The organism is Streptomyces sp. NPDC002574, from assembly GCF_042889545.1.
Classification (GTDB): domain Bacteria; phylum Actinomycetota; class Actinomycetes; order Streptomycetales; family Streptomycetaceae; genus Actinacidiphila.
In genome coordinates this window covers 112,319-169,144 of sequence record NZ_JBIARB010000011.1, presented here as the reverse complement: position 1 = coordinate 169,144, position 56,826 = coordinate 112,319, and the positions used below count along the sequence as shown (strand labels likewise).

Sequence of the window (56,826 nt, the reverse complement as noted above, 5' to 3'; positions counted from 1 at the left end):
CGTGACGTCCTCGACGAGGTCCTGCGGCAACTGCCCTCTCGGGCCCGCGCGGAACTGGTGCGCCGGATGGCCTCGCTGGACGCCGGGTACCTCCGGCGCACGCTGCCGGATCCCTTCGCCGGTCAACGGCAGTGGCGCCCCGACCTCTGGTGGCGTCGCCGCCTCGCCGGCCGCTGGGAGGGGTCGTGAGCCGGGCGCGGGCGGGGCTGTGGCCGTGGAACGCGCGAGACCCCCGCAGCCCTCAGCCCACCAGCCGCTTGCGCCAGTCCAGCGGTGTCACCGTGACCGTCCGGGCGGGGTCGCCGTTCCACTCCGCCCGCAGCCCGGCCGCCTCGAGCGCGGCCACGACCTCGCGTCCGATCGCCGCCGCGGTCTCCGTCGAGCCGTCAAAACCCCCGTAGAGGAGCTCAGTCCGCGCCCGGCCGCCGCCGCGTCCGTGCCCTGGGAGGGGAAGTACACGAATCCGCGGGTGTCCGGCGCGGCTGCCGCGCGGATCCCGGAGTCCCCGCACGAGCGGCAGCAGGTGAAGTTCTCCCGCGCCGTGATGCCCGCCGCCTCCAGCGCCGTGAACGCCCGCGTCAGCCGCTCCGGATCGGTCTCACCCTCCCAGCGGGCCTGTTCCCCGACGCGTTCCAGCCACATCCGGTCGGCCAGTTCCCGCGCCTGTTCGGGGGAGACCGGCCGCCGCTTCCCGGAGACGAGACACTGCTCCGCGAGTTCCGCCAGCTCCGCCCGCGTCACGTAGCCACCGACCAGTGCCTGGCGCACGCGTGCCTCCAACTGCGCGCGTTCGTGCTCATCGAGCTTCAGCGGGCGTGCGCGCCCGGGTGCCCGGAGGTTCAGCCGTGTCCAGGCGAACTCCTCGTCCCAGCCCCGCTCCTGGCGGGCCCAGCCGGTCATCGCGGCCACCGCGGCCTCCGGCGTGTCCAGGAGCACCTGGAAGTGGCGGTCGGGTCCGCCGTCGCGGTGCTCCAGTACACAGCCTTCCCCGAAGCGGTGCCACACCTGGATGAAGACGTCGGGGAGGTCGGGTACGCGCTGGACGATCAGGAACAGATTGCCCTCGGCCCCGATCCCGCCGATCAGGGCCGCGAGCTCGCGTGCGGAGACGCGGACGTGCCGGCTGCCGTTCTCCCGCGACACGGTGATGGGGAGCATGCGTCAACCCTGGCACGGGCCGCGGGCGCACCGTCCGGCCGGGGTGCGCCTGGTGCGTGAATGTGACGCGGGGCGAGGCGGGGTGTCCTGCTAAGCGGTTTCGGTCTGTTCGAGGTAGCAGGGGATGCCGTCGCGTCGTGCCTGGAGGGCGGCGGCCAGGTGCTGGAAGGCGGCATCGGTCAACTCCTGGCGCCATTCCTCCAAGGACCGCACACGGACCTCGTTGTGCTCGGCGGGGTCCAGGACGATGGCGGCGATCTGCTCCTGGGAGAGCCGACCGCCGTCGAAGATCAGCCCGATCTTGTGGGCGGGCCAGTCCGGACGCGGCATCAGGTACCGCACGCCCAGCAGGCGCGGAGTCCGTGCGATCTCCAGACCGGTCTCCTCCAGTCCCTCGCGCACGGCGCACTCCCAGGGGGTCTCGCCCGGGTCCATGTTGCCGCCGGGCCACTGCCACGTCGCCTGGTTCCTGACGGAGCGCAACTGGATGGGGCGGTCCTCCTGGTCGGTGATGAGGAAGCAGCCGTACACCGTGGCCTTGGGGAGTTGGGCGACGTACTGCACCGGCGGGAGCCAGGTTCCGCTCATGTCTGCTCCTGTCGCTCGTGGAGGGGGATGCGGGTGTAGTGCTCGGTGGACAGGATCCGGTCCCGGGTACCGGCGGGAAGGCGGGCGAGCACACCGGGCAATGAGCGCCCCCGCCGGACCTCGCTGCGGTGGGCGAGGACGGCGTTCCACTTCCGGTCCAGCCATGGCCGGACGTCCACCGTCGTGGTGACGAGTTCGTCCGGCGCGCTCAGCACGGCCTTTCCGGTACCGGTCAGGAGCGGTCCGAGTTCTTCGACGCCAGAGTGGGGGTGGGTGGCCAGGTACAGGGCGCCGGGCTGCCAGGGCGGGCCGGCCCCGGGACAGAGGTGTTCCAGTCCGGCGGCGTGGACGGCGAGCGTGGTCACGCGGTGGGTGTACCGGTGGTCGGGGTGGCCGGTCAACCCGCCGTATGCGTCGTGGGTGACCACGATCCCGGGACGGAACGCGCGGATGTGCGCGACCAGGTGGGCGATCGCGGTGTCCAGCGGCACGTCGCACCAGCGCGGCCGGCCGGGAGCGGATTCCGGGAGGCGGTGGTCGGCGTAGCCGAGCATCCGCGGCCGGCCCGCCCCCAGGATGCCGACCGCGTCGGCGAGTTCGGCCGCCCGGTGGCTGTCCGGGGCCCAGGTGGTGGTGACGACGGCGGTGCGGGCACCCGCCGCGGCATGCCGGGCGAGAACGCCGCCGGCACTGAGGGCTTCGTCGTCCGGGTGGGCGAAGACCGCGAGAAGGGCCGGCCGGCCGGGCGGAGGGGCTTGTGCGTCAGGCACCGGCGCCCCCGGCCGCCGTCAGAGCCCGTGCGCCGGCGGGCTCCGTGTGCGGTGTGCGCCCCGGCCACCGGAGGACCAGGCGGGAGGCCTGCTTGTCGAGCACGTCCCCCGCGGGCAGGTCCTCGTCGGGGGTTCCGGCGGGGTGGACGGTCATCGCCGGATAGCCCGTGTCGCGTACGTACCGGTCCCAGTCCCGTACGCACCGCGCCAGTCGCCCGGCCAGGCCGGGCCCTGCCTCGCCATAGGCGTGCACCACGAACTCGAACCTGCGCTGGGCCGGGGTCTCGCCGTCGCCGATCCTGACGACGGTCAGATACGCGAGGGAGCCGTCGGCCACGATGGCGGCAGGATCCTCGTACCGCGAGGCCCCGGCCACGAGCGGGGTGCCGGCCGCGGCGACGCGGCAGAAGCCCGGCACGGTCGTCGCCGCGTAGAGCTGCAATGTCTCGTAGGACTGGCCACCGGGCAGCACCACACCCGTGCGCACTTCGGCCCGCGGGCCACGCAATGCGGCCTCCAGCCCCGGTGATTCCCGCGGGGCGCCGTCCTCCCACCGGATCGTGACCGCGCCGTCGGCGAGCGAAAGACTCGGCGCGGTGCGGGCCGCGGCGCCGCGGTCCCTTACGAATCCGCAGTACGTCCAGTGCGCGGCCGACAGGACGTCGCCGCGGCGCTCCAGGGCGATGGACCGCGTGTAGCCGCCGATCTCCAGCGGCAGGACGAGCCGTCCGCCTTCGGCCAGTTGCTCACGCCAGGCCGGGGCGACGTCCCAGCACTTGTGGGTGATCACCATGCCGCCGAAGCCACCCGCCGGGACATGGCCGGGCGCGCCGGCAGCGCCGTCCCCGAGGACGGCCGTCACCCGGCCGCTGCCGGCCTCCGCGCACAGCCGCTGGGTGCGGTGCACGACGTACGGGTCGATGTCCACGGTGATCACCCGGCCGCGGGGGCCCAGGACATGGGCGATCAGTTCGGCGTTGTAGCCGCCCGACCCGGCCTCGAACACGGTCGCCCCCGGCGCGGGCCGCAGCTGTTCGATCATGTCGGCCTGCAGCCAGGCCGCGGAGACCGAACTGACCGCCGTACCGGTGTCGTCGCGTGCCGTGATCACCGTGCGGTCCTCGGCGTACGCGGCCTCCAGAGGCGCCTCGGGAGCGAACCGGTGGCGTGGCACCGCCCGCAGCGCGTCCCGCACCGCCGCGGAGGGCGCCCAGCCGCCCGCGACCACGGCGTCCGCCATCCGCTCGCGCAGCCGCACGGCCTCGGCCGGTTCACCGGGAACCGGCGGGGGACCGGCGGCCGGCCCGTAGGAGTGCACGGCGGGGAGCCCGGGCAGCACCCCCGGCCAGACCGCGTTGAGCGCCTGGGCCGACGGGGCGAAGAGCGGGCCGATGCCCGCCAGGGCGTGCAGGTCGTGCCACTCCCAGCGCAGGAACGCGTGCGGTTCGGGCAGGCCGAGTTCGCCTTCCCAGCCGGTCACGCGCACCACGGCGGTGACGCGCCGTACGTCCGCGCGGTCGTCGTGGAGGATCGTGAGCACGTGCGCGTCCTCCTCGCGCGCCAGCAGGCCGGTCTCCTCGGCCAGTTCCCGTACGGCCGCGGCGGGCACGGACTCGCCGGTCTCGATCCGCCCCGCGGGCAGTTCCCACATGCCCCGCGTGGAACGCCCCAGCAGCACCCGCCCGGCAGGGTCGGTGACCGCCATCGCGGCGCCGAACACCGCCTGCGGGGTGGGCCGACGCTTCTCCACCGGGGTGAACGACCTGCCGGCGCCCCGCAGGACCAGTGCGGCCAGGCGCCCGGCGTCGAACCGTTCGACCTGCTCGAAGCCCTCGGCGAGCAGCCCGAGTTCGTCCTCGTCCAGCGCGATGTTCCGGCGCTCGGCCGGGGTGCGGTCCGCGACCGGGGTGACCACCACCAGGGCCCCGTCCTCCCGCAGGCGGGCGGCCAGACGGCGCAGCACACGCGTCCGATCGCGGAGGAAGGCGACGGCCAGCCGCATGGTGATCAGGTCGTATTCCTCGTCCAGGCCACCGAGGTCTTCCCGCTCCACGTCCAGGCACAGCCAGCGCACCGCCCCCACCTCGGCGTGCTCCGCCCTGGCCCGAGTGAGGGCGCCCTCGGCGAAGTCAACGGCGTCGACGCCGTAGCCCTGCGAGGTCAGGAACACGGCGAGTTCGCCCGTGCCGCACCCCACGTCCAGCGCCCGCCCCCCGCCCGTCGGCGCCGGGACCCGCTCGACGAGCAGGCGTTTCTCCACGTCCCCGAGGGCCCTGAATCCACTGCCGCCGTCGTAGTGCTCGGACCACTGGGCCCGGGTGTACTCCACAGGTCGCCCTACCTCTCTTCGTGGTTCGGCAGCCGGTGCGCCGAGGGGAAGGTCCGCCGGCAGGCAGCGTCCGTCACGAGGCGACCTCCCCCGCGGGCGCCGCGGCGGTGCGGGGCCGGTAGCCGCCGGCCTGGAGGGTGAACATGGCGGCGTATGCGCCGCCGAGGACCATGAGGTCGTCGTGGGAACCGGACTCGACGATGCGGCCGGCGTCGAAGACGTAGATCCGGTCGCAGTCGACGACGCTGGCCAGCCGGTGCGAGATGAGCACCGTGATCTGGTCCTCGCGCAGGCGGCCGCGCAGGACGGCCTCGTAGACGGCGTGTTCCGAGGGCGGGTCCATGCTGGCCGTCGGCTCGTCCAGGAGCAGCAGGGGGGCCTTCTTGTACAGGCCGCGGCCTACCGCGACTTTGGCCCACTGCCCGCCGGACAGTTCCTGGCCGCCCTTGAACCGCTTGGACAGTGTCGTCTGCCATTGGCGGGGCAGGTCCGCGATGACGGCGTCGGCGCCGGAGGCCCGTGCGGCGTCCATGGCGCGCTGCGGCTCGGTGGTGGCCAGCTCGCCCGTGGAGACGGTGATGTTCGCCAGGGCGCTGAACGGGAAGTGGGCGGGGTCCTGGAGGACGCAGGCCACTTGGCGGTGCAGCGACTGGGAGTCCATCGCGCGGACGTCGACGCCGTCCCAGCACACGCTGCCGCTGTGGGCCTCGTACAGCCCGGCCAGGAGTTTGGCGCAGGTGCTCTTGCCCGAGCCGTTGAGGCCGACGAACGCCACGGTCTCCCCGGCGCGCAACGACATCGTGATGCCGTCGAGGGCGGGCGCGGTCTTGCCGGGGTAGGTGAAGCGCACGTCGTGCAGGGTGATCGTCTTCACGTGATCCGGTGCGTCCAGCCGGGCCTCACGGGGGAGGAGCCGCCGGCACCGTTCCTGGACGGCGAGGAGGTCGTCGACCCACATGGCCTGCTCGTAGACGAGATGGGCGACCTCGACGAGCCGGATGAGGGACGTCTGTCCGACCTGGATGGCCAGCACGGCGCCGGCGCCCGCCGCCAAGGGCAGCCAGCCGGCGATCAGCATCGCCGCGAGGGCGGCGTAGGTGACGCCGGTACCGACACCGCCCAGGGATCGGCCGGCGAGGTTGAGCATGGCGGAGTGCACACCCAGCCGTGTGTCCTCCTCAGCGATCCTCGTGGTCAGCCGGCGGTGCTCGTCCAGGAGCGCGCCCTGCGCGGTGTCCGAGCGGAGTTCGGCCGCCGCCTCCACGTCGAGCAGCAGCCAGGAGAACACCCGGACCCGGCGCTGCAGGGCGTTCCACCGCTTGAAGGAGTGGAAGCGCGCGCGGGCGCTGCGGACCGCGGCGGCGCCCACCGGCAGGACGGACAGCAGGAGCAGGGGCAACAGCACCGGGTGCAGGACGCTGAGCACGCCGGCGGTTCCGACCAGGCCCAGGGCGGCGGAGGCCAGGGAGACGACCTGTCCGACGATCTGCCGGGCGTAGAACAGTCCGCGGTCGTTCGCCCGGTGGACCTCGTCGTGCCAGTCGGCGTCCTCGACGGCCTCCAGCCGTACGTGCGCGGTCAGCCGGAGGAAGTCGCATTCGAGCGCGGTACGGATCTTGGGGGTCACCCGTGCCTGGGCCGTCGCGACCGCGGCCTCCAGCAGCGCCCGGCCGGCGAGGAACCCGACCACGAGGAGGATCTGCGGGAGGGCGGCGCGCACACGATCGGGCGTGGGGCCCTCGGCGAACAGGTGCTGAAGCACGGCGACCGAGGCGAGCAGGCCGAAGGCGCTCATGGCGGCGGACGCCAGTTGGCAGACGACGACCGTGGTGGTGGCGGCTCGGTCGGCCTGCCAGGCGAGCCGCCCGATCAGAGCGGTGATCCTCGGCAGACGGACGACGACCTGCCGCACGCTGGCACTGGCGGCCGCCCCGTCGTGCACCGACCAGTACGCCTCCTCCAACTCCTCGGTCAGGTCGCCGTCGTGGTCGCCGTCCGGTCGTCCTGCCGGTGTCGTCGGCGGGGACGGCAGAGGGAGCACGGCGGTCCGCGGTCCCGGGACCCGGTCGGAGGCCGCCTCGGCCGGTTCGCTCATGCCGGCCACCCCGTATCCGGTCGTGCCGACCCGAGGGCGTGCCCGCCCGCCACGGGCTGCCGCCGATGTTCGAATCCGGAGGGCTGAGACGCGGGGGCGGGTACGGGATGCATGGCGTCCTCCATCTGGGCGGCGTTGTGGCACTGGTGCTCTAAAAACGCGCCGGATCAGGTCCCGTTACGGCTGCTGCCGGGGGCAGTTCCTGAACGTATGTTCTGGAGGGGCGGATCGGGGGTGCGGGCCGCGGCACGCGGTTCTCAAACTCGTTCGATTGGGGGACACCACCTGCCTGAGGGATCGCCGTCGCCGCTGCGGCGGCCGTCCGCGCGCGACTGGACGGGGCGGGACGGGCCCGCGGGCCCGTCCCCTCAGGCCGTCTCGGCGTAACGCTCTCCCGCGTACGCCCGGATGACGGGGACGATCGCCTCCGGGCCCCCGGGCAGGCGGTCGAGCCGAACCAGGGCGTAGGCCTTGTGGCCGTCGACGTGGTAGGGGCCGGGGAGGACGGGTTCGACGCCCGGGACACTCGGATTGGTGCCCGGCAGAGGCCACACCACGAGCCAGGGCTGTGGTTCCTCGACGTGGGGGAAGCGGCGGCCCACCGTAACGGCCGCGATCTGCGCCCAGGTGAAGTACCGTTCCTCCTCGCTGACCTCGCGCATGCCGATGCCGGAGGGGCCGATCCGCAGCCGCAGCGGCGTGCGCCAGCGGACGAGGGACCGGCCGGCGAGGGGCCAGCAGACCACGGCGCCCACCAGGCAGGTCACCGTCAGGGATACGGGGCCCGCGGCGTGGCTGTGGACCAGCTCCCAGAACGAGTAGCTGAGGATGACGGCCGCCGTCGCCCAGACCAGGGTCCAGGTACCGGCTTGCCGGCGGTCGACGAAGACCTGTTCTCCGCCGGGCACGTTCCGTTCGGGCCCTGACACCGTCACGGGGATCGGCGGCCGCATCGCGCGGGGCGCCGTCTCGAAGCGGTCGCCGGCGTGCTCGGCGAGGGCGGAGGTCAGCTCGGTGACGCTCTGGTCCAGGTCCTTGCAGTCCACAAGGGTGTAGCGGGTCCGGCCGTCAAAGGTGTGGTCCGTCCTCCGGGCGAGCTTCACGTCCGCTGCCGTCCACAGTGTCAGTCGCGGCTGGTGCGGTGTGCCGTCCTCACCGGAGTTCGCGCGGTGCCACAGGGAGACCGCCTCGATCTGCTCCCAGGCGAGTTCGGCGTCGTGCAGGGTGATCCCGAACGCGTCGATCCGCAGCCGGAACGGCCGTCTCCGCTTGCGCAGGTCGTACAGGCCTCTGAGTGCCGCCACCACGGACAGGAACAGGACCAGCGACAGCATCGCCAGATCGCTGTTCAGGTCGCCGGTGGCTGTCGTCCTGCCGCGCATGGTGCCCGCGACCAGCCACCCCAGAGCCACCGCCGTGACGATGGTCCCCGCGATGAAGGACCGCCACCCACGTCGTCCCAGTGTCCGCTCGACGGTGAATTCCATCGCCCCGTACCCCCTTGTGTCGTCCCACCCCACCCGGCACCCATGATGGGGCCCGCACGCCCGGTTACCGGCCCCTCCGACAAGGTGGTTGCCCAACCGTGACGATCATGGGACACCAGGGCCCGGGGCCGCTCACCCGCCCGTAGCGCTGTCGAGGATCCTGCGCAGCCACGTGCTGACGCTTCCTCGCCTTCGCGGGCATCGCCGCCGCGTGGTCCGCCCTCTGGTGGCCGCGGAGAAAACCGCTGGCCCGCTCCGGCCGGTCGTGGCACAGTGACGGCCGTTCCGCGACGGCGCGGACACACTCACGGTGAGGAACGAAGCCCATGTTCTCGGCGTCCCCCGGCAGCCGCCGTCGGTACTGAGCGCCCGCTCCGCAGCGGCCTCAGCCGGCCCACGCCGATTCCCACGGCGGCCCCACGACGCGGTGCCCGGCGCACCGCCCCTCTTCCTTGCCCTGGGCTCGCCCGGGGCTCCCTTGAGACTTCGTGAGGTCAACACCCCCATGGACATCCAGGTCCAGAGCTTCGCCGTCGCCAACCTGCGCCGCCGCCCCGTGGTCTTCGAGACCGGAGGCTTCGTCGCGGGCTTCACCCCCGACACCGACAGCCCGTACCTGAACTACGCGACTCCGCTGCCCGGCGCCGAGCCGACCGAGCGGGACGTCGCGGCGCTCGTCACGGTTTTCCGGGAGCACGGGCTGCTGCCCCGGCTGGAGTTCGCGCCGCAGGCCGCGCCCGGCGCGGCATCAGCCCTGCGGACCGCGGGCTTCGAGACCGAGGCGGTGCACGAATACCTCGTCTGCACGCCCCGCACGCTGATCCCTCCTCGGTCCGCCGGCTCCCCGGATGTGGAGAGCCCGGCCACCGACGAGGAGTACGCCGCCCTCGACGCCGCGCTCGCCGAGGCGTTCGGCGGTGTCTTCGGATCCTCCCCGGAGGGTGTTGAGCGACTGCGCCGCACCCAGCGGAGCGGTGGGGGAGTACGGTTCGTCCGCGACCCGCGGGGTGGGTGCGCCGGCGGGGCGTCCTGCTCACCACCGGCCGAGGACACGGCCGAGCTGTCCGGCGTCGGCACCCGTCCCGCCCACCGTGGCCGCGGCATCGCCACCGCGGTGACCGCCGCGCTGACCGGAGCGATGTTCGCCCAGGGCGCGGGATCGGTCTGGCTGGAGTACTCCGGAGAGGGATCCCGACGCGTGTACGAGCGCGTCGGCTACCGGCCGCAAGGCACCCGTCTCTACGTGTCGCTGCCCGCGGAGCAGCGGCCCTGACGGCAGGAACGCGCTTGGGGGCGGCTGCCTGCCGTCCCCGAGCGGCCTCCTGCGCCCGGTCGGAAGGGCGCGGGTTCAGCCGAAGGTGTCCGCTGCGATGAGTTCCGGCCGGGTCGCGGGTCTGTACCGATGACCGTTGCAGAACGCTGCCCGGTACGAGGCACCACGGAGGACACCATGACGACCACCCCCAACGACCCCGCCACCACGCTGCCCGGCCGCCCGCCCGTCGTCGACCTGGCCACCTGGCAGGCGGCGCGCGACGAGCTGCTGGTGCGCGAGAAGGCCCACACCCGCGAGGGCGACGCCATCGCCGCGGCCCGCCGGCGGCTGCCGATGGTCGAGCTGGACGGGACGGTCGAGGTCGTCGGGCCCGACGGACCGGTCCCGTTCCTCGAGCTGTTCCAGGGGCGCGACGAGCTCGTGGTCTACAAGCACATGTGGCACGACGGCGCGCCGCACCAGGGGCAGTGCGAGGGCTGCACGACCACGGCCTGGCACTTGCAGGACGCGGCCTACCTCAACGCCCGCGGCGTCTCGTTCGCCGTCCTGACCCCGGGCCGGTGGGACGAGGTGGCGGACTACGTCGAGTTCATGGGCTACACCCAGCCCTGGTACTCGGTGCGCGACGTGGACGGGCCGGCCGGCGGCCCGATGGGGTTCCTCACGAGCTTCCTGCGGGACGGCGACCGCGTGTTCCTCACGTACTCCACGACGGGCCGTGGCAACGAGCGGGTCAACGGCGCCCTCGGCCTCCTCGACATGACGCCCTACGGCCGCGGCGAGGCCTGGGAGGACAACCCCGAGGGCTGGCCCCAGGGGCTCGACGCGTGCTGGACCTGGCGCTCCGACGCGGACGGCAAGCCCACCTGGGGCCCGACCAGCCGTCCCGTGCCGCAGTGGACCCGGCCCGGCGCGGACCCGGTGGAGACCCTCGGCCGGAACGGCCACCACCACTGACGCGCCTCGTCGCCGAGGGCGTCAGTGGTGGTGCCCGGCGCCCTCAGCCGCCCACGACGGGCTGGGAGCCGATCGCCGCGCAGGCCGCCCGATCCGTGGCGTAGCCGTCGGCCGGATAGATGACCGGGCCGCCGAGTCGCGGCCGCCGGGCGGAGTCGGCGGCCGCGCCGCGGTCGGGCCGCGCGAGCGGGTGGTAGCACGCCGTGAAGCGGGCCGGCTGCGGAGTGCCCTGCCACATCTGGTTCCAGCCCGCCGCGCAGGAACGAGCGGGGTCCTGGGGATCGAAGTCCTTCATGACCTCGGTCGGCGGTTCGCTGAGGTCCGCCTCGGCCGCCAAGGTGTGGGCGCACATGACCCTGTCGCCGTCCTTCCCCCACGGTCCGAGCGTGGCGACGGCTGCCGTGCTGACGCCCGCGAACACCGCGGCCGCGACCCCCGCGACCAGGAGCAGGCGGCGCCGGCTCCGGGAACCGCCCGTGGGGGGCGGCACTTCGGTGCGTCGCAGGACCTCCTCCAGTACGTGACGCCCCTCGGGGGACGTCGCCCAGCCGTCGGTGCCGTCGTCGGGGCGCATCGCCCGCACAGCGGCGATCTCCGGCGCGCGTTCCTGCTCGCTGACGGTTTTCTTCACGCTGACTCCCGCTGGGCGAAGTGAGGGTGCTGACGTGTGCCGGGGTGGTGGGGTGTCCGGTGGTCCGCGTCCGTCAGAGCGGCCCTGAAGCGTTTCCGTGCCCGGTGCAGGCGCACGGCGAAGGCGGTGGCGGTGCAGCCCATGACGACGGCTGCCTGGCGGGCCGTCAGGTCGTACCAGGCGCTCAGCAAAAGCGCCTCCCGGTCCGGTTCGGAGAGCGCCAGCAGAGCGGCGAACACCTCGGAGCGCGTCCCTATCGCGTCTCCGATCTCGACCGTCCCGGGCCGCTCGGCCATCGTCGCCATGCGCGTGGTCGCCGCGCGGTACCGCTGGTCGGACCGTACGCGGTTGGCCAGGAGCCGCCGGGCTGAGGCGAGCAGCCATGGCAGGGCGTCATGGGGAACGGAGTCCGACTTGTGCCAGGCCAGCACGAAGGTCTCCGACAGGATTTCCTGCGCCGTCTCCCGGTCCGTGCGGTGCAGCAGGTACCCCAGGACCCGGTCGGCGTGGGCCGTGTAGAGCGCTTCCAGTGCCTGATGCCCGGCTGGACCGCCGGCGGTTGTTCGTCGTCGCTTCACTGCACCTCCATGGTTTCGTCCGTCGACCAGGAGATGTCCGGCCGGGCCGGAACTCTTACCGCCTCCGCGGGACCGGTTCAGTCGTTGACGGCTCCGCAACTGAGGTTGACCACCGTTCCGGTGATGGCACCCGCCCGGTCGGAGGCCACAAAGGCGGCCGTGTCGGCGACTTCCGCCAGCTTCGGCAGCCGGCGCAGCGCGGTGCCGCGTTCCATGTAGGCCTTGACCGTGGAGCTGCCCTCCGGATCGGGCTCGGCGTCGTCGATCATGCCCCAGGAGACCCAGGCCTCCGGTATGCCGTCCGGGCGCAGGCAGACGACGCGGACCCCGCGCGGTCCGACCTCGCCGGCCAGGTGCCGGGAGAGCAGTTCGACCGCGCCGCAGGCGACGCCGAAGCCTCCGGTCGCGTGGAAGCCCTGGTCGCGGCCGGAGAGACGCGACGCGGACGTGGAGAGGGTCACGATCACACCGGAGCCCTGTTCTGCCATGTACCGGGCGGCGGTTGTCGCGGTCACGAAGTTCGCCGTGGCCGCGGTGGTGATCGGCGTCAGGAAGTCCTCGACGGACATGCCGATCAGCGGTGTGCCCTGCAGATCACCGCGGATGCTGACCGCGTTGATCGAGACGTCGATCCGGCCCGTCGTCCGGACCACGTCCGCAGCGTGTCGCTCGACCGCCTCCGGGTCGAGTGCGTCGACCAGGGCGACGTCCGCTCTGCCACCGGCGGCCCCGATCTCCGCGGCCAGCTCGTCGAGTCCCGCCCTCCTGCGGCCGGTGAGGAAAACGTGTGCTCCCTCCCGGGCGAAGGTCCGGGCGACCGTCCGGCCGACGGCCCCGGCCGCGCCGTAGACCACGGCCGTCCTGTTCTCCAGCAGCATGTCCCGGTCCCCTCGGTCGCAGCCCGCGTCGATCTTCAGAGCACCCTAGGGGCTGCCACTGACATCAGGTCACCGACCGGATGACGACGGCTGGCCCCCGGGCCTAAGGTGTGCCGGTGATCTTCAAGAGGAAGCAGGGGGCCGCGGGCCTCGACGCCGCCGTGGCCGAGCTGGAGCAGGGTGTCGCCGCTCGCGACGGTGCCCGTACCGAGCGTGCCTTCACCGCCACGATCAACGCCCTCCAGGCCGCGAAGGACGCCGAACGCGTCCTGGCAGGGCCCCGGTTGGCCGCGCTGATCCCGGCCTTCCCGCCCACGGGCCCGCGCCCGCTGCTGGCGATGGCGGCCGGGTTCTGCGTCGAGAGCGGGGCGGATCCGGCGGCCTGCGCGGAGCCGATCTTCGACGGCGTCCACCAGGACCTGCTCGACGCGGTGGAGTTCGCCCGCCGCTGGAGCGCGGCCGGCGGGCCCGAGGACGAACTGCCGGAGCCGGACAAGGAGATCATCGACGACACGTTCCTGGCCCGCCTGGGCGACGACGAGTACGAGGCCACGCGCCTTGCGCTCGCGTGGTGCTCGGTCGAGGAGTGGCAGCCGCCGGCGCTGGCCGTGCTGTGCCGCAGCGCCGCGATGCGCCGCCGGTACGCGTCCGTGATCCTCCCCGTCTGCCGGGAGCTCGCGGCCCTGGAGCGGCACGACCTCAAGTGCCTGGCCTACGCGCTGGCGGTGCTCGACGACGAACCCCTGGTGGTGCTGCACAGGCCCACCGGCGCCGGGTTCGAGGTGCGTATCGGCGGTATCGGGGACAACTTCCAGTTGCACACGCTGCTCGCCCACGTCCTGGTCGGCGGCGGTCACGTCCCCGGCACAGCGCCGTCGGCGGAGAGCGTCCGCCTGGCCACCGAACCCGGGCCCGCCCGGGCACGCACCGAGGTCGTCGCGACCGGGGCCTTCGAGCTCCTCGCCCCGGACGGCGAGCGGATCTGGAACGAGGGGCTGCCCGACGACATCCCCGTGGTGGAGGGACATCGCCTGCTGGTGCTGGACAAGCCGCTGTATCAGCGCAGTTGGAACGCCGACCGGTTCTTCCCGCTGCTCCCGGGCAGGGCCGAGCTCATCCGCGTCCTGTCCGCGGACGAGGCGCGGACCTGGTTCGGGTGCACCTCGTCCGGCGCCGACACCTCCGTCGACACCTCGCGGACGTCCTGACCCGGCGGACGCCGGCCCGTCCGGCCACGGCCGCAGCAGGAGACGTCCGTCCTGCCGGTCGTGGCCCGCGTCGGCCCTCGCCGGCGGCCGGGAAAACGGTTCGACGGTCGCACGGAGTCCTGTCACAGTGACGCACCATGGCCCACTCGGAGCTTCTGACCGCCGCGGACGTGCGGCTCATGCAGGGTCTCGCGCAGCGCGTCACCGCCGCTCGCCCTGAGCTGGTCAACAGTGACGCGACGTTCGGCGAGCTGGCCTGGAACTGGGGCAAGGGACACGCGGGCGAGGGCGCCGGCCGGCCGTGCCGGCTGTGGCTCTCCGGCGGGGACCCGGTGGCATGGGGCTGGGCCCAACTCCCGCGCCGGGTGCGGCGGAGCGACGGCTCGGTCAAGGACATCACCAGCGCCTACCTGGCGTATCAGGTCCACCCCGGCCACGCCGAACTGGTCGACGAGGTGATCGACTGGTACGACGGCACGGCGGGGGACGTCGATCGCACGGTGATGCCCAGCGCCGCCGACGGGTTCGCCCTGAAGCGGTGGGCCGCGCACGGCTACGTCACCGACCCGGCCTCGCTCGGCGACACCGGGTCCTGGACCCAGCTCAACGCGCGGGACCTCACCGAGGTGGAAGAGCCGCTGCTGCCGGACGGATTCCGGTTCCGCACCGCCGACGAGGCCGGATCGCAGGCCGCGGTCCGGGCCCATGCGGACGCCTGGGCTCCCTCGACGTACACCGCCGAGGCGTACGAGGGCGTCCGCCGGACGGCGGCGTACCGCGGCGACCTGCACCTCCTGGTGGAGGCGCCGGACGGAACGATGGCGTCCTCGACGATCATGTGGCTGGACGAGGCGAACAGGACCGCGGAGTTCGAGCCGGTCGGGACGCACCCCGGCTACCGGCGCCGGGGGCTGGCACGGGCGATGCTGCTGCACGGCATGGGTCTGGCGCGGGCGGCCGGGGCCACCGGGACGACGGTCGCCTGCCTGGGTGCGCCGGGGCACCCCCAGGCACGCGAGCTGTACTACAGCGTCGGATTCCGTGAGTTCTCGCGGGACGCGCCGCTCATCAGGACCCGGACGGCGCGCTGAGGCCGGGTCGTCTGCCCCGTCTACCCGCCGATGGCGTCCAGTTCGGCGATCGCGTCCGCCGGTAGTGCCAGCTCGGCGGCGGCGACGTTCTCACGCAGGTGGGCGACGGACGAGGTGCCGGGGATGAGCACCATGGACGGCGAGCGCTGCAGGAGCCAGGCCAGGGCCACCTGCTGCGGGGAGGCCCCGAGGCGGTGGGCGACGTCGTTCAGCGTCTGGGACTGCAACGGGTTGAAGCCGCCGAGGGGGAAGAACGCGGCGTAGGCGATGTTCTCCCGCGCGCAGCGGTCGACGAGGGCGTCGTCGGCGCGGTTGGCGAGGTTGTAGAGGTTCTGCACGGTGACCACGGGGGCGATGGCCTGCGCCTGGGTGAGCTGGGACTCCGTGACCCCGCTCAGGCCGAGGTGGCGGATGAGCCCCTGTTCGCGCAAGTCCGCGAGTGCGCCGAACGGTTCGGCGATCGAGTCGTCGCCGCCGCCGTCGAGGGCGGCCGTGCGCAGATTGACCACGTCCAGGGTGTCCAGTCCGAGGTGGGTCAGGTTCTCGTGGACCTGGGCCTTGAGGTCGGCGGGGTCGAGGGAGGGGATCCAGCCGCCCTTCTCGTCGCGCCGGGCGCCGACCTTGGTGACGATCCGCAGATCGCCGGCGTAGGGGTGCAGTGCTTCCTTGATGAGTTCGTTGACGACGGCCGGGCCGTAGAAGTCACTGGTGTCGATGTGGGTGATGCCGAGCCCGACCGCCTCGCGCAGCACCGCGACGGCCTGGCCGCGGTCCTTGGGCGGGCCGAAGACGCCTGGGCCGGCCAGCTGCATGGCGCCGTATCCCATGCGGGTGAGGGTCAGGCCGTCGGCCGGGGTCAGCGTCTGGTGCGCGGGGGTCGTCATCGCGGGGTCCTCTCGGGGTCTGCCGTCCAGCGGTATCTAACTGGATAGTTACAAGCTAGATCAGAGCGGCCAGGTAAGTCAAAAGTTAGTTACTTGGGCTAGGGTGGCCGCATGGTGACGCGATCGAACGACCCGGACTCCGGCCCCAAGGCCGCACGCCCCCGTGACTCCCGCGCGACCGCGGAGCTCCTGCTCACCGCGGCCACCGCGGAGTTCGCCCAGTACGGCCTGGCCGGGGCGCGCATCGACCGCATCGCCGAGCGGGCCGGGGCCAACAAGCGCCTGCTGTACGTCTACTTCGGGGACAAGGACGCGCTCTTCACGGCGGTCCTGGAGCAGCAGGTCGGCAGACTCGCCGCGGAGACCCCCCTGGTCGACGGTGACCTGGTCACCTATGCGGGCACCCGGTTCGACTACCTGCTCGCCCACCCGGAAACCGCCCGGCTCGCCGCCTGGCGCCGTTTCGAGCCCGACCACCACACAGCCTCCGAGATCGAGGGCTACCGGGCCAAGGTCGAGGCCGTCGCCGCCGCCCAGCGCGCCGGGCGGCTCAATGACAGCCTCCCCGCCGTGGACCTGTTCGCGATGGTGCTGCGCATCACCGAGTGCTGGCTCGACGCGCCGCCCGCCCTGCTGGCCGTCGCCGGCGAGCAGCCCCGGTCCCGGGAGCGGCTGGCGCGGCACCGCGCCGCGCTCATCGAGGCCGTCCGCCGCATCACCGACCCCGGCCCCCGTACCGCCGCCGGGTAGCACACGAAAGGGCCGCTCCCGTGGCGATCGGCAGCCCCTACCTGCGTCGACGGGCCGGGGACGCGACACCGGTCTCGTTCGTCGAGCTCTTCTTCGACCTGGTCTGCGTCTTCGCCGTCACCCAGCTCTCCCACCTGCTGCTGCACGAACAGACCTGGCACGGCTCCTTCCACGTCGCACCGATCCTGCTCGCGATGTGGCAGGCGTGGATGTACCCGACGTGGATGACCAACTGGCTCGACCCGGACGCCCTGCCCGTGCGCGCGGTCCTGATGGCCACGGTGCTCGTCAGCCTGGTCACCGCGGCCGGTGTCCCGAGGCCTTCGGGAGCCGGGGCCTGTGGTTCGCCGGCAGCTACGTCCCGATGCAGATCGGCCGCACCCTCGCCGCGCTCTGCCTGGCCCGCCGCGACCCGGTGCTGCGCACCACCTTCCAGCGCATCGTCATCTGGCCCACCGCCTCCGGAATCCTGTGGATCGCCGGTGGCGCGGCCCACGGCGCCGCCCGCCACCTGCTGTGGCCGGCCGCCGTCGCCCCCGACAACATCGGGCCCTTCACCGGCTTCTGGGTGCCGGCGCTGCGCGGCGCGGCCACCGCGGAACACGCCATCACCGGCTCCCGCATGGCCGAACGCTGCCAGCTCTTCGTCATCATCGCCCTCGGCGAATCCGTCCTGGTCACCGGCTCCACCTTCGCCGGCCACCCGCCGACCCCGACGTCACTGCTCGCCCTGGTCATCGCCTTCCTCGGCAGCGCCGCCCTGTGGTGGATCCACTTCGACCGCGCGGCCCGCGTCGGCGCCCAGGCGATCGCCGGCTCCCGCGACCCCGCCCGCATCGGCCGGACCGCCTACACCTACCTGCACATCCGGATCATCGCCGGGATCATCGTCACCGCCGTCGCCGACGAACTCACCATCGGCGGACCCCACCACGCCATGACCTCTGGATCCCCTCACGCCTGATCGGCCTGGGTGCGCTCGTCGTGCTCGTACCCGTGGCCGCGCTCACCGAGCCGATCGTCCTCTCCGCGCTCACCACGCTGGTCGTCGTCGCCATCGCCGCCGACGACACACTCCGCGGACGCGCACGCGACGTGACACCTGTCCGACCTTGCGGCGTGGTGCACGACTGAGGTCGGGATGTGCTGGCCCGGCGGCTCGGCTGTTGGATGATCACCGCGTGGCTGTGCGGTCGGAGACCAGGCCGGCGATCGTGAGTGGGTCTCGTCGTCGTACTCACGACGTCCGATGTACCACTGGAGACGTCGCAATCTCCCCAACCCGGACGGCTCTCTTCACGTCATGGCCCGGCTGTTCCTGTTCTCTCGCACATCACGTCGCTAGTCCCGCTGGACGGCGAACAGTTCCAGGTGTGCGCAGGTGGGGCAACGATAGGCATCGATCTGCCAGTGCGGTCGGCCCATCCTCTTGGCATTGCCGAGCGGGCCTCGCTGAAGGGGGCCCGCGATCCACCGCGCGAACCCGCGAGCGCCTTGTCCGGAGTCCTCGACGAAGCCCGGCTCCAGCCCCACCGCACCGCATTGGCTGCACCGTATGTTGTTCATCGTGGGAGTGTAGTGAGCGGCTGCGGGAGTTGGTCACAGGGGCCAGTTCCCGTCGCCCTCGTCCCACGTGACGCGCAGCAAACGGGCAGTGGCCTTTCGTGTGCGGCCGCGTCAGGCCCACTGCCGCGAGTGGCCCCTCATGCAGGGGACTTGGTCGCGATGCATATCGCGATATAACGTTAGTCTGGCAGTCGCGCCGCTGTCCGTGCCGCGCGGAGCCGTAGGACAGGATCAGGACGGAAGCATGTCGGGAGATGTCTCGCCCACCGGGAAGCACTCCGGCCCCGGCTCGTCGCCCGAGCTGCGGGCCTCGCACGCCGACCGGGACCGCGTGGCGGATGTGCTGCGCATCGCGGCGGGCGACGGCCTGCTGACCGCGCAGGAGTTGGACGAGCGCTTGGAAGCGGCCCTGTCGGCGCGGACCGTAGGTGAACTGGCCCCGCTCACCGCCGACCTGCCGCCAGTGTCGGCCACGGGTGCCATGACCAAGGCAGAGGTCAAGGACGTGGTCCGGATCGAGCAGGTCCACAGCGGCACGGTCGAGCGCACGGGGCGCTGGGTGGTGCCGCGAAGGATCGAGCTCGCGGTGACGTACTGCGACGTGGTGCTCGACTTCACGGACGCCGTGATCACGCACGACACCCTGCGGATCGACGTGGGTATGACGGGGAAGGCCCTGACGCTGGTCACGCGGCCGGGTGTGGTGGTCGACACGGATGGCCTGCACCTGGTGCACAGCAGGGTCACCCACCGCGAGGCTCCGCCGGAGCTCGACGCGCCGGTCGCCCTGCGCGTGGAGGTGGCGGGCCGGAAGACACACGGCCGCGTGGTGGTGCGACCCCCGCGCAGGACGTTCGGGCAGTGGTTGCTGCGGAGGCCCGCGCAAGGGTAGGGCGTTGGGGGTTCGCAGCGGGACGTTCAGCCGGCGCGGGACCTGTCCCATCGCTTGATCACCCTTGTCGGAGTCCGCGGTGCGGGCCACAGCCGCACGCGAATCCGTTCCACGTCGTCGATGTCTTCCGGATCCTCCGGCGACTCGACGTAGGCGCGGGACGCGAGTGCCATGTCCCGCTTGGAGACGCGGACGCGGTTCCATCCCGGACGCACGGCGAACCGCGCCGCATCCGGGCCGTAGTCGGTGCACCCCAGCACCACGAGGGAACCGGAGGGCACGTGGAGGCTCGCCTCCACCACGTGGTCGAACTGCGGGCTGTCGTCGTTCGGCGGCTGCGGGACGGTCTCGACCTCCACGGAGACATAGAGGTTGACGACGGTGCCGATGCCGAGCGCGTGCTCAGTGACCGCCAGATGGTCGGCAGTGGCCCGGTCCGTCCACGCCCCGCTGAGATCCCCCTCCGAGGAATCGTCGCAGAGGTGTATCTGGCAGTAGTCGGCGAAGAGGCGGAGCGGCGCAGCCATGCGGGATCACGTGGCTATGCGCCGGCCTGCCCCCGGCCCGGTTGTGGCACGACGAGGAACTCGGTCACGAAGCCGGTCACCTCACCCGTCAGGCTCCGTCCGATCCAGGTGGGGTAGGCGCCGTCGCCCCAGCCGGACCAGAAGGCCACGAAGGAGTGGCCGCTCGCCGGATCGGAGAGGACGACCGGTCCGCAGGGGGCCTCGTCACCGTCGTCCGGGATCATCGCGTCCTCGAGCGGCACGGAGTCCTCTCCGAGGAACTCGGCAAGAGCGGTGGCCGCGGCCGCGTCCACGAAACAGCCGGTTCCCGCGTCCACGCCGTAGCCGAAGAACTGCTCCTCGGACAGCTCGCCGATGTCCTGCCCGTCGACGAGGGCCAGTTCCCAGGTGACCGTGGGCTCCTCGCTCGTCCTCAGCCAGGCGGCGGCGACGCGCTCGTGACCGGATTCGACGTCCGACTCCCAGGCGACTTCGGTGACGGACACCACGACGGTGTACGTGCCGGGCTTCACGGAGACCGTGAACGGCACGGGCTCGTCCTCGAACCCCCAGAACGGGTCCTGGGCGACGACCCGACCACTCGGCAGGGGCAGTTCGGCCTGCGGCAGTCGTGTCACTTCGGCGGAGCGGCCCTCCCCGCAGTCGTAGACGCTGCCGAGCGTGAACAAGCGCTGGACGTCAGGCGCAGCAAGCGGCATTGGATCAGCTCCTGGATTCGGACCGCATTGAAACAAGCAGACAATACGATCACGCCCGGTCGCCTCGACAGCCGGGTCGTGGAGGGGGCGGAGCATCGACCAGTGGCGCGGCGACCGTGACCATGCGATGCATGACGGGCACGGGGAGCAGAGGGTTGCGGACCGCAAGCTCCGCACTGTGCGGGGTGAGCAGGAGTGTCACCAACTCACCCGGCGGCACAGCGGGGTTCGCCCCCGCCCGCCGGCGCACGCCCATGTCGGGGTCGGTCGCCAGGCCGACCGCGGTCCCGGGTGGGAGCCGCGGGTCGTCGTCGGCGGCCCTGCGGACGATCTCATGGGGATCACGGCTGAACCGCTCGACGAGTGCGTCGTCGGAGGCCGGGTCCATGAGCGCGAGAGCGCGCAGGCGCGGGTTCGGGTCGGCCGCGAGGCCGGCGTCAACCTGCCTCAGTCAGTGCCGTGGGCGTCGTCCCGCATCTCCGTCATTGCTGAAGGCTAAGGGCTGTTCCGCACCCGCTGGCGCCCCACCCGCTGACGCCGCGGCCGTCCGGCTACAGGCATCCGGAGTGGTCGGAGGTCGCCAGGCTCACCATGAGGTCGCCGGTGTGGAGATTCATGAACGACTGGCTGCTGTGCCAACCCGTGAACCGCTTGTCGATGTTCAGGGCGAAGTAGCCCTCGCCGGTGTCGTCCCACGCCCCGGCGTTCCACCCCGCGAGCCGTGCGGCCCGCGCGACCCCGGCGCGTACGGACTCGGTGGCCGCCACCCTGTAGTGGAGTTCCACGGACGGCGTTTCCTCGCCCGCGCAGGTGCGGTAACGGTGGATCGACGCGTGGGGGCCCACCGCCGTGTCCAAGGCGGCGGTGATCCCGTCCGCCCGCAGTTGTGCGAGCCGCGCGTCGATCGCGGCGAACTCACGGCGCCTGTGGATCTCGTGGACCGAGAAGCCACTCACCAGAGCCACCGCCGCCACGACGGCGATGCCGCGCCACACCGTGCCGTGACCAAGAGCCCGTCGCATGTCTCGCGCACCTCCTGGATGCTCCGAACCGCTCCGCCGCCGGGGCGACGGTGAGGGGCAGTCTCGCAGGCGCCGGCGGGGTGTTGGAGGTGGGCACGGCCCCCCGGAGCCGTGGCGTGAGCCGCGACCGCTAGGGTGCCGCGGCGGGGCAGCGGCGCTGCCCCCTGGCGAGAGGGCGGGGATGACATGGTCGAGGTCACGGAGGCGACCGAGGCTGACGTCGAGGAGATCTCCCGGCTCGTCGGTGAGATCGAGGTGCGTCGTGGTGGGACCTACGCCCCTGGCGACGTCGACCGGATCCGTGCCGTCCTGTTCGGCGAGAGCCCCGAGGCGACCGTGCTTCTGGCCCGCGAGGGCGACCACGTGCTGGGCATGGCGTGCTTCTCCCTACTGCCCCCGGTAGCAGGCGCCGGGACCGGCGCGTGGCTGAAGGAACTCTTCCTCCGAAAGGATCCGCGCCGGGGCCGTGGCATCGGACTCCACCTCTTGCATGCCGTGTCCGTCGCGGCCCAGGAGCTCGGCTGCACGTATCTCAAGAGGACGCCCGACACCGACGACCTGCCGGCGCCGGCGTTCTACGAGAGGACCGGCGTGCCGGTGAACGAGGGCAGGGACGTCGGCCGGTTGCCGCTCTTCTGACGCTGTCCCACGTAATCGAGTGGCCCTTCCCGCCCGGGCGCCGTACGTTCGCCGGCATGGCTGACGAGAGTTACGGGCATCCACGGCTCGCCGCGGTCTACGACCCGCTCGACCCCGACCGCGGCGATCTCGATGCGTACGTCCGGCTGGCGGAGGAGTTCGGGGCGCACCGCGTGCTGGACATCGGTTGCGGGACGGGGGTGTTCGCCCTCCTGCTGGCCGATCGCGGGATCGAGGTCGTCGGTGTCGACCCCGCCCGGGCGTCCCTCGACGTCGCTCACGGGAAACCGGGCAGCGAGCGGGTGCGCTGGATCCACGGTGACGCGACAGCCCTCCCGCCGCTGCGGGTCGACCTCGCCACGATGACGGCGAACGTCGCCCAGGCCATCGTCGATCCGTCCGCATGGGGGCAGACCCTGCGCAAAGCCCACGAGGCACTGAGGCCAGGAGGGCGTCTGGTCTTCGAGACGCGCGATCCGGCGCGGCGCGCCTGGGAGGAGTGGAACCGCGACAGCTCCTACCGCGTGACGCAGATTCCCGGCGTGGGCGCCGTCGAGAGCTGGGTCGAGCTGATCGACGTGAGCCGGCCGCTGGTGACCTTCCGGTGGACGTACGTCTTCGCCGCGGACGGACAGGTGCTGACCTCGGATTCCACGGTGCGTTTCCGGGAACGCGACGAGACGGAGCACGCCTTGGCCACGTGCGGATTCGTCACGGAGGAGGTGCGCGACGCACCTGACCGTCCGGGAAGGGAGTTCGTCTTCGTGGCACGTCGTCCGTAGCCCTGGTGCGAGGGTGGCAGCGGCCCGGTGCGATCAGGGACGTCCAGGATCTGTTCCGCTTGAAGGGGATCTCGAAGACCCGGGAGAACAGCCACGCCCCGAGGACGGAGACGGGCAGGGCCACGAGGAGCGTGAACCAGAAGGTGGGCAGGCCGGGGGAGACGAAACGCGGTGCCACCCGGCGGATCACGGCCATGACGAGCGGCAGATGGATCAGGTAGAGGCTGTAGGAGAAGCCGCCGAGGCTCCGAACGGGCCGGGTCGACAGCAGCCGCACGAGAAGGGCCGGTCGGCCCGTGGCAACCGCGGCGAGCAGCATCGTCATGGCGGGAGCGACGGCGAGGTCCACCCAGAAGTAGTGGTTCACCGTCCAGACGGACCCCTGGACGACACCGAGCCCCAGGACGGGCACGGCTGCCAGGGCGGCGAACCATCCCCACGGGAGACGCCGCAGTCGGTCCGGCGCGGCGACGATTCCCGCTCCGATCATGCCCGCGACGCATACGGGGGCGAGATGCGGAGCGAGCCAGTTGGTGCCCTCCGCCGGGGAAGCGCCGGCCGCCAGGAGCCCGCGGGCGATCACCGGAAGCGTCACGCACGCGGCCAGGGTCACCGCACCGAACCGCCGCCGGACAAGGAGGAGAAGAGGGAAGAGGAGGTACAGCTCGGCTTCCACCCCGATCGACCAGAAGGCGCCGTTGGGCGTGGGTGCGGTGAACACGTCCTGCGCGACGAGGCCGTAGACCAGGAGCGACGCGCCGGTGGGTGGCCCGAGGTGCGAGGCCGGCACCACGAACCAGGAGATGACCAGGCTCATGGCCAGTGCCGCCCAGTACGGGGGCAGAATGCGCCAGGCGCGTCGCCGGAGGAACCGGCCGACGCCCTCCGACCGCCAGCCGTGACGTGCCGGGGAGATCGCCAGGGAGAATCCCGACAGCACCAGGAAGAAGACGACGGCCAGGCGCCCGAACATCAGCGCGTCCAGCCACGGAGGCGCCGAACTGTCGGGATAGCCCGGGAAGGTGTACAGCCAGCAGTGGAACAGCACCACATACAGGGCCGCCAGGCTGCGGAGACCGTCCAGACCCGGCACGTGCCGGCGGACGGGCGCTCCCCCCGCCGTCTCCGCCTGTTCAGCCGGGTCGTCGGCCAGGGCGAGAGCGCCGCCTGCCGGACGGCTCGAGTCCACTGAAATCGTTCGACCCCTTCTCCGGGCACGCCGCCGGGCGGCACCTCACCGCCCACAGGGACTGGTACGTGCCGGTCGGCGCAGCGGTTCAACGGTCCGGCTCCGCCCTCGGTCAGACCGCCTTCGCCCTGCCGCGGGCGGAGGGCAGGTCCTGTTCGGCCCAGACGACCTTCCCCTCCGGTATCAGCCGGTAGCCCCATCTGCGGGACAGCTCGGCGACGAGGAACAGACCGCGGCCGTTCTCGTCGGCGGTGCGTGCCCGGCGCAGATGGGGGGAGAAGGCATCGTCGTCGGACACCTCGCAGGTCAGGCCTTCGTGATGGATCAGGCGCAGACCGATGGGACCGGTGCTGTGGCGGGCCGCGTTGGTGACGAGCTCGCTGACGATCAGCTTGGTGGAGTCCTGCAGGTCCTCCATTCCCCAGTCCGCCAACTGACGGTTGGTCAGGTCCCGTGCCGTGTGGCCCGCCGACCGGTCGCCGGGCAGCGTCCAGGAGGCGACCTGTGCCGGCTGGAGCGAGCGGGTGCGCACGAGGAGCAGGGTGACGTCGTCGGACGGTGCCTGACCCGGAAGCGACTCGGTCGCGAGGTGGCAGAGGTCTTCCAGGGAGCGTCCGGGCCGGGTCAGCGCGTCGCCGAGGCGGCGCATGCCTTCTTCGATGTCCTGGTCACGGGTCTCGATCAGGCCGTCGGTGTACAGGGCGAGAAGGCTTCCCTCGGGCAGCTCCATCTCGACGGACTCGAAGGGGTCGCCCAGGCCGACGCCCAGCGGGGGACCGGCGGGAAGGTCGGGGAAGGTGACCCTGCCGTCGGGGTCCACGATCGCGGGCGGGGGGTGCCCCGCCCGTGCCATGGCGCACCGGCGGGTGAGCGGGTCGTAGACGGCGTACAGGCAGGTGGCGCCGCCGACCGGTGTCTGGTCCGCGGCATCGAGGTCCTCGTCGGCCAGTCGCTGGACCGTGTCGTCGAGGTGCGTCAGCAGTTCGTCGGGGGGCATCTCCATGTCGGCGAGCGTGCGCACCGCGGTGCGCAGCCGGCCCATGGCCGCCGCGGCGTTGATGCCGTGTCCGACCACGTCGCCGACCACGAGGGCCACGCGGGCGCCGGACAGCGGGATCACGTCGAACCAGTCGCCCCCGACCCCGTGCTCCATGTCGGCGGGCAGGTATCGCGAGGCCGCTTCGACCGCCGTGCCGCCCCGCAGGTCGCGGGGAAGCAGATTGCGCTGGAGCGCGAGGGCCGCCGCGTGCTGGCGGGCGTACTGGTGGGCGTTGTCCAGCGACAGGGCGGCACGGCTCACGAGCTCCTCGGCGAGCACCAGATCGCTCTCCTGGAAGGGATCGGGATGCTCCGTGCGCACGAACAGCGCCACGCCCAGCAGAGAGCTGCGCGCTCGAATGGGAACGATCATCAGGGAGTGCATGCCGCTCTCGTGCACCTTCCCCGCCCGTGTCGGGTCGTCGTCGGTCCATGTGCCCGGGGCGGCGTTGAGGACCGGCTCGATATGAGCCCTGCCCGTCCGCAGCACATGGGCGAAGGGCGACGTGGGCGGCACGGGGATCGCGTCGCCGCGCAGCCAGGCGCATTCCGGGACGCCGTGGCGGATCGATGCCAGGCCGGCACGCCGCAACTGGGGCAGGCGCCCCGTCGAGCCGATGCGGAGCGCGGGCCCCTCGCCGAACGGGACCGACTGCTCCAGGTCGACGGCGACGAAGTCGGCGAGCAACGGCACGGCGAGGTCGGCCAGCTCCTGGCTGGTCTGCATCACGTCCAGCGTGCCGCCGAGTCGTGCACTTGCCTCGTTGAGGATGGCGAGGCGCTCGCGCGCCTGCCGGCACTCGGAGACGTCGACGCTGATGGAGCACACCCCCACCGGCTGGCCGTCGGCGTCGGTGAGGCAGAAGAACGACACCGCGAGGATGTGCTCCCCGCGCGGGCTCGACGGCAGCCACGGACGGTACTCGTGGACCCTTGTGGTGCCGCTCTGGAGCACCTCCCGCATCACCCCTTCCATCCCTTCGGCCTCCAGACCGGGATTCGCGTCGGTGGGGCGGCATCCGAGCCGTCGCTCGCGGGGCAGGCCGTCGTGGGTCTCCATCGTGTCGTTGACCCATGTGCAACGGAGCTGCGTGTCACGTACGGCGATGCCGACCGGCGCGCGGGCGAGGAGCGACTCCCGCATCGATCCGCTCCGTGTGTTCTCGGGAAGCGTGCCGACATCGGTCACGGACACGAGCCAGCGCACCGTTCCGTCCCGGCCCTGCAATTTGGAGACCCGTCGGCTGACGTCGAGGATGCTCCCGTCCCGGCTGCGCACCGTCGCCGTGCCCGACCATCCGTCCCGGGCGCGGCAGCGCTCGACGTACTCCGACATCGTCGGGACTTCCTCGGAGGGCTGTACGACGAGTGACGCGGAGCGGCCCACCACGTCCCGCGGGGCGTATCCGACCAGGCGTTCCGCCGCCTGCGTCCAGCCGACGACCGTTCCGTGGTCGTCGAGCATGGCGATCGCGGAGTCGGTGATCTCGCACGTGTCGACATGCCGGCTCAGTGCTGTGGTGCAACTGGTCATCGAACTCTGGTCCTCCGACGGGGTGAGACGGGACGGACGCGGCAGGCGGATGTACGGGCCACTGCGAGGCCATGCCGGTGATGTCCGTTTTGACCGGACAGGGTGCGATTTTGTGACAGACCGGCGATGGGTGGGCGTGCGTGCTGCTCGCACGGTGTGGGTCTCTCGGCGCGCACAGTCACTTCCCGCAGGCAGTGGAGGCGTCGGGAGCCCTCGCGCAGAACCGGGACTATCCCGCCCGGAGGCTCCGCCGGCCCGCGACGAGAGACCGCAGCAGCCTCGCGCCTGCGGCGGCCCGCGCGAACACATGTCGGGGCCGGGGCCGGGGAACGGGAGCCGGCGCGGGTCCGGCACCGGCCGCGTACCCGCGGCGAGGGGGTGGGGCCGCGGCGGCCCGCTCGTCCCCGACGAACGTGACCGTCTCGCCGAGCGGCGCCCGGCCCGTACGCGGGGAGGCCACCGTGACGTCCTCGAACCCGATCGACATGCCGCAGAACAGCATCAGCTCGTCCGGTGGTGACAGGACCTCCGCGACGGTCCTGCGGTACTTCGCCCATGCCATCTGCGGGCAGCTGTCCAGCCCCTCGGCGCGGAGCAGCAGCATCACGGTCTGCAGATACATGCCGACGTCGGACCACTGCGCCGGGCCCATGTCGCGGTCGATGTAGCAGAACAGGGCGGCGGGGGCGCCGAAGCAGTCCCAGTTGCCGGCCGCGGCCCGCTGGCGGGCCTCCAGGTCCCCGCGGGGGATGCCGAGCGCGCCGTAGCGCTGCTCACCGAAGGCGGCGCGGCGCTCGCGGTACGGGGACTTCAGCTCCGGCGGGTACTGCTCGTACTCCGGTTCGTCCCAGGCGTCACCCGAGACCACCCGTGCACCAGCGCGCTTCTTGAGCCGGGCCAGTGGCCCGCCGGTCACCACGTAGACGTGCCAGGGCTGGAGGTTCGACGCGGACGGTGCCCGTGCCGCTCTGAACAGCACTCTTTCGAGCACCTCGCCGGGGACCTGCCGATCGGTGAATGCGCGTACTGCCCGTCGACTCGCGACCGCCTCGTAGACGTCCACAACTGCCCACCTCCATCGGCTCTCAGGTAGTCGACAGTGAAGGCGTCCGTTATGTGACAAGGCGCCACCGTCGGCTCGTGCGCGACGGGTGTTCCGGGATGCGCGGGGGTGGATCGGGCGGGGCCGTGGCACCAGGCTGCTGAGCAGCGGATATCGCGTACCGGAGAACATCCCCCGTACGCGCTCGGCGTGTTAAGTTAACACGAAGGTTCGTTTTTTGCGCAGAGGATGGGTCCATGCCCAAGGTCACGCAGGAGTACATGGAGGCTCGCCGCGAGCAGATCCTGGACGCGGCGCGCCGCTGCTTCCTGCGCGACGGATTCCACTCGACGTCCATGCAGGACCTGTTCGCGGAGTCGGGCCTGTCGGCCGGCGCGGTGTACCGGCACTTCGCCAGCAAGAACGAGATGATCACCGCGATCGTCGAGGAGAACATGCGTGACGTCCTCGCGATGGCCCACAGTGTCGCCAAGAACCGGCCCAGCAGCTCGATCGGTGAGCTCATGGCCGATGTCATCGACATCGTGAGGTCCAAGACCGCCGATCAGAACATCGCCGGCCTCGCGGTACTGGCGTGGTCCGAGTCGCTGCGGAACCCCCTGCTGGCCGAGCAGTTCGCCGACCTGATGAAACAAATGCGGTCCGCTCTCAGGGACGTGATCAGGGAGCACCAGCAGAGCGGTCGCCTCACGCGCGCGGTGTCCGCCGAGGCCATCGCCGCCACGTTGATGTGCACCCTGCCCGGCTACATCCTCCAGCTGGCCATGGGTGACCGCGAGACGCTGGAGGGCGTTCCCGACGCCCTGCGCGCACTGTGGCCGGACACGGCGACGTCCTGAGACCACCCGGCAGGGCGCGGGACGCCCGCGGCCCGCTGTCTTCCGGGGGACGGATGCCGAAGCACGGCAGCCGCCCACGGAAGTGACGTCACGTCAGAAGAGGATGCCCGGGAGCGCGGTGAACGCGTGATGGCGGGAGGCCGTCACGCGCTCCTCCGCACGACGGCCTCCTCCTCGAACAACTTCTCCAGCACGGCGACGTTCCCGGCCCGGGCCGCCGTCAGGAAGGCCCTCAGGAAGCGCTGGTGGTCGCCGGCGGGGACACTGGCACGCCTCTCGGCGGGCAGGTGCTTGCGGGCCCGGCTGACCAGTTGACGGGCGTTGACCTGGGACTGGCCGAGGATGTCGGCGATCTGCTGGTACGGGTAGTCGAACGCCTCCCGGAGGACGTACGCCGCTCGTTCGGCGGACGTGAGTCTCTCCATCAGCATCCGCACCGCGGCCTCCAGCGCTTCCCTGTTCTCGGCGCGCAGCGCGGGGTCGCCCTCGGTGTCGACCGCTTCCGGCAGCGGATGGCCGACGTAGTTCTCCCGGCGGACCCGCGCCGACTGGAGCACGTTGGTCGCGAGCCTGGTGACCATCGTGGTGAGGAAGGCCTGCGGGTTCTGCACCTGGGAACGGTCGCAGGCCTGCCAGCGGATCCAGGCCTCCTGCAGGACGTCCTCGGCCTCGCTGGCACTGCTGAGCATCCGGTAGGCGACCCCGAAGGTGAGTCTGCGGGCGTCGTGGAACGCCGCCTCTGCTTCCCGGAGGTCCTCGGCGTAATCCGCGGACGTGCAGGACATGGTTGTCTTCCTCGCTGTTCGCTTCGCTGACTGGCTGCCGCGGCCTCGCACCCGAATACGCGGGTGAGCGGCCGCCTCATTCGTGGGCCGCGTGCCGGGCGTGCGCGTGGGGGTGGTCCACCGGTGACGCCGACAAGGCCGTCGCGGCACCGCTGACGGCGAGGGCCGGCGCGCTCGTGGCCTCGGTCCGCGGCAGGTCGCCCGCGGATGTGCCGCTCTCGACGACGGGGCTGCGGCGGCCGAGGGCGACGCTCGCCAGGCCCAGCACGCTCCACGCGACGAGCACGGCGATGTGGCCCGCGGATCCGTTGCCCTCGAAGTACGCGGTGCTGCGCAGCAGGTTCGCGCCGGCGCCCGGCGGCAGCCACTGGCCGATGTCGTCCACGGCCTTGGGCAGCAGTTCGGGTGCGGACGTGCTGCCGGAGAAGGGGTTTCCGACGAAGACCATGAGTACGGCGCTGAGTATGAGACCCGGGGAACCGACGCGGGTGATCAGGCCGACGGTGGTGGAGCTGATCGCCAGCATGATGAGGGACAGGGCCGCCCAGGTGGCCACGTGCTCGTGCGGCAGGGCACCCAGCAGGCCCTGGGCGATGAGGTATGCGGCGAGGCCCGTCACGGCGCACGCGGCGACCAGGTCGATCAGCCGGCGCCACACCGGTATCCGGGTGCCGGACAGTGCGATGAGCGCCGCGATGGCGATGCCGCACATGGTGAGGGGGAGCAGGGCGGAACTGAAGACGACTCCGCGGGGGTCACTCTCGGCGATCGGGACGATGTCGACGACCTCGACCCTGGGGGCCGTCCTGCGGACGGTCTTCGAGGCGTTGGACCGCACGTGCGGACCGTCCGACGACGTGGTGCGCTGTACGGGAAACTTCGGCGCGTGGGCGGCGAGTTGCTGGCCGGCCGTGGTCAGCAACTGGGCCACGGACGTACTGGCCGCGGTGGCCTCCATCACCTTCACCCTGCCGGGAGTGACGACGAAGGCGCCGTAGACCTCCCGGCTCTTGATCGCGGAGCTCGCCGACGCCTGGTCCGGGTAGAGGTGGAAGTCGAATCCGCCCGGTTTGCTGTGCGCGAGACCCTCGACCGCGTTCTGGCTGGCGGCGCTCGTGCCCACCACCCCGATGGGCAGATCGCGTGGCGCGATGCGCGAGGCGGGCCATGCGTACGCCATCACCGCCAGCGAGATCACCAGTGGCAGCGCCACTGTCACGAGGACGGTCCGGTGCCATGACCGGAGGCCCGCCGAATCCTTCTTCGCGGCTGCCCCCCTGGTAAGACGAGCGATCATTGTGTTCTTGCTCCAGTCCTGGAATGAGTAGGTCAACACGAACATTCGTTTTGTGTGGGCCGGGTCAGCGCCCATGCGGCGAGGTTGTCGCCGCATGGGCGAGCGCGGTCCTTGCCCGGCTACGGCCTCGGGCCGGGCCTACCGGTCATACGGTCATGCCGGTGGTCACGGGAGCGGGCGAGCCCGCCGGATCGGTGCGCGGGCCGCCGCCGGGGTCGTACGGCCCCTCGGGGCGGGCCCGCCGTCTGCGTTGCCGGATCAGTAGGATCCAGCCGGCGACGGCGACCAGTCCGGGGGTGATTGTCCGGTAGAGCAGATCGGCCGCGGTGGCGACGCCCGTGGGCACTCCGCCGTGGTGCAGGGTGAGCACCAGGGCTGCGTCGACGGTGCCGATTCCCGCGGGCAGCAACGGCATGGCCGACGCGGCGGTCATCGCGGCGATATAGGCGAAGAGCGCTGTGCTCGACGCGGGCCGCGCTCCGACCGCGTGGCACACGGCGAGCAGGCACGCGAAATCGGCGCCCCAGTTGAACAGCGCGAAACCGAGCCCGCGCCCCCAGAAACGGGGCGATGTGCGCATGGCGGCCAGTTCGTCGAGTATGCCGTCGGCCGTCGTCTGCCCCACGGCGCCGCGGCGCAGTCGGTGCACCAGGCGGAAGAGTGCGTGCACCGGCCGGCGCAGCACGGCGGGCCTGCGGAACAACGCGAGTGCGGCGCTGGTGAGCGCGCAGAGGGCCGCGATCTGGAGGGCCGCCGGGAGGATCTGAGAACTGTCTCCCGCAAGCAGATGGGCGACACCGGCGAGCAGAGCGAGCGCGATCGTGCTCAGAACCCCCGTCGCCGCATGGGCGAAGCCGATCTGCGACACGTTGGCGCCCCAGGAGCGCATGCGGTAGGCGCGGTAGGTGATCGCGACCAGGCTTCCGCCGGGCAGGGTCGCGCCGACCGCGTTGCCCGCGAACACCATGGCGACCGACGGTCCGAGTCCGACGCGCAGCCCGTCGACGCCGAGCGCATGGCGTTGCAGGCGGGCGAACATCATCATCGACACCATTTCGCAGGCCAGAGCCGGCAGCAGCCATTCGAAGCGGCCATGCCCGAGTTCCCCTGCCGCCCGGCCCGCGTGGGGTGCGACCAGCACCAATTCGGCGCCCAGTACGACCACGACGGCCCCCGCGGTGATCACCGTGCGGCGGCGCAGGCGCGGCAGGCCCGGGAACCCGCCGCTCGGGCGCGTCCGCTCCGTCCGTCCTTCCGCGTCCGCGACCACGCCCGGAAGGTCACCACCGGCCTTCGCCGCGGCCGAGCCGCTCATCGCGGCACCGGCCAGTCGGGCAGAAGGCGGACGGGGCCTTCCAGGTGGACCCGGCACCGGGTGCGCGCCGGGACCGCCAGACCCCACAGGCCCGCGAAGAAGTGCACGTCGAGGCCGACGGCCGCGGCCTGGCCGCGTTCACTGCCGGCGGTGTACGGGAGCGGCTCGGCGATGCTGAGGCGCAGCAGCGGGGCGACGTCCGTGATGCCGTTGAGTGTGAGCATGGCGATGACGGCCTGGGGGGTGATGCTGTCGTCGGAGGTGCGGCCGCGGACCAGTCGCAGTTCCCCACCGGATCCGGCGAGCTGGCGTCCGACGTCCGTCCGGCGCCGCCAGGGGCGTCGCGACCGGCGCGCTTCGACGACGTCCGGGAACTGGAAGCGCATCAGGCCCCCCGAGGGCCTTTTGCCGCCGTGACCGACGAGGAAGGCCTCTCCGAGGTGCAGCGGCAGAAGCGACGACGCCCGACCGCGACGACGGCTGCGCAGCCAGCAGCCGGACCAGCCGTCGGTGCCGCGGCCGTCGCCGCCGAGCGACCTGCGCCCGACGCTCGCGTGGTCCCCGTCGTCCGGACGCGGGGGCTGGGGGGAGTGGATCATCGTGGACTACCTAGCGGGAAGCTCGGGGTGGGGGCGTGGGCGGTCTGTCCTGGCGGCGTCGGTACTGCCGCGGGCGGTGGGCACGGACGGGCCGGGCCCACCGCCCGGTCCGGGCGCCGGCCCCCGAGCGGCTCCGCCGGCACGGTGGATCAGACCGACGAGCGCGCCGGCGAGCGCGATGAGGAGGGCGCCGGCGACGGCATCCGCCAGGTAGTGGTTGCCGGTCGCGACCACGACCAGGGTGGTGAGGAAGGGGTACGCGAGACCGCAGACCCTCAGGGTCTTCCGGCGGGCGCGCCGGAAGAGGAGCCAGCCCGACCACAGGGCCCAGCCGACATGGAGTGACGGCATGGCGGCGTACTCGTTGACGAGGCTGCCGAGTCCCTGCGGCGCGCTGGTGCTCCCGCTCCACCATCCCCAGCGCTCGGCTTCGGCCACGATGTCGTGGATGCCTCCGTCGGCGAGCAGCCGGGGCGGCGTCGTCGGGAACCACCAGTACCCGATGAGCGCGGTCATCGTCCCCACGGCGAGCCAGGTGCGCGCGCTCCGGTAGTCCGCGGGATGTCTCCGGTAGATCCAGACCAGCACGGCGGGCGTCACCAGGTAGTGCAGGGTCGCGTAGAAGTACGCGGCGAGCACCGCCAGGACCGGCAGCTGGTGCAAGGCATGGTTGAGCGACTGCTCCGGTGCCAGGTGCAGGGCGTCTTCCCAGCCCTGGACGGTCCGGCCGTGGCGGTCCGCAGCGGCGTTCGAGCTCCGCTGCAGCCCCCGGCTGGTCTCGTACACCCCGTACACCACTGCCACCAGCAGCAGTTCCGCCCACCATCGCGGCACCGCGCGTGCGCCCGGTGCGGGTGCGCGGTGCGGGAGCAGGCGGCGTGCGACGGGGGCGAGGCCGGGCATCGGGCGACCTCACGCCGCGGCCGTGGGCCGCTGGGCCCGGTCCTGGGCGGGCGCGTGCCCGGCCTCGCCCCGCGGAGGGACGCGGTATGAGGTCGTCGCCGCTGGGGTCTTCTGCACGGTGCCCATGCCGCCTCCTTCCTTCCGGGAACAACCGTTCTGTTTAGCGTGGCCCATCCTTCGCCATTGATCGCCAAACGTCAAGACGAACATTCGTTTTTCTTGTTCGGTGAGGCGGCGCACGACCGCCGCGCACCCGCCGGGAAGGCGGGGGTGCGCGGCGGTGGCCCGGTGGACCGGGAGTGCGGGACTACTGGGTGGGGCGCTCGACCTGGGGTGCGATGTCCTCGGTGAAGGTCTCGCCCTCGGTGGACTTGGCCAGGGAGGCCTTGGCTCCGCCGGTGCCGCAGAAAGCGGCCTCCAGCGTGCCACCGAGGACGGTGTTGACCGTTCCGTTGTTGGAGGTGTTCGCCATGGACGTCATGCTGCGCTTGCCGTCGGCGGTGGTGAACGCGTAGGTGTAGAAGCCCTGGACCGTGCCCGTGTGGCCGTACACCGTCACGCCGCACGAGAGCTTCCTGGCCCGCAGACCCAGCCCGTAGGACTGCGTGCCGTCCGCGGTGACCGGGACCATCGTCATCATCTGCCGCAGCTGCGCCTCGGGGACGAGCCGCCCGGTGACGAGCGCGGAGAAGAAGCGGTTCAGGTCGGCCGCGTTGGAGATGACCGCGCCGGCCGACTGCGCCCACGAGACGGTCTGCTCGGTGGAGTCCACCAGCGGCAGCGTGGTGTCATCCGGGCGCAGGTAACCACGGGCGGAGGAGCCGGAGATCGCGGTCCGCGGGTGGACGTAGGAGGTGTGCTTCAGGCCCAGCGGCCCGAAGATCCGCTCCTGGTACTGCGCGGCCATCGGCACACCGGTGAGGTGCTCGATCATCTCGCCCAGCACCACGAAGTTGGCGTTGGAGTAACTGTAGGCCGCGCCGGGCTCGTTGGTCGGCTCGTGGGCCGTCGACAGGTCGATCAGCTCCTGGTAGCCGAACACCTTGTTGCGGACCGACTCGAAGCCCGGAACGGTGTCGTAGAACATGTCGTTGGTGTAGTCCCACAGACCGCTGCGGTGGCTCAGCAGGTGGCGCACGGTGATGCGGTCGTCCGGCAGGGGCTCGGGCAGGTACGTGTTCGCGGAGGCGTCGAGGTCGATGCGGCCCTCGGCCACCAGCTGCATCAGCACCACGGTGGTGAAGGACTTGGTGACGCTGCCGACGCGGAAGCGGCGGTCGGCGTCCATCGCCGTGTGGGCGACGGTGTCCGCCTGTCCTCTGGAGATGCGGTACGTCGTGTTGCCGGAGTCGATACGGGTGAGCGCGCCGGGGGCGCCGTTCGCCATGGCCTGCTTCTGTACCGCGAGAACACCCGCGATGTCGGGGGCGGGAAGCGACGGCGTCGCGGCGACGGCCGGCGAGCCGGCCAGGGTGGTGATCACGGCGGTGCTCGCGAGCGTCGTGCTCGCTATGGTGAAGCGCATCCGGTTCTCTCCGTCGTCAGTTGGGGGGAAGGGGGCGGGCCGCACGCGGACCCATGGCCCGCGGCGCTCGCCGCACCCTACCGATCGACCGACCCCGGCCCCGGTGTGTGACACACGGGCGGAACACGTCGAACCGAATCCTCAACTACTGGTCGCCACAAGGTAGTTGGGACCTCATCCTGGCGAACGTGCAAGGGGCGGGCGGATCGCGGCTACGTCAGTGCCTGCTCGTACCACCGCAGCACGCGCGTGGCCCGCAGGGTGTTCCACCGGCTCGGCTTCCCCTCGCCGTCGTCGATGGGGAAGTGCAGCTCGCCGGGATGGGGGTTCTCCAGCGGCCAGCGGCCGTCCGCGTCGCACTTGGAACGCACCAGGTCGACCGCCTCGGCCACCCGGTGGTCGGGGGTGGCGCCGGCCGCGCGCAGATGGTCGAGCCCGCGCAGCACGTCGTAGTGCCAGAAGGTCGGGTAGGAGAACCGCGTCCAGGGCGAGGGACCGTCGGTCCCGCGGTCCTGCCCGATGACGAGGCCGGTCGACAGCCGCCGGAACAGCCGCCGCTCCAGAAGGTACTCCTGGCCGCGGAGCCGGGCGTCGGTCACCTCGGGGGCGGCTCCCGCCGCCGTCTCGTACTCCAGCAGTCCTTCGAGGACGTCGATCGTGGTGTGGAACGACCCGCGGACCGAGCCGTTCTCCTGCTCGCAGTTCCACCCGCCGTCGGCCATCTGCTCACCGAGGAGCCGCTCGACGACCGGCGTGACGTCCCTGCCGAAGTAGGCTCCGAGCGCCACGGTCCGGCCGTTGATGCACGGCTCCACCTCCCCGGCGAAGAACGGTTCGCCGTCGTGCTCCCACCGGACGTGCTCGTGCACCAGGCCGACGGCGCGGCGCGCCGCCGCGCTGCCCGGTTCGACACCGAACGCCCGCAGCAACGCCAGACTCCAGGTGGTGGACGTCCATTCGGGGAACAGCGTGCCCTGCTGCGCGGGTTCGAGCGCGTGCCACCATTTTTCGGCGGCCCCGGCGGTGAACGTGGGGATGCCGGAGGCCCATTGGCCGTGCGGTCGCTGGAGGGCCAGCAGCCGTGCGCCCCAGCCCTCGTCCGCGACGCGGGCCCGTTCGGCCGCGATCCGCTCCGCGGGCGCGTCGGTGAGATCCCGCATCACCTGCCAGCGGATCGCCGGGTCACCGTCCAGCAGCCACTCGATGACGTCCACGCGCCCACACCTCCTGAGCGCAGACGCTATCCCGCCATGGCCCGTTCGGCGGCCTGTTCGCGCCAGGAACGGCACATGACGGGACGTCATCGGGACGGGTCGGACCGTCAGTTCGGCGGATCGGGTCGCTCGGGCTGCGCAACGGGTCCGGGCGGGATGTGGACGGTCATGATCAGGGAGCAGGTTCCGTCGCCCGAGCCGCGATAGGCGTGCGGCACGTCCCCGTCGAAGGTCGCGGTCTGTCCCGCTTCGACAGGGTGCTCGGTGCCGTCGACGACCAGGGTCATCCGGCCCGAGGTGACGCTCACGGTCTCCACGACACCGCCCTGGTGGGGGTGGCTGCGGTACTCCTCGTCCGGTTCCAGTCTCCAGCGCCAGATCTCGACGGGCGCCGGCCCTGACGTCGTCATCATGAGCCGGGCCTCACCGCCCCGCTCCCCGGCCCACAGCGGCATGACCGCGTCGGCGGACACCACCCGGACGCGGCCTTCGGCCGCTCCCTCCAGCAGGGCGGACACCGAGACGCCGAGGGTGTCGGCGAGGCGGACCAGGGTGGCGAAGTTCGGATTGCCCTGCGCCTTCTCCAGCCCGACCAGGGCCCCTTTGCTGACCTTGGCGCGCCGGCCCAACTCGTCCAGGGACAGTCCCGCGCGCGTGCGCGCGGCCCTGACGTTGTGGGCGAGCGCGCGCAGCGCCGCCTCTGCCTCGGGCACCTGATCTCCGTTCTGACGTGTGGATCACTGGAATGCACCGCCCGGTCGTTTGGTTGACAACGGCCGGTCGTTTCATTGTACGGTCGAGTCGTTCCAATGTGAGGTGAGGGAAGTACCGTGATCGCTCTGCTGCCGGCCCTGGGCAGTTCCCTCGCCTACGGATGCGCCGACTTCCTCGGCGGCCTCGGCGCCCGCAAGGCCCATGTGCTGCGCACGGTGACGGTCGCGGCGCCGGCCAGTCTCGCCGTCGAGCTGCTGCTCTGGCCCGTCCTGGGCGCCTCGTTCTCCTGGACGGGCGCCGGATGGGGGGCGGCGTCCGGTGTGGCGTCCGCCGCGGCGTTCGCCCTGCTCTACAAGACGCTCGCGATCGGCCCCATGAACGTCCTGTCGCCCGTCACGGCGCTGGTGTCCGCCGCCCTGCCGGTCACGGTGGGACTGCTCCAGGGCGAGCACCTGGGCGTGGCCGGGCTTCTGGGCCTGCCGCTCGCCCTTGCGGCGGTGGTCCTGGTCAGCGCCGGGCCCGGAGCGCGTTCGTCGCGTCCCTCACGCACCGCACTGCTGCTCGCCCTCGGCGCGGGCGCCGCCATCGCCCTCCAGCTCGTGTGCCTGCACCAGGCGCCCTCCGACAGCGGCGTCGCCCCGCTGATCGTCGGCCGCGCGGTCTCCTCGGCCGTCATCCTGGCCGCGGCAGCCGCCATGCACCGCCGGCTCGGCGCGGAGAAACCCGCCTACGCGATCTCGGCGACCGCGGGCGTGCTCGACTCGCTGGCGAACCTGCTGTTCCTGTTCGCCGCCCGCAGCGGCGACCTCACCGTCGTGGCCGTGATCACCGCCCTCTACCCGGCCGGGACCGTCCTGCTCGCCCGCAGCGTGCTGGCCGAACGCATCCACCGCAGCCAGCTCGTCGGCCTGGGCGTCGCCGCGGCCGCCGTCAGCCTCCTCGCCCTCGCGTGAACCGCCGCGACCCCGCCACCCCCGCCCGCCCGTACGAGACAGGACCCCGCCTCATGACCGCCATCCGGATCACCCCCGCCGTCGCGGACGCCTTCCCCGGCTCGCTCATCGCCCTGGTCACCGCGGCCGGCCTGCGCGGGAAGGAACCCTGGCCCGGCACCACCGCCGCTCTCGAGGCCCTTGAGCGGCAACTCGCCGACGGCACCTGGCAGCCCGCCGACGAGACCGACCCGCGGATCGGGACGTGGCACACCGCCTACCGGGCCTTCGGGACCAATCCCCGCCGTATCCGGCCCAGCGTCGACGCCCTCGGCCGCCGCATGGCCAAGAAGGGCGTGCTGCCGCGCATCAACCCGGCCGTCGACTCGTACAACGCCGTCTCCGTCCGTCACGGCCTGCCCGCCGGCGCCTTCGACCTCGACCACATCGCCGGCGACGTCGACATCCGCTACGCCGACGGCAGCGAGGAGTTCACCCCGCTCGGCGAACCCGGGACCATCGAGAACCCCAAGCCCGGCGAGGTCGTCTACACCGACGGCACCGGCGTCCTGACCCGCCACTGGAACCATCGCGACGCCCACCGCACCCGCGTCACCGAGGACGCGGCACACGTCGTCTTCGTCCTCGAGACGCTCGACGCCGCCCGCGACGGCGACCTTCTCGCATCAGCCGCCCACGAGCTGCGGAGCCTGCTCGCCCCGCATGCCGAACGGGTCACCGTGGACTACCTCAGCCCCGCCCACCCCAGCTTCGAGGCCTGACTGCTCTCACGGGACTTGCGGGCGGCCGCGGGACTGTGCCCAGCCCGGATCGGTGATGTGGTGGGGTGCGTTCCGCCGTATCTGCCACCATCTGACGCGGTCGGGGCGGTATGTTCCCCGCGTCAACCTGCTGAAGGTACGATGACCAGGCACTTCCGCCGAATCGCCCCCGCTGCGGAGGATCCCCGTCGCACACTGGCCATGGTGGTTCCGCCGTGTCTCCCCCGTCGCGGCGGAACCACCCCCGGCGAGCACCGAACGCGTACGGGGCGGCCCTTGGTGGCCCCCGTCGGCCCGTGGATCAGCATGTCGGCCTCCCCCGCCCCAGGTTCGCGGCATTGGCGGCGTGCCCCGGCTCTGAGCCGCCGTCAGCGTCGGTTGTCACAGCTTGGCGCGCCGCCCGGTCGGTAATCGGGATCCCCACCGTCACAAGGGGCGGGTTCCGCATCATGAGCGCCGATCCTCCCCAGCCGGTTCGTCGCCCTCTTCATCGGAGACCGGGGACCGAGCCCGGGAGAAGGACCTGCATGCTCATCACCGAGACCCGTATCCGGACCGACCATCCGAACCTGTACCTGGCGCAGTTCTGCCGGCATCCCGGCCGGGCGGGCGGCCGGTTGCTGCATCTGCTGCACGTGCTGCACGGAGGCGGGACGGCGCCCCGGATCCACCGTGTCGAACGTTCGGGTGCGCGCAGGACTGTCGACGTCGGCTCGGGGCGGTGCACCCTGCACGCCGGCCCCGGCGTGCTGAACCTGCGGGTCGAGGCCGGCGACCGGGACAGCCTGGAGCGCGTCCAGCATTGGGCGGCCGAGCGCCTGCGGAGGATCAGCAAGGGCGGCGCCCTGCACGTGACCTGGCATCCGGAAGGAACCGCTGATCACTCCGGCGCCGATCACACGCCGATGGAGACGGCGGTGGTCCGTTCCCGACACGGCCTGACGATCGGCGCCGTGGCCGTGGTGACGCTGGTGGTCGCCGTCCACGTCGGTTTTGGCGTGGCCGTGCTGGAAGCCGGTCCGTGGAAGCACTGGGTCATCGGCTCCGTCCTGGCAGCCGTTCTGTTCAGGGGTGCCTACGTCCTCCGGCGGTCTGCCGGAAGGCGCCGGACGGCTCGCGACACGCGGTGACGGCCCGCGGGTCCGGTGGGTGCGGCCGGCTCCGGGGCCAGACCGCGCTGCCGGCCTTCCAGGCGCTCCGGTTCATGTGCCAGCCGCGCGGAGGCGCATGCTGCTGATGGCGGTCATCGACCTGCGCAACCCGGCGGTGCGGGCCGGGCTCGGGCCCGTGGTCATCGGACTGGCGGTCGCCGCGATCGGCCTGTCGTACGGCGCGAACGCCGGCTACGCCATCAACCCCGCCCGCGACTTCGGCCCACGCCTGTTCGCCTGGGCGGCCGGCTGGCAGGACCTCGCGCTGCCGGGCACCCTGGCCGCTCCTTCCACGACTGCTTCTGGATCCCCATCGTCGGCCCCTGGTCGGTGGCGTGATCGGGTCCTGGTCTACGACCTCCTCATCGGTGACGTCCTGCACATCCGCACGCGCATGTCCAAGCCCCCGGAGATCGGCTGTACCCGCCCCGTGGCGACCGCGGCCGAGAGGTGACCGCGGCCAGGCTTCCGCGCCGTCATGGCAACGCCGGGACGGCGCGAACGCGTGGTGGTCATCGTGGACGAGGCCACCGCCTCGCGGGTCAGGGGCGGCCGGCCGGCCGGCACCCGGAGCACGCCACTTACGGCTCCTTCCTGAGCTTCAGCGACCCCGACGGCAACGGCTGGATCCTCCAGGAGATCACCCGGCGGTTCCCCGGCCGCTGACCCGGGCGTCGGCCTCGGCCGCAGCCGGCCCGGCTCATGGCGAACATGTGCGCCCGGGCCCGGAGTTCCGGTTGGGTGCCGACGCCTGAGCCATCGGAACCGGACGAGGTCGAGAGCGGGCAGCGAGCCACCCGGGAACTGCTGGACCACGCCATCGGCAGCGTCCCGGGCGCCGGAGCCGGTCTGCCGGCCCGGCGCCCGGGACGCGTCATCGCGTCCTACCGGCTGAGGAGGCCTGTCACATGAACTGCTCGCCCTGGCCGAGACCGATCCCCGTCGTCCATGACGTGATCGTCACGCCGGCCAGGCTCACGTCGGTCTCCCCGGGAACGTAGAAGTTCGTGGCGAGCGAGCTGTGGTCCGGCATCGACAGCTTGAACGTGGTGACCTTCAGCGTGTGCTCCGGCAGGTCCGGAGCGCTGAAGCGGATGCCGGCGTGCAGCGGGGAGTCCGCGCGCAGCACCAGCTTGCCGCCGCGTCCGCGGATGCTCACGGGGATGGAGGCGGTCTGTGCGGGGGGCCCGCTCAGCGACACCTGGGGGATGTCGCTCAGCGTGCAGGCGATGCCGTCGTGCGCCAGCAGCGTCACGTCGAAGGCGCGACGGCTGAGGTCCGAGGTGTAGCCGCCGAAGTAGAAGGAGACGTCGCTGGTACGGCAGGGGCGCGGCGTCGTGCCGGTGGCCTTGGCGCTCGCGATGCCGGGAGCGGTCGTGGCCAGCACGGCCGCGGCGATCGTGGCCACGCCCGCCGCCAACAGGGTCGTTCTGCGCATGGGTGTTCCTTGGGGTGGAGGAGGGATGTCAGAAAGCGGCGAGGCCGTGCGGCATGCCCAGACCGGTCGGGCCGTCCCAGCCCTTGGCCGCGGTGCAGACGGACGTGCTGAGCCCGGGGTAGTCGGCGCACAGGTGGTACGTCTCGTTGTTTCCGGCGGTGATGTCCGTGAAGGCGGCGGCCGGGGCACGGTAGAGGGTGCGGGGTCCGTCGACGGCGGTCAGGTGGCCCGCCCGGACGAAGAGGCCCGCGATGTACGGCGCCGAGGCACTGGTCCCGCCCGCGATCACCCAGTCGAAGGGCTCGCCGCTGCTGGGGGCGTAGGTGTCGTAGACCGCCACGCCCGTCGCGGCGTCGGCGTCCGCCGACACGTCGGCGGCGGCACGGTGCCCGCCGCACGCCCCGGTCACCGAGGAGGGCTGACCATTGGCCGCCGGGAAGCGGGTCTCGCACCCGCTGCCGCCGCTCCACCAGGCGGTCGCAGGGCCGGTCGTCGGTAGGGTGACCCCGCCGACGCTGATCACCGAGGGCAGGTTGGACGGCCAGGACTGGTGGATCCCGCCGTTGAAGCCGGAGTCCCCGGTGGACGCGGTGATCGCCACCCCCTTGTGACGGAGGGCGGCCAGGAGGCCGCCGCTGGTGTTCGTCACGTCCGCGGAGTACCCGTAGCTGATGCTGACCGCAGAAGCGTGGTGGGCCACCGCGGTGTTCACCGCGCGGGCGAAGTCACCGGTGGAGACGTCGTTGTCGTCCTCGGCGTCCTGCCACGGCACCGAGATCTCCATCAGCCGGCAGGACGGGCAGGCCGCGGAGGCCATGTCGAGGTCGAGCGAGGTCTCCAGTGACACCTCCTCCTCCAGGAAGGCGCCGTGCGGTTCCTTCTTCGGGTCCTGCGGGGCCGGCTGCGCGCCGCCGGTGTAGTCCAGCAGCTGCAGGCAGCGGGACGCCGTCGTGCACGGCGGCAGGTGGTAGGTCCGCCGGTAGGCGGCCAAGTCGTGCTCCAGGGTGGGGTCGACGCCGGCGTTGATGACGGCGATGATCCCCTTGCCGGCCGACGTGCCGGGCAGTCCGTACGCCTTGTTCAGGTCGGCCGGACCGTAACCGGCGGGCAGCGAGGACCGCAGCGGCGAGCTGCTGCCCTTGTGGTCCGTGACCACCTCGCTGTGGCACCGCGGGCACACCGAGCGCACACCGTGCGAGTCCAGCAGCCGTCCGCTGCCCACCGCCTTGCGCAGAGCGGCCACGGTCTCACCGGTGTCGGCGCGGGCGTTGGACGGCGTGTCCGCGGGGCCCGCCGTGGCGGTCGGCGCCGGGGACGCCGACGACGCCGGGCCGGCGGCGAGTCCGGGGTGCAGGGCCACGGCGGTGAGCGCCGCGCCGGCCGCGACCGCCACCGAGATCTTGGCTATGCGGCCGGACAACTTCCCCGTCGTACGCGCGATGCGGCCTCGCGACGTGAATCTGTTCACGCGTTCATGAATCCTCTCCGGTCAGCAACCGGGCCGATCGGCCCAGTGCGACGCAGCTGACGTGGTTGCCCACCGGCACGCGGCGGCGGTGTGGTGTCGCCGCGCGCCGGAGGCACGTCCTGTCGTCGCGGTTGAGATGCACCCGGAGAGGAGGAAGTTCTCGGTGAGGGCAAAATCATTCCGCGATCGCCGGCGCGTCGGGTGTCCGGCCGGTGCGGGCCGCCGTTGTCGGTGCCGGATGACACCATCCGGCCATGAGCGGCGAGTCTTTCAACTGGCACACGTTCCTGACACGTTGGCAGGAGGAGTGGGTTCCGCGCACGGATGCGGACGGCGAGCGGAGTGTCCTGCCCCCGGGCAGGCCCGCGGCGGACGAGGCGGCGATCGTCGCGGCCGAGGAGCGGCTGGGACGGCGGCTGCCGCCCTCGTACCGGGAGTTCCTGGCGGTGAGCGACGGTTGGCACGTGGACGAGACGGCCGGGGTCTATCAGCTCGGTGGCATCGCGGACATCGACTGGTTCCGGGACCCGCACGGCATGACCCCGCTGTACGAGCAGGATCTCGGCGACGACCCGCGCGAGGAGGACGTCCTGCTGGCCGGGATGTGGCGGCGAGCGATGCGACTGGAGACGGACTCCGACATGTCGAACGCCCTGCTCGATCCGGGCGACAGCGACGAGGACGGCGAGTGGGCGCTGTGGGTCTTCCGCGGCTGGAGCGGTGAGCTGCCGCGGCGCTATGCGTCGTTCCGTGCGTACATGGAGGCCAAGTACCGCGGCTTCCACGCCGACCGGGCGGCGCGGCCCGACTTCGTGAACGCGACCACCCGCCTCCAGGACGCCCATGTCGAGGAGGCCCGGTCGCTGGCCCTGCGAGGGCGGTACGAGGAGGCCGTGCCGCTCCTGGAGGAGGCGATGTCCTTCGGCCGGCCATGGAGCGCCGTGCTGCTGGGCCAGCTCCGGCACCTGCTGGATCCGCGCAGTACCCGGGACTACGGCAACCTGGTGTCCGACCCGTGCTACCTGCCCGAGATCCTGCCCGTGCAGGCCATGTCACCGGCGGGCGGCGAACGGTGGCCGGGCGGACCGGACCACTGGCTCGTGATGATGACCGCCCGCGGCGTCGCACGTCAATCCGCCGAGACCGTGCTGCGCACCATGCTGGACCGCACCCATCGCTACGAGCCTCCCGGTCCCTGGGGCCGGGCCGTGGCCGAGGCACGGGAATCGGCCCGCTGGGGGGCGACCGACGCCGCGTGGCGCGTGCTGCGGGACGCCCTCCCGCTGTGGGAGGCGCCGGGGCCCCTGCTGATCGCGCCGATCGGGCTGCTCGCCGATCCGGTCCTGGGTCCGCTGATCACCCCGGAGCGCGGGCGGGAGATCCTCGCCACACCGCGGGCCGGGGAGAGCGGACCCGCTCCCGAACCGGTGCCCGATCTCGACCCGCCGGGCCTGGTCTGGCTGACGCGGCCGGCGGCGAACGGGCAGCGGATCGACGGGTACCGCTGCGTCTGGGTCGAGGGGTTCGACCCCGCCGGGCTGCCCGCGCTCATCGGCGACGAGGGCGCCGAACTGAGCCCGCCCGCGGATCCGCGCATGACGTCCCTGTGGGCCTTCAGACCCCAGGAACGAGAGGGCGCGGAACCCTGGGAGGACCGGGCCCTGGTCACGGTCGGCCGCACCGCCGAAGCGTGGGCCTTCGCCTTCGACGGCCCCACCCACCACCATCTGGGCAAACTGTTCGTATCCCCCGCGTCGGCCGCGTCCTCGGCCGGACGCGCAGTGGTGGTGTGGCGCGAACCGCTGCGCTCGTCCCTGGGTGCGCACCCGGTGGCGTTCCACCTCTCGGTGGCCGAACGGGGTGAGGAACTGTACGCGTTCACCGTGCGGGGTGCGGAGATCGAGCGCTCCGGTGCGATACCCGCGAGCCTGGACCCCGCACGGCTGTTCCGACCCGGAGACAGCGATACGGACTTCGAGGTACGCGTGCTGGAGGCGCTGCACGCCGAACTCGGTCTGTCACTTCCCCGCTTCGCGCTGACCCGGGGCAGGCTCCCGGCCTTCACCACTCGGTCCTGGACGAGGGCACCGCGCGCGGGCGAACCGTTCGTCCACGCCACCTTCCGGCTGCAGCGGAAGACGGCCGACCAGGCGCGTGAGCAGGGCAGGGAACGGGAACGGGAACTGTGATCGCGCGGGGTGCGTCGACAGGGACATGAGGGAGCGTGGTGAACCCGGCGGTGCCGTCGGCTGCCTGGTGGCGGCGGTCGGTGCGTGTGCCGGGCTCGGGGTCTGGCTGCAGGGTGCCCGGCCCGGGCTTCAGGGGAGTTTCGAGGACCGGCGGGACTGGAGCCTGCTGTACGTGGAGCTGCCCTCGATGCTGCTCGGGGTGCCGGCGATCACGCTGGCGGTCTGGGCGGTGGCGAGTGGTCTGCTCCGCCGCCGGGCGGGCACACGTGCGCGGACGGCCGTGGCGGGCGGGGCGGTCGCGGTCGTGCTCGCCGGACTGACGTGGGTGTGCCGTGCGTGGTTGGACATCCGGGTCGACGCGTTCCTTGAGGGCGATGCGTGATGTGCGTCGCCGCGCTCGCTGACGGCCGGGGAGTACGGACCGGTCCGACCCCGACGGCGTCACGCCGTCTCGGCGTACCGCTCTCCCGCGTACGCCCGGAGCACCGGTAGGACCGCGTCCGCTCCGCCCGGGAGCCGGTCCAGCCGGACCAGTGCGTAGGCACGGTGACCGTCGACCAGTTGGCTGGGACGGGCGTACGGGTGGGCGCCCGGCAGGGGCCACACCATGAGCCAGGGGCGCCGGTCGGTGGTGTGCGACGGCCGCCCGACCGAGACGGCGGCGATCTGCGACCACGCGAAGTGCCGCTCGCTCTCGGCCACCTCGCGCATGCCGATCCCGGTGGGACCGATCCGCAGCCGCAACGGCCTGCGCCAGCGGACGAAGCAGCGGACCGCCATCACCCAGCAGGGGATGACACCGACTGCCGCCGTCCCCATGAACAGCAGAGAGGTGAACACGACGTCGTAGACGATGCACACCACCGCCACGGTGAACACCACCGCGGGGACCGCCCAGATCGCCGTCCACAGGCCGGCCCGCCGATGGGCCGTGAAATCCCGCTCCCCGCCGGCGACGCTCCGTTCGGGGCCGGCGACGGTGACCGGCATCGGCGGCCGCACCTCGCGCGGCGCCGTCTCGAAGCGGGCACCGCCGTGTTCGGCGAGCGCGGCGGTGAGTTCCAGGACGCTCTGGTCCAGGTCCGCGCAGTCCACCAGCGCGTACGGCCCCCCGCCGAACATCGAGGATTCCTGCTCGCGCGGCAGCGCCACACCCGGCCGCGTCCAGAGCATCAACTGCGGCTCGGGCGGCGTCGACTCGCTGTCCCTGGCGGGGGCGTGCGACAGAGCGACCGTGCCGATCTGCTCCCAGGACAGCTCGGCGTCGTGCAGCGTGATCCCGAACCCGTCGATCCGCAGCCGGAACGGCTGCCGCGCTTTGCGGAGATTCTTCCGCCCGGTCCGGACCGCCAGCGCGGCGCCGAACACCACGTAGAGCGGGACCAGGAAGCCGGTGCGTACAGAGGCGAGAGCCCACGCCAGTGAGCCGGTCAGCAGGACGAGCCCCCAGGCCGTCCACCGCGTCCCCCGTCGTCTCAGCGTCCGTTCGACCGTGAACTCCATTGCCGACCGCCCCCTTGTCCTCCTCCACCCGGCACCATGATGCCGCCCCGAAGCGCGCCCCCACCCGCCGCGGACACGGCGGTTGCCGGTCCGTGACACCCGTGGGACACCATCCGCATTCCGCGGCCGGGCCGACGGGCTTCTTGCCGAAATGGCAGAAAACTTTGCTCCCCGGCGGCGGCCGGGGCGATCGTGCGGGCATGAATCAGAACAACGACATGGAAGCACCGGGCGGCGCGTGGGACGTGGTGGTCGTCGGAGGTGGTGCCGCCGGTCTGTCCGGCGCGCTGACCCTGGCACGGGTGCGGCGGTCGGTGCTGGTGATCGACGCGGGAGAACCCCGCAACGCACCGGCCGCCGCGGCGCACGGACTGCTGGGACGCGACGGCATCGCCCCGCTGGAACTGCTGCGAAAGGGGCGGGAGGAGGTCGCCTCCTACGGCGGCCGCGTGGTAACCGGCAGTGTCACGGCGATCCAGCGTGACGGCGACGGCTTCGTGGTCGAGTGCGGGGACGGCCGGCGGGTGACGGCGCGGCGCGTACTGGTGACCTCGGGTCTCGTCGACGAGCTGCCGGATGTGCCGGGGCTCGCGGAGCGGTGGGGCAGAGACGTGGTGCACTGCGTGTTCTGCCACGGCTGGGAGGCGCGGGACACTCCGATCGGGGTCCTCGGCAGCTTCCACCAGGCCCTGCTGTTCCGGCAGTTGTCGCGGGACGTGACGCTGTTCCTGCACACCGGGACCGATCTGACGTCCGATCAGTGGGAGCAGCTCGCCGGCCTGGGTGTCGGCGTCGTCGAGGGAACCGTCGACGGCCTGGAGGCCGACGAAGCACACCGGCTGGCCGGGGTGCGCCTGACCTCCGGGCACGTGGTGCCCGTTCGGGTGCTCGCGGTCGCCCCGCGTTTCACGGCCCGGGCGTCCTTCCTCGGCGGGCTCGGTCTCGCCGTGCGGGAGCATCCGGCGGGCTTCGGGGAGCAGTTGACGGTGGACGCCTTCGGCTTCACCGGTGTCGACGGTGTTTGGGCCGCGGGGAACGTCAGCGACCTGATGGCGGGCGTTCCGGCTGCCGCGGCGGCCGGGACGACCGCGGCCGCAGCCATCGTCATGGACCTGCTGACGGCCGACGCGCGCGCGGCCGCCCGGGCCCGCCGGGCGACTGCCGCGGAGGTGTTCAGCGGGCCGATGGAGGCCGAGGTGTCACGGCGCGTCCTCGGCGTCCGACAGCACGGGCTGGACCCCTTGCCGGGGGCGTGACCTCCGGCAGGGCCGGGCTCAGGCGGTGCGGGCCCTGAGGTGGGTCCGCTCGCCCTGCCGCCCGAACAGCACGAGCAGTTCGACGGTGTGCTCGCCGCCGGGGCCGAGCCGTTGCGGGGCGGTGGTGTCGAACTCGCCGACCTCGCCGCGCCGTCAGTACCGCTCCGCAGCGCGCGCGCCCGAACCCGCCGAGCCGTTCCCTCCCGCGGCTTTCGGGGGCGGCGAACGCCGTACCGTACGGGCTCCGGACGTCCGCCCGGGCCGGCGGCCACCGCCCTTTCGCGAGCGACTGGCCGGGGTCGTCAGTGGGGAAAAGTAAAAGGCAAGGAGAGCTCTCTCCTTGCCACTCTCAACTTATAGCGCACAGGGGGGCTTGCCGCAAGGCCCCGGTCAGGGCGCAGAATCGTCGGCCGACGCCACATCCCGCGGAGATGAGGGCGGACACGGACGCGCTCGGCAAGAGGTTCGACGGAGTGGGAGGCGCCGGTGCTGCTGTCGGTCACCGCGGTGCGACGGAGCACGGCCGCCTCGGAGGGATCGCAGTGATCGAGCAGTACGTGTGGGATCTTCACGAGGTCGACGAGACGCAGGTCGCGCTCGTCGGCGGCAAGGGCGCGCACCTGGGTGCGCTGTCGCGGATCGAGGGCATCAGCGTGCCGGCCGGCTTCTGCGTGACGACGGACGCCTTCCGGCGGGTCATGGCGGAAGCGCCGTCGATCGAGGAGCGGCTGGATCAGCTGTCGCGCGCCGACCTGGACGACCGGGAGGCGATCCGCGCGCTCAGCGCGAGGATCCGCCGGGACATCGAGGGGATCGCCGTCCCGGGCGATCTCGCGGCGGCGATCACCGGCGCCCTTGCGCGGCTCGGCGAGCAGGCCGCCTGTGCCGTCCGGTCCAGCGCGACGGCGGAGGACCTGCCGACGGCCTCCTTCGCCGGCCAGCAGGACACGTACCTGAACGTCGTGGGGCCGACGGCGATCCTCCGGCACATCAGCCGCTGCTGGGCCTCGCTGTTCACCGAGCGGGCCGTGACCTACCGGCGGCGGAACGGCATCGACCACCGCGCGGTCCACATGGCCGTGGTCGTGCAGCGGATGGTCTTCCCGTACGCGTCCGGCGTGCTGTTCACGGCCGACCCCGTCACGGGCAACCGCACGGTCGCCACCGTGGACGCCGGCTTCGGCCTCGGCGAGGCGCTGGTCTCCGGCCTGGTGAACCCGGACGTCTACACGGTGCGGCTCGGCGAGGTCGTCACCAGGGCGATCGCCGCCAAACAACGTGCCGTTCAGCCCCTTCCGGCCGGCGGCACGCGGGAAGTGGCGATCGACCCGCGGCGGCAGGAGCAACCGGCGCTCACGGATGAGCAGGTCGTAGGGCTCGTGGAGCTCGGGCGGCGGATCGAGGCGCACTTCGGCAGCCCGCAGGACATCGAATGGTGCCTGGACGACGACGGGTTCCGGATCGTCCAGAGCCGGCCCATCACCACACTGTTCCCCGTCCCGGAGACCGGCGACCAGGAGAACCACGTCTACGTCTCCGTCGGCCACCAGCAGATGATGACCGACCCCATGAAGCCCCTGGGCCTGTCCATGTGGCAGCTGACGGCGATGGTGCCGATGCACACGGCCGGCGGAAGGCTGTTCGTGGACGCCACCCGGCGTCTGGCCTCGCCCGCGAGCCGCGCCGCGCTCCTGGACGTCATGGGGAAGGGCGATCCGCTGGTGCGGGACGCCCTGGAGACCCTCCTCGACCGCGACGACTTCGTCCCGCCACTCCCGGACGCGAGTCCCGGGGGGCCGCCGGCCGGCGCCGCGCCGCCCCCGATCGAGACCGATCCGGCGATCGTCACCGGCCTCATCGAGCGCAGCCAGGTGTCCATCGCCGCACTGGAGCGCGACATCCGGACGAAGACGGGACCGGCGCTGTTCGCCTTCCTGCTGGAGGCCTTCGAGGAGCACAAGCGGGCCCTCGGCGATCCGCTCAACATGCAGGCGATCATGGCGGGCATGGAGGCCACCTGGTGGCTCAACGACAAGCTGCAGGAGTGGCTGGGCGAGAAGAACGCGGCTGACACGCTCACGCTGTCCGCCCCCGACAACATCACGTCGGAGATGGGACTGGCGCTGCTCGACGTCGCGGACGTGATCCGCCCGCACCCGGAGGTGGTGGCGTTCCTGCAGGGTGTCGAGGACGTCGAGGACGATGTCTTCCTGGACGAGCTGCCGAAGCTGCCGGGCGGGACCGAGGCGCGCGACGCGATCGAGGCCTACCTCGACACCTACGGCATGCGCTGCGTCGGCGAGATCGACATCACGCGGCCCCGTTGGCGCGAACGCCCCGCCACGCTCCTGCCCGCGATCCTCGACAACGTCAGGAACTTCGAACCCGGCGCCGCCGAGCGGCGCTTCGAGCAAGGGCGCCGGAAGGCGCGGCAGAAGGAACAGGACGTGCTGTCCCGGCTGCGGGCCCTGCCGGACGGGGACCGGAAGGCCGACGAGACCAAGCGGATGATCGACCGGGTCAGAACCTTCATCGGGTACCGGGAGTACCCCAAGTACGGCATCGTCAGCCGCTACTTCGTGTACAAGCGGGCGCTGCTGGGGGAGGCCGGGCGCCTTGTGCGGGCCGGTGTGCTCCCCGAGAAGGAGGACATCCACTACCTCACGTTCCAGGAACTCCACGAGGTCGTGTGCTCGCACCAGGTGGACGGCCGCCTCATCCAGCAGCGCAAGGAGGCGTTCCGGTCGTACCACGCACTCACACCGCCCCGGGTGCTCACCTCGGACGGCGAGGCCCTCACCGGGGCGTACCGGCGCGACGACGTGCCGGCCGGCGCCCTGGCCGGCCTGCCGGTCTCGGCCGGGACCGTCGAGGGAAGGGCCCGGGTCGTCCTCGACATGGCGGACGCCGATCTCGAAGCCGGCGACATCCTGGTCACGACCTTCACGGACCCCAGTTGGTCGCCGCTGTTCGTCGGCATCGCGGCCCTGGTGACGGAAGTCGGCGGCCTGATGACCCACGGCGCGGTGATCGCGCGGGAGTACGGCCTGCCGGCCGTCGTGGGCGTGGAGGGGGCCACCCGGCTGATCCGCGACGGGCAGCGGATCCGGGTGCACGGGACCGACGGGTTCGTGGAGATCCTGCCGTGACCGGCAGCGCGGAACCAGGGCCCATCTGTCCCCGCCGCACCTGCCGGGTCGTCCGGGGCTGCGCGAACCGGCATGTGTGGTGGCGGTGGGCGGATCGTCCGTCCGCCGCGTTGGAGCCCTGTCCCTGTCCGGACCTGATGGACGGCTGACGCGACGGGTCGTCGCCCCACGGGAGCGCACCGCCGGGCCCTTGTCGGGTCAGCTTTCTGGGCCGAACCGCCTCCCGCGTGATCGTTCACGGCTGAAGTCGGCGCAGGCGCAGGCTGGTCGACCGAGGGGACGGGCGTTGGTGGGACGGGCCAACAGCGGTGGCGGTCGGCTCCCGACGCTTTCCGTGCCGCGGTTCGTGGGGCGCGACCGTGAGGTCACCGCGCTCGGAGCGGCGCTCGCGCGATCCGCTGCGGCCGTTCGAGGCGCGGACCAACGACGTGAGTACGGTGTGGCAGTACACCTCCGCCGAGGCGACCAAGGGCGACGCCCCGGAGTCGAGCCCCTGCACGGGTGACGTGGTCGGCGGGAACACGGCGGCGTGCCGGCCGGAGCCGCTCATCTTCCTGCGCTACGACTTCGATCTCGCGCTGGACAACACCGTCGGGGCGGGGGAGACCCACGAGATCACCGTCGTCGGCTATTACCAGGAAAGCCTCGGGGCCCTTCCCGAGGTGACGTCCCTGAAGGCCGAGACCACTTTCGGCGGGGGCAGGACCTGGCGCCCGGCGGCCACCAGGTCCACCGGGAAGAACACCTTCACTACGACGATCAGGAATCCTCGGCCGGACCAGGCCGCCAAAGGCGTCGGACTGAGGATCAGCGCGACCGACAGCCAGGGCAACACCGTCCGGCAGACCCTCCCCACGGCTCCCGTCCCGGCCTGCTCGGCGGGCCGCCGAACAATGTCGCGGAGTAATCGAGGAAAAGCATCGCCGTGCGCATTGATATTCCCGGGGATCGGGGTTTGTCATTCATTGAACGTGTGGACATGCCATTTCAGGCATTCGCTTGACGCGGTGAACTTCGCGACGCACAGTGGGTCGCACATCGGCAAATGGCTTCCACGATATGAATACGCGAAGGACGGCGGGGCCGTGAAGCGAACGCAATCGCAGAGGTATCCGGGGCGCCACAGCGCGGCTGCGCGATGCGCGGTATCCGCCCCTGCCACCCTGCTGGTCGGACGATCACCGATGTGATCTGCGGCCGTCTGTTGCCGGGCACGGTCCAGCGGTGACCCATCGGGTCCGATGCCCACTCCTGCCTGCGCCGCCGACGGCAAGCGGCCCGCGCCACGTCGATGCGACGCAGCGCATTTCACGAGCTCCGACCACTGGCAGGACCACGATGCATCCCCTCCCGATCCCCATCCCCACGAAGCGACGGGCCGGGCGCCGCGCGGAGGGCGCCGGGTCGACAGTGGACCTGGGCAGGCGCACCGAAGTGGTGCCCGCTCTCCTCCTCATCGCGGCGATCACCTTGGGTGCGTCCTTCGCCCCTCTGGCTGTTCATCTGTCGCCCCTGCTGGTGGCGGCTCCCACGTGCATGGGGACGTTCGCACGGACCCGCTTCACGGCGGCCGTCGCCGTCGTCGCCGCGGCGGCAGTGGTCGTCGTCGACCGGCACGACGGGCTGCTGCACTCGCCGGTGCTGCCCGTTCACATCGGGGCGGTGCTGACGGTCTCGGCCTTCGTCATCGCCTCGCGGGCGCTGCACGACCGCGACTTGAGAGAACTGGCCCAGGTGAGGGCGGTGTCCGAGGCGGCCCAACGGGTGCTGCTGCGCCCCATCCCGCAGGAGTTGGGCCCCTTCCTCGTCGCGTCGCTGTATCGCGCCTCCGCGGCCCACGCGCTGGTCGGCGGCGACCTCTACGCCGCGTCCCGCACCGGTCGCACCACCCGCATCCTCATCGGCGACGTGCGGGGCAAGGGCCTTCCGGCCATCGACGACGCCTCCGCCGTCCTCGGTGCCTTCCGTGAGGCCGCCCACCGGCACCACACGCTCCCGGAACTGGCGGCCTCGCTGGAACGCAGCGTTCGCAGGCATCTGGGCGAGCTGTCCAACAGCGGGCACGACATCGGCGAGCGGTTCATCACGGCCCTGCTCATCGAACTCCCCGACGAGGAGGAGAGCGTGAGGATCGTCAGCTGCGGGCACCCGCCACCCCTGCTGCACCGGCACAGCCGCGTGGCGCTGCTGCCCGTCGCCCGGCCGGCCCCGCCCCTGGGGCTCGCGCCGGACAAGCCCATGGCGTTCCCGCTCGACACCGCCGCCTTCGGGCCCGGGGACACCCTGCTCCTCTACACCGACGGCCTGGCCGAGGCCCGCGACACCAGCGGCGACTTCTTCCCCGTGCTCGACCACGCCGCAACGTGGCCCTGGGACCGGCCCGGTCGCCTCCTGCAACAGATCAGCGCCGATGTGGACAGCCACGCGGGCCGGAACCTCCAGGACGACCTGGCCCTCATCGCCGTCCACCACCCACCGCGCCCCGTCCACGCCGGAGATGAACCATCGTGACCCTCCGCGACCCGAGTCACTGGGCTCCCCTGCCCCACCGGTCCGGTGTGCTGATCGCCGTCTACCTCGCGGCGACGTGCGCACTGCAGCTGAACGCATCCGCCGTCGGGTTGGTCCGCTGGTCGGACTACTCGGTGCCGGCCCCCCTGATGGCGGCGGCCCTGCTGCCCGTCAGGCACACCCTGGTCATCGGGGTCTCGACACTGGCGACCAGTGTGGCGATCTACGGTTTCGCGATTCCCGGGGTGTCGGACGGGGGCCGGACGGTCGTGGTCGCCGCAGCGGCCCTGTCCCTCGCACTGAGCCTCGTCATCTGCCGGGCCCGGCTCCGGCTGCAGGGCCGGCCGTGCTCCTCCGCCGCGCCGTCCGCGGGCGGTGACGGGCCGGCCGCCCGTACCGTCACCGCCCATCCGGCGCCCCATGGCGTCGGCACCCCCCTGGCCGTGGCGGGCGGCCTGCCGCCGGGCCGCCTGCCCAAGCGCGCGGCCGTCGAGCTCGCGTACTGCGGTCAGGGCGCGGAGGGCGGGCCACAGGCCCACTGGCTCGACGTGATCCCCCTGTCCGGAGCCCGGGTGGCGCTGGTCGCCGGCAGCGCGGCCGAGGACGGGGTCCCCGCCCCCGCGCTCGTCGCCGAGCTTCGCGCCGCGGTGCGCACGCTCGCCGACATCGACGTCCAGCCCGAGGAAGTGCTCATGCGCCTGCAGGACATCCTCTCCCGGCTCCGGCCCGGGTACGGGACCGCGGAAGGCGCGCCCGAGGCCATCGCCAGTTGCCTCTACGCGGTCTACGACCCCGTGACCGCGGAGTGCGCCCTCGCCTGCGCCGGTCACCCCGCGCCCACGGTCGTCACGCCTGACGGCGCGGTCACCGCCGTCGCCCTCCCCGCCGGTCCGCCGCTCGGCAGAGCGCTCCCGAACGTCGAGACCGCCGAGATCCGGCTCCCGCAGGACAGCGTGCTCCTGGTGCACACCCACTCCCTCGCACCGACCGGAAGCCGGCCGACCGCGGCCCCCGCACTCGAACTGCCCAGGGATTCCGCGGGCTCGCGGCCCTCGCTCAGCGACACCTGCCGCTCCACCGCGGAAGCCCTGCTGGCGGCGGGAGGCCACCGCGGGCTGGGTGTGATCGCCGCCCGCACCCGCACGCTCGACAGCGACCATGTGGCGAGCTGGGACCTCCCGGCCGACCCCGCGGCCGTGTCCATGGCGCGCGAACACGTCACGGGAAAGCTGACGGCCTGGGGCCTGGACAAGGCCACCCCCACCACCGCCCTCATCGTCAGCGAGCTGGTCACCAACGCCATCCGTCACGCCCAGCCACCTGTTCGCCTCCACCTGATCCGCTGCGACACGGCCCTGACCTGCGAGGTCACCGACGGCAGCACCACCTCCCCGCACCTGCGGCGGGCCCGCACCTTCGACGAGAGCGGCCGGGGACTGTTCATCGTCGCCCAGCTCACCCAGCGCTGGGGCACCCGCCATCACTCGCGGGGCAAGACCATCTGGGCCGAACACCTCCACGCGATGGAACCGGCGGGTGCGTGCCGTGAGGCAGGGGCCCGCTAGAACAGCCGTCGATGCGTACGCGCCGCGCACCGAACACGGGCGGTATCCCCGGCCGTTGAACACCCCTTGTCCCGAAGCGTCGTGACGACTGGTCACGGCGGCACGAGGAGCGGTCCGGAGTCCGAACACGCAGGCCATTGAGGCTGTTTCGTCCCTTCTGCCGCGTGTTCCGCATCATGGGCCCATCCATCCGGTACCGCCCCACCTGCATCACCTCCCCGTAGCGCCCGCGGCTCACGAGCGCCGGCGAGCGGGCCTTGACGGGTGTACGACCCATGCTTAGAGTCGTTCATAATCCCGATGCGAGTTCGAGATAATGAACAGAACGGTCGTGTGATGGTGCAGACTCAAGCTTTGGCGGGGACGCGGGTGATAGACGCGGCCACGATGGTGGCGGGGCCGCTGGGGGCGTCGATCCTGGCGGACTTCGGCGCCGACGTCGTCAAGGTGGAGCCCATCACGGGGGACGAGTCCCGGACCTTCGGGCCCGGTCGTGACGGCATGAGCGGGGTGTACTCCGGGGTCAACCGCAACAAGCGGGCGATCGCCCTCGATCTGCGCGACGAGGAGGGCCGGGAGCTCTTCCACGAGCTGTGCGCCGGCGCGGATGTGCTGATCGAGAACATGCTGCCCGGCGTGCGGGAGCGCTTCGGCCTGACTCCCGAGGACCTCGCGGAGCGCCACCCGCACCTGATCTGTCTCAGCGTCAGCGGCTACGGCGAGAGCGGGCCGCTGGCCGGGCGACCGGCGATGGATCCCGTGGCACAGGCGCTCACCGGGCTGATGCAGGCCACGGGTGAACCCCAGGGCCGCGCGATCAAGGCCGGGCCGCCGATCGCCGACAGCGCGGCCGGCTACCTGGTCGCCGTCGCGGCGCTGGTCGCGCTCCTGGCGAAGCGGCGCACCGGAGCCGGCCAGCACGGTTCGGTGTCGCTCGTCGGCTCGCTGTTCCACCTGCAGACGCCCTGGCTGGGGCAGTACCTGCTCGCCGACCACGTGCAGACGCGCGTCGGCAACGCGAGCAATTTCTACGCGCCGTACAACGCCTACCCGACCCGGGACGGCGGAGCCGTGCACGTGGTGGCCTTCAACGACCGCCACTTCGGCCGGCTGGCCCGGGTCGTCGGCGCCGACGGCCTGCTCGACGACGCGCGGTTCGCCGATGCCGCGAGTCGGCTCGCCCACCGCGAGGAGCTCGACGCGGCGCTGGCCCCCTGGTTCGCCGACCGCGACCGCGACGACGCCGTCGAACTGCTCACCGAGCAGGACGTCATCTGCGCACCGGTGCTCGCCTACGACGAGGCCGTGGTCCATCCCCAGATCCGCGCGCTGGACCTGGTGGTCGACGTCGCGCACGAGACCCTCGGGCCGCTCCAAGTGCCTGGCGTGCCCATCAAGTTGTCGGCGACCCCCGGCCGGGTCGAGCGGCCGCCGACGACTCTGGGCGAGCACACGGCCGAACTCCTCCAAGAACTCGGACACGACGACGAGGACATCGCGCGGCTGCTGGCCGGCCGAGTCGTCCGCTGATGCAGCAACTTCCGCAAAGGAGCATCACATGAAGGTTGGTATCAGGATCCCCGGTGCCGGTCCCTGGGCAGGACCCGACGCGATCAGCGAGGTGTCGCGGTACGCGGAGAAGATCGGTTTCGACTCGTTGTTCATGACCGACCACGTGGCGCTGCCCACGAAGGTGGACACGCCGTACCCCTACACGGAGAACGGCAAGTTCCTCTGGGAACCGGAGACTCCGTACCTGGACTGCCTGACGGCACTGACCTGGGCCGCGGCCGCGACGGAGACCGTCGAGCTCGGCACGTCCTGCCTGATCCTCCCCTGGCGGCCGCTGGTGCAGACGTCGAAGACGCTGGTGAGCATCGACGTCCTGTCGAAGGGCCGGCTGTCCGTCGCGATCGGTGTCGGGTGGATGAAGGAGCAGTTCGCGGCCCTGGGCGCGCCCTTCAAGGACCGTGGGCGCCGGGTGACCGAGATGGTCAACGCGATGCGGCAGATGTGGTCCGACGACGAAGTGGACTTCGACGGCGACTTCTACAACCTGCA

50 protein-coding genes and 4 pseudogenes (2 of these 54 only partly in view) are annotated in these 56,826 nt (G+C 72.1%); 26 read left to right on the top strand and 28 right to left on the bottom strand.

From position 1 onward, the window contains the following. On the top strand, positions 1-189 hold the 3' portion of the coding sequence (locus ACFYXS_RS26965) for a hypothetical protein (protein ID WP_389252620.1). The gene continues 108 nt to the left of window position 1, outside the view; the window shows 189 of its 297 coding nt (coding positions 109-297); the start codon falls outside the window, past its left edge; it ends in the stop codon at positions 187-189. Between the two features lie 52 nt (positions 190-241). Here ACFYXS_RS26965 and ACFYXS_RS26960 read toward each other — a convergent pair. From ACFYXS_RS26960 to ACFYXS_RS26935, 6 genes and pseudogenes are all read right to left on the bottom strand, one after another. Continuing rightward, positions 242-1,158 (bottom strand): annotated as a pseudogene (locus tag ACFYXS_RS26960) (DUF6891 domain-containing protein). A gap of 90 nt (positions 1,159-1,248) precedes the next feature. Next, entirely contained in the window at positions 1,249-1,746 is a 498-nt protein-coding gene (locus ACFYXS_RS26955) for an NUDIX domain-containing protein (RefSeq protein WP_389252618.1), read from the bottom strand. Continuing rightward, positions 1,743-2,516 (bottom strand): PIG-L deacetylase family protein, encoded by a 774-nt coding sequence (locus ACFYXS_RS26950; protein ID WP_389252616.1) that lies wholly within the window; start codon positions 2,514-2,516, stop codon positions 1,743-1,745. Before ACFYXS_RS26950 ends, ACFYXS_RS26955 begins: the two co-directional genes overlap by 4 nt. Further along, on the bottom strand, positions 2,509-4,845 hold the full coding sequence (fxlM, locus tag ACFYXS_RS26945) for a methyltransferase, FxLD system (protein ID WP_389252614.1): 2,337 nt from the start codon (positions 4,843-4,845) through the stop codon (positions 2,509-2,511). Before fxlM ends, ACFYXS_RS26950 begins: the two co-directional genes overlap by 8 nt. A 73-nt stretch (positions 4,846-4,918) precedes the next feature. Further along, positions 4,919-6,940, bottom strand: coding sequence for an ABC transporter ATP-binding protein (locus tag ACFYXS_RS26940; protein ID WP_389252612.1), 2,022 nt, complete (start codon positions 6,938-6,940; stop codon positions 4,919-4,921). Between the two features lie 368 nt (positions 6,941-7,308). After that, entirely contained in the window at positions 7,309-8,427 is a 1,119-nt protein-coding gene (locus ACFYXS_RS26935; protein ID WP_389252610.1) for a hypothetical protein, read from the bottom strand. A 505-nt stretch (positions 8,428-8,932) separates the two neighbouring features. Here ACFYXS_RS26935 and ACFYXS_RS26930 point away from each other — a divergent pair. Together ACFYXS_RS26930 and ACFYXS_RS26925 are read left to right on the top strand one after the other, a co-directional pair. Further along, entirely contained in the window at positions 8,933-9,700 is a 768-nt protein-coding gene (locus ACFYXS_RS26930) for a GNAT family N-acetyltransferase (protein ID WP_389252922.1), read from the top strand. 177 nt (positions 9,701-9,877) lie between these two features. Next, entirely contained in the window at positions 9,878-10,660 is a 783-nt protein-coding gene (locus ACFYXS_RS26925; protein WP_389252608.1) for a DUF899 family protein, read from the top strand. 43 nt (positions 10,661-10,703) lie between these two features. Here ACFYXS_RS26925 and ACFYXS_RS26920 read toward each other — a convergent pair whose 3' ends face one another. From ACFYXS_RS26920 to ACFYXS_RS26910, 3 genes are all read right to left on the bottom strand, one after another. After that, entirely contained in the window at positions 10,704-11,291 is a 588-nt protein-coding gene (locus tag ACFYXS_RS26920; protein WP_389252606.1) for a hypothetical protein, read from the bottom strand. Then, positions 11,288-11,869, bottom strand: a complete 582-nt coding sequence (locus tag ACFYXS_RS26915) for an RNA polymerase sigma factor (protein ID WP_389252604.1) — start codon at positions 11,867-11,869, stop codon at positions 11,288-11,290. Before ACFYXS_RS26915 ends, ACFYXS_RS26920 begins: the two co-directional genes overlap by 4 nt. Positions 11,870-11,946: 77 nt before the next feature. Beyond that, entirely contained in the window at positions 11,947-12,747 is an 801-nt protein-coding gene (locus tag ACFYXS_RS26910) for an SDR family NAD(P)-dependent oxidoreductase (protein ID WP_389252602.1), read from the bottom strand. Positions 12,748-12,863: 116 nt separating this feature from the next. Here ACFYXS_RS26910 and ACFYXS_RS26905 point away from each other — a divergent pair, with 116 nt between their 5' ends. Beyond that, positions 12,864-13,955 (top strand): hypothetical protein, encoded by a 1,092-nt coding sequence (locus ACFYXS_RS26905; RefSeq protein WP_389252600.1) that lies wholly within the window; start codon positions 12,864-12,866, stop codon positions 13,953-13,955. A 137-nt stretch (positions 13,956-14,092) separates the two neighbouring features. Next, complete coding sequence (locus ACFYXS_RS26900) at positions 14,093-15,046, top strand: GNAT family N-acetyltransferase (protein ID WP_389252598.1); 954 nt, start codon at positions 14,093-14,095, stop codon at positions 15,044-15,046. Positions 15,047-15,066: 20 nt separating this feature from the next. On the opposite strand, the gene ACFYXS_RS26895 is transcribed toward ACFYXS_RS26900, so the two are convergent. Beyond that, positions 15,067-15,930 (bottom strand): oxidoreductase, encoded by an 864-nt coding sequence (locus ACFYXS_RS26895; protein ID WP_389252596.1) that lies wholly within the window; start codon positions 15,928-15,930, stop codon positions 15,067-15,069. A gap of 111 nt (positions 15,931-16,041) precedes the next feature. Between ACFYXS_RS26895 and ACFYXS_RS26890 the strand changes: the two genes are divergently transcribed. The 4 genes and pseudogenes from ACFYXS_RS26890 to ACFYXS_RS26875 all read left to right on the top strand — a co-directional run bounded on the left by ACFYXS_RS26890 (position 16,042) and on the right by ACFYXS_RS26875 (position 19,138). Then, positions 16,042-16,680, top strand: a complete 639-nt coding sequence (locus tag ACFYXS_RS26890) for a TetR family transcriptional regulator (protein WP_389252594.1) — start codon at positions 16,042-16,044, stop codon at positions 16,678-16,680. 20 nt (positions 16,681-16,700) lie between these two features. After that, positions 16,701-17,644 (top strand): annotated as a pseudogene (locus ACFYXS_RS26885) (low temperature requirement protein A). 20 nt (positions 17,645-17,664) lie between these two features. Continuing rightward, a complete protein-coding gene (locus ACFYXS_RS26880; protein ID WP_389252592.1) occupies positions 17,665-17,814 on the top strand; it encodes a hypothetical protein in 150 nt (49 codons plus the stop codon). Positions 17,815-18,490: 676 nt separating this feature from the next. Continuing rightward, positions 18,491-19,138 carry a DUF1707 domain-containing protein gene (locus ACFYXS_RS26875; protein ID WP_389252590.1) on the top strand — a complete coding sequence of 216 codons (648 nt, stop codon included), beginning with the start codon at positions 18,491-18,493 and terminating at the stop codon, positions 19,136-19,138. Positions 19,139-19,164: 26 nt separating this feature from the next. Here the strand turns inward: ACFYXS_RS26875 and ACFYXS_RS26870 are convergent, their stop codons facing one another. From ACFYXS_RS26870 to ACFYXS_RS26855, 4 genes are all read right to left on the bottom strand, one after another. Then, positions 19,165-19,665 carry a hypothetical protein gene (locus ACFYXS_RS26870; protein WP_389252588.1) on the bottom strand — a complete coding sequence of 167 codons (501 nt, stop codon included), beginning with the start codon at positions 19,663-19,665 and terminating at the stop codon, positions 19,165-19,167. A 14-nt stretch (positions 19,666-19,679) separates the two neighbouring features. Continuing rightward, entirely contained in the window at positions 19,680-20,363 is a 684-nt protein-coding gene (locus tag ACFYXS_RS26865) for a DUF4241 domain-containing protein (RefSeq protein WP_389252585.1), read from the bottom strand. Positions 20,364-20,412: 49 nt separating this feature from the next. Next, positions 20,413-20,751 carry a hypothetical protein gene (locus ACFYXS_RS26860; RefSeq protein ID WP_389252583.1) on the bottom strand — a complete coding sequence of 113 codons (339 nt, stop codon included), beginning with the start codon at positions 20,749-20,751 and terminating at the stop codon, positions 20,413-20,415. 163 nt (positions 20,752-20,914) lie between these two features. Beyond that, a complete protein-coding gene (locus ACFYXS_RS26855) occupies positions 20,915-21,385 on the bottom strand; it encodes a hypothetical protein (protein ID WP_389252581.1) in 471 nt (156 codons plus the stop codon). Between the two features lie 186 nt (positions 21,386-21,571). Between ACFYXS_RS26855 and ACFYXS_RS26850 the strand changes: the two genes are divergently transcribed. Continuing rightward, positions 21,572-22,024 carry a GNAT family N-acetyltransferase gene (locus ACFYXS_RS26850; protein WP_389252579.1) on the top strand — a complete coding sequence of 151 codons (453 nt, stop codon included), beginning with the start codon at positions 21,572-21,574 and terminating at the stop codon, positions 22,022-22,024. A gap of 56 nt (positions 22,025-22,080) precedes the next feature. Then, positions 22,081-22,806: a class I SAM-dependent methyltransferase gene (locus tag ACFYXS_RS26845; RefSeq protein WP_389252576.1), complete on the top strand. Its 726-nt coding sequence runs from the start codon at positions 22,081-22,083 to the stop codon at positions 22,804-22,806. On the opposite strand, the gene ACFYXS_RS26840 is transcribed toward ACFYXS_RS26845, so the two are convergent. The 3 genes and pseudogenes from ACFYXS_RS26840 to ACFYXS_RS26830 all read right to left on the bottom strand — a co-directional run. Then, positions 22,736-23,995: an acyltransferase family protein gene (locus ACFYXS_RS26840; protein WP_389252573.1), complete on the bottom strand. Its 1,260-nt coding sequence runs from the start codon at positions 23,993-23,995 to the stop codon at positions 22,736-22,738. The genes ACFYXS_RS26845 and ACFYXS_RS26840 overlap by 71 nt on opposite strands. Positions 23,996-24,107: 112 nt before the next feature. After that, entirely contained in the window at positions 24,108-26,567 is a 2,460-nt protein-coding gene (locus tag ACFYXS_RS26835; RefSeq protein ID WP_389252571.1) for a SpoIIE family protein phosphatase, read from the bottom strand. A gap of 406 nt (positions 26,568-26,973) precedes the next feature. Continuing rightward, positions 26,974-27,630 (bottom strand): annotated as a pseudogene (locus ACFYXS_RS26830) (nitroreductase); the annotation flags it as partial. A gap of 236 nt (positions 27,631-27,866) precedes the next feature. Between ACFYXS_RS26830 and ACFYXS_RS26825 the strand changes: the two are divergent. Beyond that, positions 27,867-28,469: a TetR/AcrR family transcriptional regulator gene (locus ACFYXS_RS26825; RefSeq protein ID WP_389252568.1), complete on the top strand. Its 603-nt coding sequence runs from the start codon at positions 27,867-27,869 to the stop codon at positions 28,467-28,469. A 143-nt stretch (positions 28,470-28,612) separates the two neighbouring features. Here ACFYXS_RS26825 and ACFYXS_RS26820 read toward each other — a convergent pair whose 3' ends face one another. From ACFYXS_RS26820 to ACFYXS_RS26785, 8 genes are all read right to left on the bottom strand, one after another. After that, the gene (locus tag ACFYXS_RS26820) at positions 28,613-29,254 is read right to left on the bottom strand and encodes a sigma-70 family RNA polymerase sigma factor (RefSeq protein WP_389252565.1); all 642 of its coding nucleotides are present in this window, start codon (positions 29,252-29,254) and stop codon (positions 28,613-28,615) included. Positions 29,255-29,330: 76 nt separating this feature from the next. Then, the gene (locus tag ACFYXS_RS26815; RefSeq protein WP_389252563.1) at positions 29,331-30,473 is read right to left on the bottom strand and encodes an ABC transporter permease; all 1,143 of its coding nucleotides are present in this window, start codon (positions 30,471-30,473) and stop codon (positions 29,331-29,333) included. Positions 30,474-30,696: 223 nt separating this feature from the next. Next, entirely contained in the window at positions 30,697-31,866 is a 1,170-nt protein-coding gene (locus ACFYXS_RS26810; protein ID WP_389252561.1) for a YbhN family protein, read from the bottom strand. Next, positions 31,863-32,465, bottom strand: coding sequence for a hypothetical protein (locus ACFYXS_RS26805; protein WP_389252559.1), 603 nt, complete (start codon positions 32,463-32,465; stop codon positions 31,863-31,865). Before ACFYXS_RS26805 ends, ACFYXS_RS26810 begins: the two co-directional genes overlap by 4 nt. Positions 32,466-32,471: 6 nt before the next feature. After that, positions 32,472-33,368: a phosphatase PAP2 family protein gene (locus ACFYXS_RS26800; protein WP_389252557.1), complete on the bottom strand. Its 897-nt coding sequence runs from the start codon at positions 33,366-33,368 to the stop codon at positions 32,472-32,474. Positions 33,369-33,675: 307 nt separating this feature from the next. Further along, positions 33,676-34,893, bottom strand: coding sequence for a serine hydrolase domain-containing protein (locus tag ACFYXS_RS26795; RefSeq protein WP_389252555.1), 1,218 nt, complete (start codon positions 34,891-34,893; stop codon positions 33,676-33,678). Positions 34,894-35,105: 212 nt separating this feature from the next. After that, positions 35,106-36,107, bottom strand: a complete 1,002-nt coding sequence (locus ACFYXS_RS26790; protein WP_389252553.1) for a hypothetical protein — start codon at positions 36,105-36,107, stop codon at positions 35,106-35,108. A 107-nt stretch (positions 36,108-36,214) separates the two neighbouring features. After that, the gene (locus ACFYXS_RS26785; protein WP_389252551.1) at positions 36,215-36,820 is read right to left on the bottom strand and encodes a helix-turn-helix domain-containing protein; all 606 of its coding nucleotides are present in this window, start codon (positions 36,818-36,820) and stop codon (positions 36,215-36,217) included. Between the two features lie 117 nt (positions 36,821-36,937). Between ACFYXS_RS26785 and ACFYXS_RS26780 the strand changes: the two genes are divergently transcribed. From ACFYXS_RS26780 to ACFYXS_RS26760, 5 genes and pseudogenes are all read left to right on the top strand, one after another. Then, positions 36,938-37,774: an EamA family transporter gene (locus ACFYXS_RS26780; protein ID WP_389252549.1), complete on the top strand. Its 837-nt coding sequence runs from the start codon at positions 36,938-36,940 to the stop codon at positions 37,772-37,774. A gap of 53 nt (positions 37,775-37,827) precedes the next feature. Then, positions 37,828-38,535 carry a B3/4 domain-containing protein gene (locus ACFYXS_RS26775; RefSeq protein WP_389252547.1) on the top strand — a complete coding sequence of 236 codons (708 nt, stop codon included), beginning with the start codon at positions 37,828-37,830 and terminating at the stop codon, positions 38,533-38,535. Positions 38,536-38,984: 449 nt separating this feature from the next. Continuing rightward, entirely contained in the window at positions 38,985-39,665 is a 681-nt protein-coding gene (locus tag ACFYXS_RS26770) for a DUF2218 domain-containing protein (protein WP_389252545.1), read from the top strand. 97 nt (positions 39,666-39,762) lie between these two features. After that, positions 39,763-40,140 carry an aquaporin gene (locus ACFYXS_RS26765; RefSeq protein WP_389252543.1) on the top strand — a complete coding sequence of 126 codons (378 nt, stop codon included), beginning with the start codon at positions 39,763-39,765 and terminating at the stop codon, positions 40,138-40,140. Positions 40,141-40,214: 74 nt separating this feature from the next. Then, positions 40,215-40,352, top strand: a pseudogene (locus tag ACFYXS_RS26760) (glyoxalase); the annotation flags it as partial. Positions 40,353-40,590: 238 nt separating this feature from the next. Here the strand turns inward: ACFYXS_RS26760 and ACFYXS_RS26755 are convergent. Next, positions 40,591-41,124: a hypothetical protein gene (locus ACFYXS_RS26755; RefSeq protein ID WP_389252541.1), complete on the bottom strand. Its 534-nt coding sequence runs from the start codon at positions 41,122-41,124 to the stop codon at positions 40,591-40,593. Between the two features lie 28 nt (positions 41,125-41,152). Continuing rightward, complete coding sequence (locus tag ACFYXS_RS26750; RefSeq protein WP_389252539.1) at positions 41,153-42,544, bottom strand: hypothetical protein; 1,392 nt, start codon at positions 42,542-42,544, stop codon at positions 41,153-41,155. Between the two features lie 302 nt (positions 42,545-42,846). Here ACFYXS_RS26750 and ACFYXS_RS26745 point away from each other — a divergent pair, with 302 nt between their 5' ends. After that, positions 42,847-44,781: an SMI1/KNR4 family protein gene (locus ACFYXS_RS26745; RefSeq protein WP_389252537.1), complete on the top strand. Its 1,935-nt coding sequence runs from the start codon at positions 42,847-42,849 to the stop codon at positions 44,779-44,781. A gap of 25 nt (positions 44,782-44,806) precedes the next feature. Next, on the top strand, positions 44,807-45,163 hold the full coding sequence (locus tag ACFYXS_RS26740) for a hypothetical protein (protein ID WP_389252535.1): 357 nt from the start codon (positions 44,807-44,809) through the stop codon (positions 45,161-45,163). Positions 45,164-45,222: 59 nt separating this feature from the next. Here the strand turns inward: ACFYXS_RS26740 and ACFYXS_RS26735 are convergent, their stop codons facing one another. Next, positions 45,223-46,284, bottom strand: coding sequence for a hypothetical protein (locus ACFYXS_RS26735; RefSeq protein ID WP_389252533.1), 1,062 nt, complete (start codon positions 46,282-46,284; stop codon positions 45,223-45,225). 200 nt (positions 46,285-46,484) lie between these two features. Here ACFYXS_RS26735 and ACFYXS_RS26730 point away from each other — a divergent pair, with 200 nt between their 5' ends. From ACFYXS_RS26730 to ACFYXS_RS26700, 7 genes are all read left to right on the top strand, one after another. After that, positions 46,485-47,540: an NAD(P)/FAD-dependent oxidoreductase gene (locus ACFYXS_RS26730; RefSeq protein WP_389252531.1), complete on the top strand. Its 1,056-nt coding sequence runs from the start codon at positions 46,485-46,487 to the stop codon at positions 47,538-47,540. Between the two features lie 542 nt (positions 47,541-48,082). After that, the gene (gene rph, locus ACFYXS_RS26725) at positions 48,083-50,689 is read left to right on the top strand and encodes a rifamycin-inactivating phosphotransferase (protein ID WP_389252529.1); all 2,607 of its coding nucleotides are present in this window, start codon (positions 48,083-48,085) and stop codon (positions 50,687-50,689) included. Between the two features lie 359 nt (positions 50,690-51,048). Next, on the top strand, positions 51,049-51,879 hold the full coding sequence (locus ACFYXS_RS26720; RefSeq protein WP_389252527.1) for a hypothetical protein: 831 nt from the start codon (positions 51,049-51,051) through the stop codon (positions 51,877-51,879). A 247-nt stretch (positions 51,880-52,126) separates the two neighbouring features. Next, positions 52,127-53,200, top strand: coding sequence for a PP2C family protein-serine/threonine phosphatase (locus ACFYXS_RS26715; RefSeq protein WP_389252525.1), 1,074 nt, complete (start codon positions 52,127-52,129; stop codon positions 53,198-53,200). Then, complete coding sequence (locus ACFYXS_RS26710; protein WP_389252523.1) at positions 53,197-54,765, top strand: SpoIIE family protein phosphatase; 1,569 nt, start codon at positions 53,197-53,199, stop codon at positions 54,763-54,765. Before ACFYXS_RS26715 ends, ACFYXS_RS26710 begins: the two co-directional genes overlap by 4 nt. A gap of 336 nt (positions 54,766-55,101) precedes the next feature. Beyond that, positions 55,102-56,295, top strand: a complete 1,194-nt coding sequence (locus ACFYXS_RS26705; protein WP_389252520.1) for a CaiB/BaiF CoA transferase family protein — start codon at positions 55,102-55,104, stop codon at positions 56,293-56,295. A gap of 28 nt (positions 56,296-56,323) precedes the next feature. Further along, positions 56,324-56,826: the 5' portion of a TIGR03619 family F420-dependent LLM class oxidoreductase gene (locus tag ACFYXS_RS26700; protein WP_389252518.1), read on the top strand. 385 nt of this gene lie beyond the right edge of the window; only the first 503 of its 888 coding nucleotides appear in the window; its start codon is at positions 56,324-56,326; the stop codon falls past the right edge of the window.

What these genes read in the sequence shown, in the direction of transcription:
- ACFYXS_RS26955 (WP_389252618.1), bottom strand. Translation starts at nt 1,746, where the DNA reads ATGAGCGGAACCTGGCTCCCGCCGGTGCAGTACGTCGCCCAACTCCCC.
- ACFYXS_RS26940 (WP_389252612.1), bottom strand. Translation starts at nt 6,940, where the DNA reads ATGAGCGAACCGGCCGAGGCGGCCTCCGACCGGGTCCCGGGACCGCGG.
- ACFYXS_RS26935 (WP_389252610.1), bottom strand. Translation starts at nt 8,427, where the DNA reads ATGGAATTCACCGTCGAGCGGACACTGGGACGACGTGGGTGGCGGTCC.
- ACFYXS_RS26930 (WP_389252922.1), top strand. Translation starts at nt 8,933, where the DNA reads ATGGACATCCAGGTCCAGAGCTTCGCCGTCGCCAACCTGCGCCGCCGC.
- ACFYXS_RS26925 (WP_389252608.1), top strand. Translation starts at nt 9,878, where the DNA reads ATGACGACCACCCCCAACGACCCCGCCACCACGCTGCCCGGCCGCCCG.
- ACFYXS_RS26910 (WP_389252602.1), bottom strand. Translation starts at nt 12,747, where the DNA reads ATGCTGCTGGAGAACAGGACGGCCGTGGTCTACGGCGCGGCCGGGGCC.
- ACFYXS_RS26900 (WP_389252598.1), top strand. Translation starts at nt 14,093, where the DNA reads ATGGCCCACTCGGAGCTTCTGACCGCCGCGGACGTGCGGCTCATGCAG.
- ACFYXS_RS26895 (WP_389252596.1), bottom strand. Translation starts at nt 15,930, where the DNA reads ATGACGACCCCCGCGCACCAGACGCTGACCCCGGCCGACGGCCTGACC.
- ACFYXS_RS26890 (WP_389252594.1), top strand. Translation starts at nt 16,042, where the DNA reads ATGGTGACGCGATCGAACGACCCGGACTCCGGCCCCAAGGCCGCACGC.
- ACFYXS_RS26875 (WP_389252590.1), top strand. Translation starts at nt 18,491, where the DNA reads ATGTCGGGAGATGTCTCGCCCACCGGGAAGCACTCCGGCCCCGGCTCG.
- ACFYXS_RS26870 (WP_389252588.1), bottom strand. Translation starts at nt 19,665, where the DNA reads ATGGCTGCGCCGCTCCGCCTCTTCGCCGACTACTGCCAGATACACCTC.
- ACFYXS_RS26865 (WP_389252585.1), bottom strand. Translation starts at nt 20,363, where the DNA reads ATGCCGCTTGCTGCGCCTGACGTCCAGCGCTTGTTCACGCTCGGCAGC.
- ACFYXS_RS26860 (WP_389252583.1), bottom strand. Translation starts at nt 20,751, where the DNA reads ATGGACCCGGCCTCCGACGACGCACTCGTCGAGCGGTTCAGCCGTGAT.
- ACFYXS_RS26855 (WP_389252581.1), bottom strand. Translation starts at nt 21,385, where the DNA reads ATGCGACGGGCTCTTGGTCACGGCACGGTGTGGCGCGGCATCGCCGTC.
- ACFYXS_RS26850 (WP_389252579.1), top strand. Translation starts at nt 21,572, where the DNA reads ATGGTCGAGGTCACGGAGGCGACCGAGGCTGACGTCGAGGAGATCTCC.
- ACFYXS_RS26845 (WP_389252576.1), top strand. Translation starts at nt 22,081, where the DNA reads ATGGCTGACGAGAGTTACGGGCATCCACGGCTCGCCGCGGTCTACGAC.
- ACFYXS_RS26835 (WP_389252571.1), bottom strand. Translation starts at nt 26,567, where the DNA reads ATGACCAGTTGCACCACAGCACTGAGCCGGCATGTCGACACGTGCGAG.
- ACFYXS_RS26825 (WP_389252568.1), top strand. Translation starts at nt 27,867, where the DNA reads ATGCCCAAGGTCACGCAGGAGTACATGGAGGCTCGCCGCGAGCAGATC.
- ACFYXS_RS26820 (WP_389252565.1), bottom strand. Translation starts at nt 29,254, where the DNA reads ATGTCCTGCACGTCCGCGGATTACGCCGAGGACCTCCGGGAAGCAGAG.
- ACFYXS_RS26810 (WP_389252561.1), bottom strand. Translation starts at nt 31,866, where the DNA reads ATGAGCGGCTCGGCCGCGGCGAAGGCCGGTGGTGACCTTCCGGGCGTG.
- ACFYXS_RS26805 (WP_389252559.1), bottom strand. Translation starts at nt 32,465, where the DNA reads ATGATCCACTCCCCCCAGCCCCCGCGTCCGGACGACGGGGACCACGCG.
- ACFYXS_RS26800 (WP_389252557.1), bottom strand. Translation starts at nt 33,368, where the DNA reads ATGCCCGGCCTCGCCCCCGTCGCACGCCGCCTGCTCCCGCACCGCGCA.
- ACFYXS_RS26795 (WP_389252555.1), bottom strand. Translation starts at nt 34,893, where the DNA reads ATGCGCTTCACCATAGCGAGCACGACGCTCGCGAGCACCGCCGTGATC.
- ACFYXS_RS26775 (WP_389252547.1), top strand. Translation starts at nt 37,828, where the DNA reads ATGACCGCCATCCGGATCACCCCCGCCGTCGCGGACGCCTTCCCCGGC.
- ACFYXS_RS26770 (WP_389252545.1), top strand. Translation starts at nt 38,985, where the DNA reads ATGAGCGCCGATCCTCCCCAGCCGGTTCGTCGCCCTCTTCATCGGAGA.
- ACFYXS_RS26765 (WP_389252543.1), top strand. Translation starts at nt 39,763, where the DNA reads ATGCTGCTGATGGCGGTCATCGACCTGCGCAACCCGGCGGTGCGGGCC.
- ACFYXS_RS26755 (WP_389252541.1), bottom strand. Translation starts at nt 41,124, where the DNA reads ATGCGCAGAACGACCCTGTTGGCGGCGGGCGTGGCCACGATCGCCGCG.
- ACFYXS_RS26745 (WP_389252537.1), top strand. Translation starts at nt 42,847, where the DNA reads ATGAGCGGCGAGTCTTTCAACTGGCACACGTTCCTGACACGTTGGCAG.
- ACFYXS_RS26740 (WP_389252535.1), top strand. Translation starts at nt 44,807, where the DNA reads ATGAGGGAGCGTGGTGAACCCGGCGGTGCCGTCGGCTGCCTGGTGGCG.
- ACFYXS_RS26735 (WP_389252533.1), bottom strand. Translation starts at nt 46,284, where the DNA reads ATGGAGTTCACGGTCGAACGGACGCTGAGACGACGGGGGACGCGGTGG.
- ACFYXS_RS26730 (WP_389252531.1), top strand. Translation starts at nt 46,485, where the DNA reads ATGAATCAGAACAACGACATGGAAGCACCGGGCGGCGCGTGGGACGTG.
- ACFYXS_RS26705 (WP_389252520.1), top strand. Translation starts at nt 55,102, where the DNA reads ATGGTGCAGACTCAAGCTTTGGCGGGGACGCGGGTGATAGACGCGGCC.